Consider the following 53,494-nt stretch of genomic DNA (forward strand, 5'->3'; position numbering starts at 1 on the left):
GTTCGGCCCCGGTGTGATGGACGAAACAAAGGCAAAGGCGATCAGGGCCAAAAGGATGTCATAGGTCATGGCGGCTATTTTAATGCGTAGCGGCCAAATGAAATTGCGTTTTCGTGCGCGACTCCGGTATCTTCGCAATTAATGACGAAGGTCGATCAAATAAATAAACAGATATTGCGCGAATTGTCACGCGATGGGCGCATCAGCAATCTGGAACTGGCTGACCGGGTGGGCCTGTCGCCCTCGGCCTGTCTGCGTCGGGTGCAGGAACTTGAGCGCACGGGCGTGATCTCGGGCTATCGCGCAGTGTTGAATCCGGCGGCGCTGGGCGTCGGTTTCGTGGCCTATATCGGTGTTGGTCTGGGCGAGCATACCAAGGCCGCGCAGGAAGGGTTCGAACGCGCCCTTCAACGCGCGCCAGAGGTGGTGGAATGTCACAATATCACAGGCACGATCGAATACCTGTTGCGCGTCGAATGCGCTGACCTGCCGGCCTACAAAACCTTTCACACCGAAGTGCTTGGCACCCTGCCGCATGTGACGTCGATCACCTCTTATGTGGTGATGGGGTCGCCTAAGGACATGCGGGCATGACCCGATGATGTGATCTGCAACTGTCTTGCAGGTCAGATTCTAACCGCCTAGAGTCATCAAAACGGCGTCCAAACAAGTAACTTATGCAAGGCGGCGCAGACTCAGGGAGACCAAAATGAAGTTTGTTCGGATTGGTGCAATTGCCATCGTTTCAACGATGATCGCGGGTGCCGCCATTGGCGCGCCACTTAAACTCAAACCAGCCAGCCCGCAGCCTTCGGGCCTGAAAACCGGCCTTGCGACGGACTATGCCTGGTTGGGAGCGCCGCCGCGCAAGATCGACTCACTCACCGAAGCCAAAGCGTTGTTGAACGAAAAGAAAGCGCCGGGAACGCCGCTTCGGGGTCTTGACTACAGCGACACCAACAAAGGTGACCCTGTTATGACCCATCCTGAACACTACAACGTTGCCGCAGATATTCGCGGGTTCATCAAATTCGACGAGCCCGGTCTTTATGAGTTGGAGACGCATTCCAATGATGGTCTCGAGGCTTGGATCGGCGGGCAAATGGTTGGTGGCGCCAGTTTCTCGCAACCGTGTTCTGCCAATGAGCGCGTTGAAGTCGAGGTGCCCGAGGCGGGATGGTACGAGTTGAAAATGATCTACTACCAAAAATACGGCACGTCCTGCCTTATGATGAAATGGGGGAAACAGGGCGATAAGTTGAGCTGGGTGCCAAACAATGTGTTCGGCTACAAGTGAAACGTAGGGGCGCAGTTCGGCGCCCCTTGTTTCTTTTTGGTTTAGCCGTTTGCGGCGATCAGCTCCGCCTGCGCCACGATCACTTCGGCCTGTTTGATCGAGGCGATGTCGACCAGACGCCCTTTGTAGACAGTGGCACCTTCGCCGTTGGCCTTGGCCTGCTCCATTGCGGCCAGAATTTCGCGCGCCTCACCGACGGCCTCGTCCGACGGGGTGAAGACCTGATTGGCCAGCGCGATCTGTTTCGGGTGGATCGCCCATTTGCCGACCATGCCCAGCGTGGCCGAACGTTTGGCCTGTGCGATATAGCCCTCGTCGTCCGAGAAGTCGCCGAACGGCCCGTCAACCGGCAGCACGCCATGGGTGCGGCAGGCGGCGACGATGGCGGCCTGCGCCCAATGCCACGGATCGGACCAGTGCTTTTCGCCGTCGCGCAGCATGTAGTAGTTTTCCTGCGTGCCGCCGATGCCTGTGGTCTGCATCCCCATCGAGGCCGCGAAATCCGCGGCACCCAGGCTCATCGCCTGCATCCGGGGGGATGAGGCCGCGATCTCTTCGACATGAGCGATGCCGGCGGCGGATTCGATGATGACCTCAAAGCTGACCGGCTTGGTACGACCCTTGGCGCGTTCGATGGCGGTGACCAAGGCGTCCACCGCGTAGACATCCGCCGCGCAGCCAACCTTGGGGATCATGATCTGGTCCAGACGGTCGCCCGCCTGTTCCAGCAGGTCGACCACGTCACGATACCAATAGGGCGTATCCAGCCCGTTGATCCGCACCGACATGTACTTGTTGCCCCAATCGACGGTGTTCAGCGCCTCGATCACGTTGGCGCGGGCGACGTCCTTGTCCGACGGCGCAACCGAGTCCTCAAGGTCGAGGTTGATCACATCCGCTGCCGACGCTGCCATTTTCGGGAACAGCTTTGTGTTCGATCCCGGTCCGAACAGCTGACAACGGTTGGGGCGCGCGGGGGCGGCGGGTTGAATGCGAAAGCTCATCTGGACCTCGTGCAAGAAAGGAAATTACGATTTTCTTGCTGTATGGGGTATTAAATTGCGCAACGCTTCGCAAGCGTCTTTGTGCAACTGCGGCAATGCAATCGCAGCATCTGCCGTGAGTTGGGGTCTGCGTGGTGATTAAAGATTAATCACTGTGAAAACTTCGGAGATTATTGCGCACAGGTTGCAGTAGCTGCAAAAATTTCCCTCTCTGGCAACCGAACTCAGAGGAAAACGCGAAACACTCGTAAGGCCCGTCCCTTAGCCTGCATCGGAATCAAAGGAGTAACCGCAATGATCGAGACACCGTACCTGCTGTTTTTGGGCGATGCGCCCGACCAATTGGCGGCCAAAGTGGCAGTTGGAATTAAGGACTGGCGCCCGGAAAACGCTGTCGGCCAATATCGCATGGAGGGCTGCAAGGCTGATCTGGGCCTGACGGACATGACCCTGATCGAGGCGAAAGCGGCCGGGGCCAAGACCCTCGTCATCGGCGTGGCCAACCGCGGGGGCGTGATCAGCCAGGAGTGGAAAAAGGTTCTGGTCATGGCGCTGGAGGAAGGGTTTGACCTCGCTTCGGGCCTGCACAACCTGCTGTGCGACGAACCCGATCTGGTTGCCGTTGCCGAGGCCACCGGCCAGAAGCTGCACGACGTGCGCGTACCCGAAGTTGATTATCCGATCGCCAACGGCATCAAGCGCAAGGGCAAACGGTGTCTGGCCGTCGGCACCGACTGCTCGGTCGGCAAGATGTATACCGCGCTGGCAATGGATGCCGAGATGCGCGAGCGCGGTATGAAATCCACCTTCCGCGCCACCGGCCAGACCGGCATTCTGATCACCGGTGACGGTGTGCCGCTGGACGCGGTGATTGCCGATTTCATGGCCGGTTCGGTCGAATGGCTGACACCCGACAATGACGACGACCACTGGGACCTGATCGAAGGGCAGGGGTCGCTGTTCCACGTGTCCTATTCAGGTGTGACCATGGCGCTAGTCCATGGCGGTCAGCCCGACGCGCTGATCCTGTGCCACGAACCGACCCGCGAGCATATGCGTGGCCTGCCGACCTACCAGCTGCCGACGCTCGAAACGCTGCGCGACACTGCGCTGGCGCTGGCCAAAGTCGGCAACCCGGATTGCTAGGTCGTGGGCGTTTCGGTCAACACACAGCATATGTCCGAGGAAGACGCGTCGGCCTATCTGGCCAAGGTCGAAGCCGACATGGGCCTGCCCGCGACCGACCCGTTCCGCTTTGGCTCGGGCAAGCTGGTGGACGCGCTGGCCGCGATGTGATCTGAACGATGCGTCGGGGGCGGGATTTCCGCCTCCGGCGGGAGTATTTGGAAAAAGATGAAGGAGCGTTTGCGTGCAGGTAGAGGTCTCTCGTGATGTGTTTCGACTGGCGCAGGTGTTCACCATTTCGCGCGGGTCGCGGACCGAGGCAAAGGTTCTGACCGTCCGGATTTCGGATGGAACCCATCAGGGCTGGGGCGAATGCGTTCCTTATGCGCGCTATGATGAAACACTCGAGTCGGTCGAGGCTGAAATCGCTGGTCTGCCTGTTGAGTTCACCCGTCAGTCTCTGATGGACCTTTTGCCTGCCGGCGCGGCCCGCAACGCCGTGGATTGCGCCCTGTGGGATCTGGAATGCAAGCGTGCGGGCAAACGGGCGTGGGATCTGGCCGGATTGCCAGTGCCGGGGCCGGAGATCACTGCCTACACCCTGTCGCTGGACACGCCCGACGCGATGCAGGCGCAGGCGGCGGCGAATGCGCACCGGCCTTTGTTGAAGATCAAGCTGGGCACCCCGGACGACATGCCGCGGTTAGAGGCGGTGCGCGCCGGTGCGCCAAAATCCAAGATCATTGTCGATGCAAACGAAGGCTGGTCGGCTGAGGTGTATGCCGATCTGGCGCCGCATCTGGTGCGGTTGGGCGTTGAACTGGTCGAGCAGCCTCTGCCCGCAGGGGAAGATGACGCACTGATCGGAATGGAACGCCCGGTGCCGGTCTGTGCCGACGAATCCTGCCATGACCGCGCCAGCCTGCCTGCGCTGAAGGGCAAATATGATGTGGTGAACATTAAGCTGGATAAAACTGGCGGCCTGACCGAGGCGCTGGCCTTGCGTGAAGCTGCGCTTGCCGAAGGCTATCGCGTGATGGTTGGCTGCATGGTCGGCAGCTCTTTGGCAATGGCCCCCGCGACGCTGTTGGCGCAGGGTGCGATGGTCACAGACCTTGACGGCCCGCTGCTGTTGGCCGAAGACCGCAACAACCCGCTGATTTTTGATGATGCCGGGGTGCACCCGCCCGTGGCGGCGCTCTGGGGCTGAGGAGAGATATATGACCCGCACCGTTTACGTGAACGGCGAATACCTGCCCGAGACCGAGGCCAAGGTATCCGTCTTTGACCGTGGTTTTCTGTTCGCGGACGCTGTTTACGAAGTGACCAGTGTTCTGGACGGCAAGCTGATCGATTTCGAAGGCCACGCCGTGCGTCTCAAGCGGTCGTTGGACGAGCTGGAGATGGCCGAGCCCTGCACCAAGGAAGAGCTGCTGGAGATTCACCGCAAGCTGGTGGAACTGAACGGCATCGAAGAGGGTTTGATCTATCTGCAAGTCAGCCGTGGCTCGGACGGCGACCGGGATTTCGTGTTCCCGTCCGCCGATACCAAGCCCAGTCTGGTGCTGTTCACTCAGAACAAGCCGGGACTGGCTGACAGCCCTGCGGCCAAGAAAGGCGCCAAGATCATCTCGATCGAGGATATCCGCTGGGGCCGCCGCGACATCAAGACCGTACAGCTGCTCTACCCGTCGATGGGCAAGATGATGGCCAAGAAAGCGGGCTGCGACGATGCGTGGCTGGTCGAGGACGGCTATGTCACCGAGGGCACCAGCAACAACGCGTACTTCGTCAAGAACGGCAAGATCGTCACCCGCCCGCTGTCGAACGACATTCTGCACGGCATCACCCGCAAGGCGGTGCTGCGCATGGCGGCAGAGGCGCAGATGGAAGTCGAAGAGCGTCTGTTCACCATTGATGAGGCGAAAGAGGCGGATGAGGCTTTCACCACCTCGGCCAGCGCCTTTGTCATGCCAGTGGTCGAGATCGATGGGGTGACGCTGGGCGACGGTACACCGGGCCCGATTTCGAAACGCCTGCGCGAGATTTATCTGGACGAAAGCCGCAAGGCCGCGATCTAAAGTAAAGGCCCGCCAAACCGGCGGGCCTTTTTCGTTTCGGGCGTCAGCCCTTTTTCGTCACGTTTTCTTCGAAGGCGACCTTGAAGGCGGCCTGTTTTTCGGGGCTGGCCTCGGTCTGGTAGTTGGCCTTCCACTCATCCATGGTCATGCCATAGAAAACCTCGCGGGCTTCGTCCTTGCCCATTTCGATGCCCTTTTCATTGGCGGCTTCCTGATACCAGCGCGACAGGCAGTTGCGGCAGAACCCGGCCAGATTCATCATGTCGATGTTCTGAACATCGGTGCGATCTTCCATCAGGTGCTTTTGCAACCGACGGAACGCGGCCGCCTGAAGTTCGATTTCGGTTTGCTTGTCCATGGCGTGGCTCCGAATGACTGTATCGTTGTCTCTGACCTAGCGGTCCGGTGGCGATGTTTCAACACGGTGGCTCAGGCCAGTTTCAAAGCCAGCCAAGGGATGATGCAGAAGATCAGGGTCAGGATTTTATAGTTCGCCAGATAGCGGAAATACGCTCGTTTCACATCTAGGCGTTCCATCTGGAACATCCGGCCATGAACGCCCGCAATCCAATCCTGCATCAGCACGATCATCAGGGTAGTGAACAACAGAACGATAATGTTGAGCACCGCTATCCAGCCAAAGACGGCGGTCAGAAACTCCTGCGTCATGGTCGCCTCCTTTCCCCTGAATATATGGGGATCAGCGGCAGGCCTCACAATAAGGTGTGATCAAAGGCCGCTGTCGGCCAGAGCATCCTGCAGGATCACGGCCATACGTTCGGCCCAGGCGCGTTGTCCGGCGTGATCGGCAATCAGATCGTTGCGCAGCTCGATCAGGGCGTTCGGGCGCCCATGGACGGTGCAGTGGCGGTCAATCGCGTCACCGGGCAGGAAACCGGTATAGGGCTCGTTCACGCCGACGCACAGGTCGCCCTCGGCCTCAAGCCGGTTGATCAGCGGGCGCGAGAACCGTTCGTCCGGTGTGTGCAGAACCCCCACATGCCACGGGCGCGGGGCGCGACCGCGCAATTGGCGAGTGAAGGAATGCATCGACACGATCACCGCGTGCGGCAGGCCCGCCATCCGCTCCAGCGCGTCGTGATAGGGGCGATAGCACATGTTCAGGCGCCGGTCCCGCTCGGCGGCGTCGGCGTGGCGATTGCCGGGGATGATCGAACCGTCATACAGCTTCATCATCAGAGTCGGATCATCCTCGCCCCGGTTCGGATCGATCACGAGGCGCGAGAAATTGGCCGCAATTACCGGTGCATTCAGAACCTCGCCCAGATGCTTGGACACCTCATAGGCGCCAACATCATAGGCGATGTGACGCTCCATATCCTCGCGCGGCAGGCCGAGGTCTCCGCCGTTGATTTCGGGCGGCACCGTGTTGGTTGCGTGGTCGCATGTGATCAGCCAGCGCGACGGGCGATCAGCGCCGTGGATAAAAAACGGAGAATACGTCATAAGCCTGTCATCTAGTTTGTCGCAGGTGTAGGGCAGTTGCTTTGAAAAGGGAATTGCGCAATAAGCAGCCTGAAGCAATGTTTGCGGTAACATTTGCGCAGAGCCAAGAGAAGACGTTAGGAGAACACCACCCATGCGACGCCTGAGAAATGTAAAAATCGTGGCGACGCTGGGACCGGCGTCCAATGACTATGACATGATCCGCGCGCTGCACGAGGCTGGCGCAGATGTGTTCCGTCTGAACATGAGTCACGGCAGCCATGATGAGATCCGCGAACGGCACCGGATCATCCGGCAGGTGGAAAAGGATCTGGACAGCCCAATTGCTATTCTGGCTGATCTTCAGGGGCCAAAACTGCGTGTGGGCGTTTTCTCCAACGATGCCGAGGAACTGGAAGAGGGTGCAACCTTCCGCCTGGACCTTGACCCGGCGCCGGGTGATGCCGCCCGTGTATGCCTGCCGCATCCCGAGATTTTCGCAGCACTTGAACCGGGCGCGCGCCTGCTGGTCAATGACGGCAAGATCCGTCTGATCGTTCAGGACTGCGGCCAGGATTTCGCCAATTGCACGGTTGAGGTTGGTGGCACGATTTCGAATCGCAAGGGCGTCAATGTGCCTGACGTGGTGCTGCCGCTGGCAGCGCTTTCGGCCAAGGATCGTGACGATCTGGAATTTGTCTGCCAACTGGGCGTCGACTGGCTGGCGCTGAGTTTTGTTCAGCGCGCCAAGGACGTGTTCGAGGCCCGTGCGCTGGCTGATGGCCGTGCCTCGATCCTGTCCAAGATCGAAAAACCTGCGGCGGTTGAGGCGTTCGACGATATCCTCGACGCCTCGGACGGGATCATGGTCGCGCGCGGCGATCTGGGGGTCGAACTGCCCGTCTCCGCCGTGCCGCCGATCCAGAAACGTCTGGTGCGAAAATGCCGGGGTGCTGCCAAGCCGGTGATCGTGGCAACCCAGATGCTGGAAAGTATGATCGAAAGTCCGATGCCCACCCGGGCCGAGGTCTCGGATGTGGCTACCGCCATATATGAAGGCACCGATGCCATCATGCTGAGCGCGGAATCTGCGGCAGGCTCGTACCCGGTCGAGGCGGTGCAGACCATGAACAAGGTTGCCATCGAGGTCGAGGCCGACCCCACATACGACCAGATCATCGCATCGTCACGCAGCGCCAAGGGCACCACGATTGCCGACGGGATCGTGGCCGCGGCGCGTGAGATTGCGGAAAAGACCGACATCAAAGCGATCTGCTGCTTTACCCAAAGCGGTACAACGGCGCTGCTGACCGCGCGGGAACGCCCCGGTGTTCCGATCATCGCGTTGACGCCCGCCACCGGAACCGCACGGCGCCTGTGCCTGAGCTGGGGCTGCCACTGCGTGATGACGCCCGAGCTTGAGCGGTTCAAGGGTGCGGTGGTCAACGCCGCCCGAGCGGCCCGGGCCGGTGGATTTGCCTCGGAGTCCGACCAGATCGTCGTGACCGCAGGTGTGCCGTTCAACGTGCCGGGAACAACAAATATCCTGCGTATCGCCCCCTGCGATGAGCGTTTGATATACAACACGGATCCGGGCTGATCCTTGCGGGTTTCCCGCTTTGCCAACGGTCGAGTGGGTCGACTGCCTATTTTTTAGGCAAAAAAAGTGCAGTAATATCAATAAAAAGCCGGACTCCGGGTTGAGTTCGGCAAATTCCCCTCTGTTTTTCGGTGTTTTTCCCGGATACTGATCCGCAAGGGCGGTCTACTCAGAAAGTTCCAGGTTCCGGCTGCCCTGCCGGGGGCACGGGCCCCGGTACAATCAAAAAATAACGGAGGAACGTCATGACAACGAAAATTGTCATTGGACTGGACGGGACAGAAACCGGGGAGCGCGCGATTGCCTTTGCCAAGGATTTGGCCGGGCGGATCGGAACGTGTGAATTGCTGGTGGTCTACGTGATCGAATGGTCCCCATTCACTTTCCAGACACCTGAAGAGAACGCTCTGCGGCACAAACGGCGCGAGGAAGAGGTCGAACTGGCCACAAACCGCGTTATCACTCCCGCAGTGGACGCGCTGAAGGCAGAAGGCTTCACAGCCCATGGCATTGTCCGCCATGGCGACGTGGCCGAAACGCTGAACGCGATCACGGTCGAAAACGGCGGCACCCAGATCATCGTCGGGCGTGCGTCGGCGGACGGGTTCAAGAAACGCCTGTTCGGCAGCTCGACCCAGAATCTGGTCATGCACGCCGATGTGCCGGTCACCGTCGTGAACTGAGGGGAGTGATGAGTATGAATACGTTTCAAAAACTGAGCCTTGGTGCATCTGCGGCCCTGTTCGCCAGCCCCGCATTGGCGCAAGACGCGCCGGGTCTGGACGACAAGATCAATCAGGCATTCGCAGATTTCACCGGGCCTTTTGTCCGCTTTATCTTCGCCCCGTTTCCGGGGACGGGTTTCCCCTGGATCGTGGGGTGGCTGGTGATCGCAGCGACGGTGTTTTCGCTGTATTTCGCCTTCGTGCAGTTCCGCTTTTTCGGACATGCCATCAGCCTCGTCAAAGGGGATTATTCCGATCCCAACGACGCGGGTGAGGTCAGCCACTTTCAGGCCCTTGCCACCGCGCTTTCGGGAACGGTCGGTCTGGGAAACATCGCCGGTGTGGCGGTGGCCGTCGGTATCGGCGGGCCGGGCGCGACGTTCTGGATGATCATGGCGGGCCTGCTGGGCATGGCCTCGAAATTCACCGAATGTACGCTGGGCGTGAAGTACCGCAACGAATACGAAGACGGCACCGTTTCCGGTGGCCCGATGTACTACATGTCCAAGGGCTTTGCCGAACTGGGCTTGCCCGGTGGTAAGATCTTGGCGGTTCTGTTCTCGATCTTCTGTATTCTAGGTGCGCTGGGCGGGGGCAATATGTTCCAGGCCAACCAAGCACATGAGCAGATCGCGGGCGTTTTGCAGAACGACTGGTACTCGGAACGAGGTTGGATCACCGGATTGATTTTTGCAGCCATCGTGTTCGCGGTAATCGTGGGCGGCCTGAAATCTATCGCGCGCGTGACAGAAAAAGTCGTACCTTTCATGGGCATTATGTATGTGCTGGCCGCGCTGGTCATCATCATCATGCATGCAGATCAAATCGGTTGGGCCTTTGGTCAGATCTTCGCAGGAGCCTTCACCGGTCTCGGCGTGGCGGGCGGCATGGTTGGCGCATTGATCCAGGGCTTCCGTCGTGCGGCGTTCTCGAACGAAGCGGGTGTTGGGTCCGCTGCAATTGCGCACTCGGCGGTGCGGACCAGTGAACCGATCACGGAAGGCTTCGTGTCGCTGCTGGAACCGTTCATCGATACGGTTGTGATCTGTACCATGACCGCGTTGGTTATTATCATCACTCAGCAATTGATCGTTGATCCTGCAACTGGTCTTTATATGCTGAATGAAGATGGCGGTGGTATCGCCACTGTAGGCGGCAACTCAGGCGTTAATCTCACCTCAGCCGCGTTCGAAAGCGCCTTTTCCTGGTTCCCTAAAGTGCTGGTTGTGGCCGTCGTGTTGTTCGCTTTTTCGACCATGATCAGTTGGTCCTATTACGGCCTCAAAGCCTGGACTTACCTGTTCGGCGAGGGTCACACCAAAGAACTGATCTTCAAGATCATCTTCTGCGTCTTTGTGGTTATCGGGGCGGCGGCCGATCTTCTCCCAGTTATTGACTTCTCGGATGCTGCGATCTTTGCGATGGCGGTTGTGAACGTCTTTGCGCTCTACTTCCTGATGAAAGTGGTGCGGGAAGAGCTGGCCAGCTATGCAGCCCGCCTGAAAAGCGGCGAGATTCGCAAATTCGAGCACTGAACCATTCCACCGGGGCGGCCAGCGCTGCCCCGGTGCCTGACCAGCCTGCGAAAAGCGCAGATTCTGGTCAAAACCCCCTTGCCAGTATGACCGAACTTGCGTAAACGGCGCTTCTGATCGCGTGACCGGCCGAGATGGCATGCCGAGTCGCGTTTAGAACCGAACCCTGAAAGGAGACGGAAATGCCTAAGATGAAGACCAAGTCGAGCGCCAAGAAGCGCTTTAAGGTGACTGCGACCGGTAAGGTCCTTGCTGGCCAGGCCGGCAAACGGCACGGCATGATCAAGCGGACCAAAAAGTTCATCCGCGACGCCCGTGGCAACACCACCCTGTCCGCCCCCGACGCCAAGATCGTCAAGGGCTACATGCCCTACGACCGCTAAGAGGAGATTAAGAGATGTCCCGCGTTAAAGGTGGAACCGTAACTCACGCCCGTCACAAGAAGGTCATCAAGGCCGCCAAAGGTTACTATGGCCGCCGCAAGAGCACCTTCAAGGTTGCTCGTCAGGCCGTCGACAAGGCCAACCAGTATGCAACCCGCGACCGCAAGAACCGCAAGCGCAACTTCCGCGCGCTGTGGATCCAGCGTATCAACGCTGCTGTCCGTTCGCATGACGAGGCTCTGACATATTCCCGCTTCATCAACGGCCTGAATCTGGCCGGTATCGAAGTGGACCGCAAAGTTCTGGCCGACCTGGCCGTGCACGAACCGGAAGCGTTCGGCGCGATCGTCGCCAAAGCTCAGGCTGCTCTGGCTGCCTGATCCTCTGAAAAGAGACAGTGAATGAAGGGCCGTCCCGTTTGGGGCGGCTTTTTTGCGACCAGAAACTGATTGGTCTGCAAAGAGCCCCTAGCTGACTCGGCCAAAGGCTCTAAGATCGATGCAAATTCGATATGAGGCATAGAATCGATGTTGTTGAACTGGAAAACTATATCTGAAATCTATGAGGGTGTGATCAGCGGCAGTTGTTCGTTGGAAGATGCCGACAGATGGGGCTGTTCAGTCATGAACGCCAACGACTTAGGAACCTTAGAGTTTGAACCAGCGAAAGACAAAGCTGACCTGTGGGAAGCTGCAATGTTCCTCTTTGGCATTGATCTGCAGTACGCTCCGGGAGAGTATCTCCACTCCGTGGAGCAGGTGTCGCAGGTATACGAGCAAAGGTGGAAGTCTAGGTCCGCTTAGTCCGCATAGCGGACATTGGTTGCACCAGTTTCATCGCGCCTCCAGAAGAGTAAGCGCGTCAAAAACTGACCTTTCAAATACTGATACAACCTGTGTGTCTACTCACTTTTCTCTTTCTTCACCAACTGCGCCGCAAACGCCACTCCGGTCCCCGGACCCGCATAGGTGACCATGATCACATCATCCAGATACACCCCGTTGAAGATGCCTGCGGACACGTCGTCCCCCGAAATCCCGGCCTCAGCCAGAACAAAGCGGGTGGGGTCGTCCAGGCTGAAAGTGCCCATCGCCTCTTCGACGATCCAGTCGGTGTCGCCGATCCGGCGCCAGCGGTTGGTGGCAGTGATCAGGTTGCCATCCAGCTTGGTGATCTCCAGCTCCATCTCGGTTTTCAACAGACCTTTTGCGTGGTTCGGGTTCGACTTGGCGAAACCCACCAGATAGGTCCCGTGCCATGTGCCGACGATCTGAGGGAAACCGCTGCCCTCTTCGGCGCTGGCCGGAGCAGCGATGGAAAGCGCAAGAACCGCGACCAGGCTGCGAAGGAAATTGAATGCCATGGGGTATCTCCTGAATTGAATGGCCACAGGCTACCCGAGTTCAGGAATTTGGCAAAACGCAGCGCAGAAACAAAAAAACCGGCGCTGTGGGCGCCGGTTTCTTAGGAATAGTGCGAGGCCTTAGCCGAACACGCGACCCAGCGCGCCGTCGACCGCATCGGTGATCTGGTCGATGTCATCCGCCGTCGCGATCAGCGCGGGCGAGAAGCACAGCGTGTTGTTGCGACCCGGGACCGAGCGGTTGGTGACGCCGATGATCACGCCCTGCGCCATACAATCGGCCACGACCGCCTGTGCCAGTTTTTCGTCCACCGGCTCTTTGCTGCTGCGGTCTGCAACCAGTTCAGCGCCCAGGAACAGGCCTTTGCCGCGCACGTCGCCGATGACCTTGTGCTTTTCCATCAGTGCCTGCAGGTTGCCCATCATGCGATCCCCCATGGCCGAGCAATTGCCCAGCAGGTTCTCGTCCTCGATGATGCGCATATTCTCGATCGCGGCTGCCGGACCAGCGGTGCAACCACCAAAGGTCGAGATGTCGCGGAAGTAGTTCAGCGGATCGGCCGCGTCGTCCTTGAACATCTCAAAGACTTCCTCGGTGGTGACCATGCAGGCAATCGCTGCATAGCCCGAGGCGACGCCCTTGGCCATGGTCACGAAGTCGGGTTTGATGCCGTATTGCTGGTATCCGAACCATGTGCCGGTGCGGCCAACGCCACAGACGACCTCGTCGATATGCAGCAGGATGTCGTATTTCTTGCAGATCTCCTGCACGCGCTGCCAGTAGCCCTCGGGCGCTTCGATCACGCCGCCGCCTGCGGTCACCGGTTCAAGGCACAGCGCGCCGACGGTGTCCGGACCTTCGCGCAGGATGACCTCTTCGATCTGGTCTGCGGCCCATTCGCCGAAGTTTTCGACAGGCGCGCCGTCCAGTTCGTGCTTGCGGTATTCCATGCAATGCGGCACGCGCACGAAACCGGGCGCGAAGGGGCCGTATTGCGCGTTACGCTCATCCTGACCACCCGCGGACATGGTCGCCAGAGTCGAGCCATGATAGTCGCGGTCGCGATACAGGATCTTGGTCTTCTTGCCGCCGTATTTCTTGTGCGCGATCTGGCGCACCATCTTGAACGCCTTCTCGTTCGCCTCGCTCCCTGAGTTGGTGTAGTACACGCGGCTCATGCCCGGCATTTTCTCGATCAGCTTCTCGGCGAAGATTGCACCGGGGATCGAACCGGCGGAGTTGGCGAAATAGCACAGCTTCATCAGCTGGTCGTACACGGCCTTACAGATCGATTCGCGGCCATAGCCCACGTTGACGGTCCAGACGCCGCCCGAAACGGCATCCAGATGCTCTTTGCCGTTCTGATCCCAAACACGCATTCCCTTGCCTTCGACAATGATGCGGGGATCATTGGTTTCAAAGGGCTTGTGCTGGATCAGGTGGTGCCAGATATGGGCGCGGTCGGCCTCGACCACGCGGGAAAGATCGTTTTCGTTGAACGTGCCGTCCATGACATGTCCTTTCAGAAGTATTGGGTGCGCAAGATACGGGTACGTTGCCGCCCCGGCTTGAAATTTTCGATGGCCCAGATCACCGCGAAAGGCCATCTGTAGATAGGGCCAGATTGCACCATCCCGTATTGCCAGTCCATGGCTTCGGCGTATTTCTACGGGTTTGCCAGGCGCGGTACTTTGTGATCAAGTCCGGCGAGAACTGAACTGGGAGGGTCAGCAGATGGCAGGGGACAATATCTACGAGCGTCATTTGGACAAGAACCGCGCGAACTACACGCCTTTGTCCCCGCTGAGTTTCATCGAACGCACCGCAAAGATCTACCCCGATTACCCTTCGGTGGTTTACGGCGGACGTCGCTTTAGCTGGGCAGAGACCTATGCCCGCTGCCGCCGTCTTGCGGGGGCATTGGCGGCGCGTGGTGTGGGCAAAGGCGACACGGTTTCGATCATCGCCGCCAACATCCCCGAGATGTACGAGGCCCATTTCGGCGTGCCCATGACCGGTGGCGTGCTGAACACGATCAATACGCGGCTGGACGCGCCTATCATTGCCTTCATCCTGAACCATGCCGAAGCCAAGGTGCTGCTGGTCGACCCAGAGTTTTCGGGCGTGGTGAAAGAGGCCCTGAAACAGGTCGATCATGATCTGCTGGTCATCGACATCGAAGACCCCAGTTTTGATGGCGGTGAAAAGCTGGGCAGCCTGACCTATGACGCGCTTCTGGCCGAGGGCGATCCGGAATTCGCGTGGTCTCTGCCCGATGATGAATGGGATGCGATCACGCTGAACTATACCTCTGGCACCACGGGTAACCCGAAAGGGGTCGTATATCACCACAGAGGCGCGGCGCTGAACGCGCAGTCGGACCTGCTGGACTGGAACATGCGGAAACACTCGGTCTACCTGTGGACCTTGCCGATGTTCCATTGCAACGGCTGGTGTTTCCCGTGGGCGATGGCGGCCAATGCCGGAGTCTCGGTCTGTTTGCGGGCGGTGCGGGATGAGCCGATCTATGCCGCGTTCCGCGACGAAAAGGTTACCCATTTCTGCGGTGCGCCGATTGTTCTGAACATGCTGGCCAATGCGCCGGATCACCTGAAAGATTTCGATCATGAGATCAAGGTGATGACCGCAGGCGCCCCGCCACCCGCCGCCGTGATCGAAAAGATGGAACGCATGGGTATCGAAGTGACCCATGTGTATGGGCTGACCGAGACCTATGGCCCCTCGGTTGTGTGTGCGTGGAAAGACGCGTGGAACAACAAAGGGGCCGAGGAGCGTGCGGCGCTCAAGGTTCGGCAGGGTGTTCCCTATACGGCGTTGTCGGGGCTGATGGTGGCCGACCCGGAAACGCTGGAACCGGTGCCCGCAGATGGCGAGACGATGGGCGAGATTTTCATGCAGGGCAATGTCGTCATGAAAGGCTATCTGAAAAACGCCGAGGCCACCGACAAGGCCTTTCGTGGCGGCTGGTTCGCCTCGGGCGATCTGGGGGTGATGCACCCGGACGGCTATATCGCGCTCAAGGATCGGTCCAAGGACATCATCATCTCGGGTGGCGAGAATATCTCATCGGTTGAGGTCGAGGATATCCTCTACAAACACCCCGCCGTGATGGAGGCCGCCGTGGTCGCGCGCCCGGATGAGAAATGGGGCGAGACGCCCTGCGCCTTTGTCGAACTCAAGCCGGATGCGCAGGCGAGCGAGGCGGATATCATTGCCTATTGCCGGGACAACATGGCCCATTTCAAGGCGCCCAAGACGGTGGTTTTCGGAGCGTTGCCCAAGACCTCGACCGGCAAGATCCAGAAGTTCAAGCTGCGCGATCAGGCGCGGGCGCTGACCTAGGCGCCCAACTTGCCAAAGATCGACAGGTCAAGGCTCAGCATCTCACCCATCCACACTGCACGGTCCCGGTGATCGGCCAGATGATCACCGGTTTCCGGGTGGGTGAAGATGGTCAGGCCCTGTCGGTTCAGCATCAGCCACGGAATGACCTGATCGAACGCGTCCGGAGCGAAAGTCAGCTGGCAGCTCCAGCGCGGGTGAGGGCCGACATTTCTGGCGTGCATCCGGCCCATCCTAACTGGAAACAGGCGCGCGGCCTCATGGCAGACCTGTTGCGCAATGTCCTGCGTGTCGGCGTCGAAATAGACATGGGCGTGATAGCCGGTGATCTCGGGCATTGGGGCCTCCTGCGTTGGTGTCGCAGGATAACCGGGGCAGGCCGCCCGCTCCACCAACGCGGGCACACAGACGCTGTGCGCCAGATCAGGCCGCGGCCTCGGGGTGGGCGGCCCTGAAGGCGGGGTGTTCGACCCCGCCGTCCCGCTCATGCCGTCAGCCGTTTTTCAGCACAGCCGCGTCAAGGGCTTGTGCCAGCACATCCGCGCTTCCGATGTGGTTGGCCAACACCAGAATGAGCCGTGCGTTCAGGGCTTCGCTTTCCGATTTGTCCAGCCCGTCATGGGCGGCCAGCAGCCCGGCATAGAAATCATCGCCATTGTCGAGATTCGGGGTGAGGATCAGATCGGCCATCTTGCTTACTCCTTACCGGTGGCCCGGCGGATCGCCTGCCGGAATGCGTTTTCTTCGAAGCTGTCGCGCCGTGCGGCCACGTGCTGATCGGGGCGGATCAGATAGACCGCGCTGTCTGCGTCGCCCAGATAGCGTCGCTTTAGCTCCAGCGTCAGATCATCCTTGACCGAGAGCGCCAGCCGGGTGGCTTCGATGCCGTCTTCCTCGATCCGGTCAGGCGCGTCGGCGTCGATGGTCAGCAAGGTGAATTTACCCGCCAGTTTCGGCAACAGGAAATCGTCCCCCAAAGGCGCATCCGGGCAGGCCGCGCCCGGGCGCGTGATGTCCGGTCCGTTCAGGGCATCTGCCGAACTGAGCGACGATCCCTCATAGGTACAGGGCGTGCTCAGCCGACCGGAATTCACCAGCGGTCGCGCGAATTCAAATTGCTCGCTGAGGTCCAGAACCGCATCCCGGAACTGCCGTGACATGTCGGATTTCGGCGTGATGAAATCGGTCGAGCGCGTGGACATGCGGATATTTTCATCGGCGGCCTGAACCCGCTCGCGGTTGTAGCTGTCCAGCAGAATCTCGGGCGCTTTGCCGTCGATGACCAGTTTGAGCTTCCAGCACAGGTTATCCGCATCCTGCATTCCGGAATTTGCACCACGCGCGCCAAACGGGCTGACCTGATGCGCACTGTCCCCGGCGAACAAGACGCGGCCATAGCGGAACCGCTCCATCCGCCGACATTGGAAGGTGTAGATCGACACCCATTCCAGTTCGAATTTCACATCCTCGCCCAACATCGCCCTGAGCCGCGGAATGACGTTCTCGGGCTTTTGTTCGTTTTCCTTGTCGATGTCCCAGCCCAGTTGCAGGTCGATGCGCCAGACATTGTCGGGCTGTTTGTGCAACAATGCCGATTGCCCGCGATTAAAGGGCGGATCGAACCAGAACCAGCGTTCGGTCGGGAAATCGGCCTCCATCACCACATCGGCGATCAGGAAGTTGTCCTCGAAGACACGGCCTTCGAAATCCAGCCCCAGCATCCGGCGCGTCGGGGAATGCGCCCCGTCACAGGCGATCAGCCACTCGGCCTCGATGTTATAGGGGCCTTCGGGGGTTTCGACCTCGAGCGTGACATGGGTGTCGTGGGTGCCGATGGCCTCAACCTTGTTGCGGCCGCGGATTTCGAGGGGGGCACCTTCGGCCTGCAATTCGCGCACCCGGTCAACAAGGGCGTTTTCAAAATAATATTGCTGCAGGTTGATGAAGGCGGGATTTGCATAACCCGTGTCAGGCTGCAGGTCGAACTCATAAACCTGACGATTGTCGAAATAGACCTTGCCCGCGTTCCACAGCACCCCTTTTTCCACCATCGGACGCCCTGCGCCCAGACGGTCGGCAATATCGAGCGTGCGCTGGGAAAAGCAGATGGCGCGGCTGCCGAAACTGACCTTGTCATTGTCGTCCAGCACCACGACCTCAATCCCTTGCTGGGCCAGATCGATCGCGGTGGCCAGCCCGATCGGCCCCGCGCCGATCACGATCACCTTATGTCGGGCAGGAGAGTGTGCATCCTGATCCGGGCTGCGTTCATAGGCGTATAACGGGACTTCGAAGATCTTGTTCATGGGCTCTCCCCCGATGGTCCAGCGCAGGTTGCGCGCAAGATTTCGTTCCCCGGCCCTGTGGGGCCGAAGGCTTGAGCCAATGGTTTCACCGAAAATTCCGCCGCAAAACGATCTGGATCAAATGCGACGGAATGTCCTCGGCCGTTATATTGGTCTTACCGTGCGTACGGGTCTGAGTGAGCGGGCAGCACTGTGCCGGTGCAGTCGCCGAAGCCGATTGTGTACCCCTTGCCTTTGGCCGCGCCGGTCAGGGTCAAGGTGTCGCCATCCTCGATGAAACTGCGCGTCTCGCCGCTGTCCAGCGTCAGCGGTTCTTTTCCGCCCCAACTGAGTTCTAGCAGTGAGCCGCGTTCGGGTTTCGTCGGGCCTGAGATTGTGCCGGACCCCAGCAGATCGCCGGTATTCATCGGGCAGCCCGAAGTTGAATGGTGCGCCAGTTGCTGCGCAGCGGAATAGTACATCTCGCGGTAATTGGTGCGGGCAATGGTGGTGGCGGGTTTGCCTGCGGGTGCCATCGTGACGGACAGGTCGATGTCATAGAGCATCGGACCGCAGTCTTTCAGGTGGTCCAGCAGCTCGTGCTCGCGCGCAGGGGTCTCACAACGGAACGGCTCCAGCGCGGCCTTTGTCACGATCCAAGGGCTGATCGAGGTCGCAGTCGCCTTGGCCTGAAACGGGCCGAGCGGCTGGTATTCCCACGCCTGAAGATCGCGGGCGGACCAGTCGTTCAGCAGGACATATCCAAAGATGTTGTCATCGGCCTCCTGCACCGTGATCGGCCCGTCCGAGGGGGTGCCGACGATGGCGCCCATCTCAAGCTCGATGTCAAAGCGGCGGCTGGGCAGGAATGCGGGGCGGTCCTGATCAGGCGATTTGATCTGACCCCAAGGGCGGCGAACATCGGTGCCCGACACCACAACCGAGGATGCCCGGCCGTTATACCCGATGGGAATGTGCAGCCAGTTCGGTGGCAGCGCGTTTTCCGGCCCACGGAACATGGTGCCGACGTTTTGCGCGTGATGACGCCCGGCGTAGAAGTCGGTGTATTCGCTGACGGCGAAGGGCATGTGCAGTTTGGCTTTGCCCTGCGGAACCAGCAAGGGTTCGACCTTTTCCCTCTCTTCGGCCCCATCGGCCAGCAGAGCCGTCAGACGCGCGCGCAACGCGGCCCAGACTGCGGGGCCTTGCTCCATCAGCGGGTTCCAGAAGGGCAGGTCGAACAGCGGCTCGTCGTCCAGTTCAATCACACCTTCGGCTTCGGCTGCGGTCACGTCCAGAATCATGTTTCCGATCGCCACGCCGCAATGCGGGTCGGACCCGTCGACTGAAAAGACGCCATAAGGCAGGTTGTTCAGCGGAAACGGGTGGTCGGCGTCATTGGCCGAGGCCACCCAGGATTTCTTCAGTGACATTTTCTATCCGGACCTTTGTCTGAGGGTAAGATTCTTGGTTGCAAATTATCGGACTTGGGTGGTTTTCACTTTTTGCCCGGCGTTCCGTCGAATTTTTTCTCAAGCGAGGTCCAGCAGTCAATGTAATCGTCCTGCAAGGGGGCCTCGTTGGCGGCAAAAGATGTCAGATGCTGCGGGAAACGGGTTTCGAACATGAAGGACATGGTGTTGTCCAGCTTGTCCGGCCCAAGGTTGGCATTCGATGCCTTGTCGAATGCCTCGCGGTCCGGCCCGTGCGGCAGCATCATGTTGTGCAGGCTCATGCCGCCGGGAACGAAACCCTGTGGCTTGGCGTCGTATTGGCCGTAGATGTTGCCCATCAACTCGGACATGATGTTCTTGTGGTACCAGGGTGGGCGGAAGGTATCCTCGGCCACCATCCAGCGTTCGCGGAACAGGACAAAGTCGATATTGGCGGTGCCGGGCTGCCCCGAAGGCGCGGTCAGCACGGTAAAGATCGACGGGTCGGGGTGGTCGAACAGGATCGCGCCGACCGGGCAATAGGTGCGCAGGTCGTATTTGTAGGGCGCATAGTTGCCGTGCCACGCCACCACATCCAGCGGGCTTTGGCCGATCTTTGTGGTGTGAAACTGCCCGCACCATTTGACGGTCACGGTCGAGGGCACCTCGCGATCCTCAAACGCCGCGACAGGCGCTTTGAAGTCACGCGGGTTGGCCATGCAGTTGGCACCGATCGGGCCGCGCCCGGGCAGTTCGAACTTCTGGCCGTAGTTTTCACAGACAAAGCCGCGCGCTGGGCCTTCCAGAACTTCGACCCGATAGACCAGCCCACGCGGGATGATCGCGATTTCCTTGGGTTCCAGGTCGATGATCCCCAGTTCGGTGGCAAAGCGCAGGCGGCCTTCCTGCGGTACCACCAGCAGCTCGGAATCGGCTGAATAGAAATAGGCGTCCACCATAGACTCGGTGACCAGATAGATGTGGCTGGCCATGCCGACCTGCGTGTTCACGTCGCCTGCCGTGGTCATCGTGCGCATACCTGTCAGCCAGGTCAGCCCCTGATCCGAATGCGGCACCGCATCCCAGCGGTACTGGCCCAGGCTGATCACGTCCGGATCAACAAAAGGCGCCGATTTCCAATAGGGCAGATCGATTTTTTCATAGCGATGTGAATGCTTTACCGATGGCCGGATGCGATAGCACCACGTCCGTTCCGGTGGGTTGGCGGTGAAAGCCGTACCGCTCAGTTGCTCTCCATAGAGACCATAGTTGCAACGCTGTGGGCTGTTCATCCCCTGCGGCAGCGCGCCGGGCAGGGCCTCGGTTTCAAAGTCATTGCCAAAGCCGGGTATATAGCCCGCATGGGTGCCGACCGGGCTGCTGGCCTGCGTCATTTCATGCGGATCAGTCGGATGGTTCATCCTGCGTTCCTCCGTTTGCTGCTTGAGGGATAATAGTTGGTTTTGTAACTAACAAGCATGACTCAGGACGATTCCATGAAAAAAGATGACTTTGATTTGCAGAATTTCCTGCCCTACCTGCTGAACCGCGCGGCCGAGGAAAGCTCATTGGAGTTTCAGAAGCTCTACAAGGACCGCTACGGTATGCTGCGCAACGAATGGCGGGTGTTGTTCCATCTGGGAAATTACGGCGAAATGACCGCGAAAGAGATCGGCGACCAGGCGCGGCTCCACAAGACCAAGATCAGCCGCGCGGTGCATAGGCTGGAGGAACGCCGGTATCTGCAGCGCAGTCGCAGTGCAACGGATCGCAGGGTGGAAAACCTGGCGCTGACGGTCCTGGGCCAATCCGTTTATCACGAGCTTTGCGAAGTCGCCGGGCAGTATGACACGCGGTTGGCGGCGCAATTCAGCGCAGACGAGGTGGCCCTGTTACGCAAAATGCTGCACCGACTGGCGCATATGGTGTGAACACTGGTAATTCAGGCCTCTGGCCCCCAGATGACAACCAGAGCGGACACTGGAATAATAACAAAATGACGACCCCGAACGCCGATGCGGCGAAATCAACTGATCTTATCGAATGGATTGTGACCCGCGGCCTGGAAGGGGCCGCGAAAGAAGAGTTGCTGGACGGCTATTGCAACAAGCTGTTGGAACTGGGCGTGCCCCTGATGCGGTTTCACGCGGCACAATCCGCGTTGCACCCCGTTTATGGCGGCACCGGGTTCAGCTGGTATGAGGGGCAAGGCGGCGAGTCCGAGACCTTTGAATACACCGAAGAGCCCAGCGAACAGTGGAAGCAAAGCCCTCTCTACGCGATTCTGAACGATGAGGTAGATGAAATCCGCGAGCGTCTGGTTGATCAGAATGAAGCCAGCCGGTTTCCGTTGCTGAATGATCTGCGCGAGATCGGCGCCACCGATTATTATGCCACCGGTGTCAGCTTTGATGTTCCGACGCATAACGGGCCCAAAGACGCCAAAAAGGCGGTGGGTGGGGTTCTGATGTCCTGGACCTCGAATGCACCAGAAGGTTTTCAGGACGACGATCTGGGGCTGATCAACACCGCGCTGCCGCATCTGGGATTGGCGCTGAAATCCGCGTCCAGTGCCCGGATATCCAAAGACCTGATGCGGGTATATCTGGGCCGCGATGCGGGGCGCCGGGTGTTGTCGGGCGAAATCCGTCGCGGCTCGTTGCAGCAGATTGATGCGGTGATCTGGAACTTTGACCTTGAGGGTTTCACCAGTCTGTCCGAAGAGCTGCCGGGTAACGAAATCATCGACATGCTGAACGATTACCTGGCCGTCGCCGTGGGTGTGGTTCACGACAATCGCGGCAACATTCTGAAATTCATGGGCGACGGGCTGATGGCAATGTTCGACGTCGGCGAAATCGACGAAGACGCGCGTGCGGCACTGAAAGCCGTACCCGTGTTGCAGCAACGGATGGAGGCCCTGAATGCCCGCCGAGAGGCCGAGGGCCTGCCGGTGGCCAGCTTCACCCTTGCCCTGCACGCGGGTGAGATTCTGTATGGAAACATCGGGTCCGAGACGCGCCTGGACTTTACGGTGATCGGCCCGGCCGTGAACCAGACAGCGCGGATTGCCGGGATGCACAAGTCGTTGGGGCAGCGTATTCTGATCTCGGATGACGTTGCGCGCGCGGCGCAGCCCTGCGGTCAAAATCTGGTGTCTGTCGGGCGGTATATGCTGCGCGGGGTGTCTGATCCGAAAGAGCTGTTTACGATCTACGAGCCTCCGCACTAAGGACCCGGCTGAACCAAAGCAGCAAAGACCTGTTTTCAAACGATTTTGACGGAAAAGCCTTCTGTCGTATGATCAAGCCCTGTCGTTGGCGACAGTGGTGAGTAACAAGTTGCGTCTACAAGGAGCCGATCAGACCTTGCAGTTCGATAGTCTATTTGACTCTTTCATAGTAATGCTGGCGTTGGTAGGGGCGGCAGTGTGGTTCCGGCGCCGCAATGTCATTCAAGAGCGGGAACATGGTGTGTTTGCCCGCCTGGTCACCGATTTTGCCCTGCCGGCACTGATATTCGCCAATCTCAGCAGCGAACCGTTCCGAGCGCGAAGTTTCGAACTTGCCCTTGTGCTTTTTTCGGCCATCGCTGTGGTCATGACCGCTGCATTGTTGGCCGGGCGCTGGATGCGATTGGACCGGCCGGTGTTAGGGTCCGTGATCCTTGTGTCAGGGGTCGGCAGTACTTCGACGCTAGGCTATTCGCTGCTTCAGAACATCTATGGTGACAATACCGAAATCATGAGCCAACTCGTCGTGATGGGAGAGATTGGCGTCGTGCTGCCCCTTTTTACCGTCGGTGTCGCGATCGCCAGCTATTACGGCGAAAACAACGACCAAGCACCAACGATTGCGGACGCCCTGAAGACATTCGTGCGGTCACCGATTTTTCTGGCGTTTGTATTGGGTGTTCTGGCGTCTGCCATCGGCCTTCCGCAAAGCAGCAGAGTTGTGGAGTTGCTGAGTGACTTCCTTGGGATTGCCAGTGCGTCGCTGACATTTCTCGTGGCTTTTACAATCGGGCTGATGCTGCGCCCTGTCGGATTTCAGCAGTTCGCGGGTTTGTTCGTTCTTGTGTGTGCGTTGAAATTAATGCTCGAGCCGTTGGTCGCGGGCGGGTTTGCCTTTGTGCTGGGGTTGCCGGACTTTCAGCGTGACATACTGGTGATCGAGGCCGCGATGCCGTCCGGGGCCTTGGCCGCAGTGATCGCCGCGCGATACGGGTGCGACGCGGCAATAGCTTCAGCCTTGTTGATCGCGACTTTCGTGCTCAGCCTGTTTGCCGTGCCGCTGATTGGGTATTTGGCGCTGTAGGTTACCCCTGCGCTGGGGGCACGCCCCGCTGATACAGATGCCATGTGGCGTGGCCAAGGATCGGCAGGGTGAAGATCAGGCCCAGAAACGCCGGAACCATTGACAACAGCATGGTGACCGAGATGATCGCCGCCCAGGTCAGCATGACCACAGGGCTTTCCGAGACGACCCGAATGGACGTCAACATGGCGGACACGAAATTGGTTTCCCGGTCAAGCAGCATGGGCATGGCAATGACGGTTACCGTGAACAGGACTGCCGACAGAAACGCGCCGACGCAGGTGCCAACAGCAAGGAAAGTCCAGCCCTGCGGAGTGAGGAAAACGATACTCAGGAACCCGTCAAAATCCGAGAAGGATGCGTTCTGCAGAATGATCGCCAGCCAAAGCCGAATCTGGTAAATCCACACCCAGAAAATGAACAGGGTAACAAAGGCCATCCAGCCCATTTCGCGTTTGCGCTGATTGGCCATGACGCCGAGGATTTCAGACCAGCCGAAACTTTCACCCTTCTGCAACCGGCGGGACATCTCGTACAGCCCGGCGGCGGCGAAGGGCGCGACCAGCGGAAAACCGACAATGGCGGGAATGATCATCCAGATCTTGCCGAGCCAGACCAGACCCCAAACAAACAGGATGCCGAAAAGCGCATAGAACAGGCCGAAAAAGCCGCTCATGACGGGGCGTGCCAGAAAATCGGAAAACCCGGCCTTCAGCGACGCGGTGATATCACTCGACGTCACCGTGTTGACCTCGGGCACGGTTTGCGGCTGCGGCGTCAGATTGTCTGGTGGTGTGGACCCTTCGGTGTCGGATGTCATGGCACGCTCCTCCCAAAGCACAGTGCTTTGCTGATCCGATTGCCAACGGAACCAGCTGTGAACAGGCGCCTTTCCTCTGCAAACAAGTCTGCATCAGGCACGGCACAAGGGCAAGGTGCGGGAGCTTAGCAGCGGTGTTGCACGGGCAGGGGCGCGCAAAACCCCTTAAAAATCGATCTCGACGCCCGGGAGGTTCAGTTCTTTCATCATGTCACGCAGCTCCTGCCGCGCGGCGATGTTCGAGATGTTCAGCTGTTTGACACCGATATCCTTGAGGTCCAGCAAGGTCAGGCCCCGTGGGAACAGTTCGCGGAAAATCACACGCTCGGAAAAGCCCGAAGCGACGCGGAAGCCGATGCGCTGCGACAGCATCTCGATCGCGCGCTGCATCTTTTCCTTGTTGACCATGCGCTGGGTGCCGACGCGGTTGCGTACGACGACCCAGTCGATGGGTTTGAGCCCGGCTTGGGCGCGCAGCTGCCGCGCATTCCAGACCATTTCGGAATAGACTGACGGGCCGAGGATTTTCTCGCCCTTTGAATCGATCCGCGCCAGCAGGTCGAAATCGATGAAACTGTCGTTCAGCGGCGTGATCAGCGTATCGGCCAGAGAATGTGCCACCTGGCTGAGGCGAGTGTGTGAGCCGGGGCAGTCGATCAGGATAAAGTCGCTGTCGCTTTCCAACTCGGCGACCGCAGCGGACAGGCGGTGGTCATAGATGTTCTCACCGGGTTTCAGCTTGCTTGCGTCGATCTCGGGCAGGTCATGGTGGCGCGGGCTGGGCAGCCGTGCTTCCGCACCGTTCATGAAGTTGCCGCGGTTTTCGAAATAGCGCCCAAGGCTGCGCTGCCGCAGGTCAAGGTCCAGTGTACTGACCTTATGCCCAAGCCGCGCCAGAGCGGTGGCCACATGCATCGACACGGTCGATTTGCCTGCGCCGCCCTTCTCGTTCCCCACTACGATGATATGTGCCATGCCTGTATTCCCATGTCCCGCCGTGCTTGCCCACACGTTGTTGTGAGCCACTATATGTTGTGGAATGCGGGAAGGGAAGAACCTCAGTCGGTGATATCAGGCTCTAATTTGGAAAACCAAGGCGTGCGGGCGGGTTAGGCTGGGCGCTTGTCAAATGCGGCGCCCTGATTCACTGTCAGGCGCAGGGAATCGTGATAGGGGCAGCCGTTGGACCATCTGTTTCTGAACGTTCTGAACGTGGTCCTGCCGGTGCTGATCTGCGCCGGGATCGGCTATTGCCTGGCGTTGATCAAGGCACCCTTCGACAACAAGGTGATCGGCGGGCTTGTCTCGCGCGTGGGGTATCCAACGCTGATCATTTCGCACCTGTCCACCACCAAGATCGCCGTGGGTACGTTTCTGGATGTGATGGCCGCCGCCGCGTTGGCGATTGCCGGGTTTGGGGTTTTGGGGCTTGTTGCCCTGAAGGCGATGCGTCTGCCGGTGCGTGCATTTCTGACGCCGTTGATGCACGGGAATGTCGGCAATATCGGATTGCCAATTACCCTGTTGGCGCTGGGCAATGCGGGGATGGCCTATACGATGGGTTTCGTGGTGGTCGTGCTGATCAGCATCTTCACTGTAGGGATGTGGATACCGGCCGGGGAATTTTCACCGAAGAAACTCGCCACATCGCCGATCATCTATGCGGTGGTGATCTCGCTGATCCTGATGGCGACCGGATACAGCCTGCCGCAGCCGGTGGCAAAATCCTTTGACATTCTCGGGGGGCTGTCGATCCCGCTGATGCTGCTGACGCTGGGCCACACGCTGGCGACGTTGCAGATCCAGAGCCTGGGCCGGGCTGTGATGCTGACCGTTCTGCATCTGGTAATGGCGGTCGTGATCGCCAGCGGTCTGGTCTGTGCGTTCGGCTTTACAGGCGCCGAACGCGGTGCGGTGATCCTGTGTTGCCTGATGCCGTCTTCGGTGGCGACCTACCTGTTCATCGACCAGCACGTGCCGGAATACGGGTCGGATGTGGCGGGCTTCATTCTGGTCTCGACGCTCAGCACCATCATCGTGCTGCCATTTGCGCTGTCTTACTGGATCTGAAACGCACTCTATGCGCAGAGGTAAAAATCGCTAAACTGCTGAATAATTGCGTTAATCAGCCATAGTTTGAGGGCAATTCGATGCGTGACGAGACCTCGGAAGATGTGACCCCGCAGGCCCGCGCCCGTGTGGTGCTGGCAATGACCGCGATCTGCATGATGGTCGTGGGGTTCAATACCACCGCTGTCGCAACCATCCTGCCCAACCTCAAGGCCGAGTTCGATCTGACTCCGTCCGGGCTGCAGTGGGTGATGGCGACCTATACGGTGGCCAGTGCCACGCTTGTCACCATCGTCAGCCGGCTGGGCGATATCACAGGCAAGATGGGCGTGTTTTTCTTTGGTATGGTCGTCTTTGCCATCGGGTCGGCCTCGGTCCTGTTTGCCCAGGATGGAGCGATGCTGCTGTTTGGACGCGGTGCGCAGGGGGCAGGGGCGGCCGCGTTGTTCGGAACCTCTCTGTCGCTGCTGACCGCCGCCACGCCAGAAGAACAACGCGCCAGCGTCACCGGGGCCTGGGGCGCAATCGTTGGCCTTGCCATCGGTGTCGGGCCAATCGTCGGCGGGGCCTTCGGCCACTATGTCAGTTGGCGCGCGGTTTTTGCAGTTGACCTGCTGCTGCTGGCGTTGGCCTTTGCCATTGGACTGCATGTCAGCAAGCGGAAATATGTTCCGGACACTCGGCTTGCCGGGGCAAAATTCGATTATCCGGGGGCAGTTGCCATCCTGTTGTTCCTTGGACCGCTATCCTTTGCGCTCAGCAACGGGGAAAGTGGGGGTTGGGCCACGCCGCTTACGCTGGTGCCGCTTGCCATTGCAGCGGTGGCAACGGTTGTTCTCGTCATCGTTTCCCGCCGCGCCGCAGACCCGCTGATCGAACTGCGATATTTCCGCCACCCGCGCTATTTCATGGCCGCGGCAGGAATGTTCTTTACTGGCTTCACGCTGTTTTGCTTCTTTGTCTATTTCAACACTTTCGTGCAGTCGCCGGACGCATTCGGGTATTCGTCAATCGGTGCGGGGTTGGCGATCATGCCGCTGAGCCTCAGCATGTTTGTCATCTCGGTCACCGCGCCGCGGTTTCTGGCACCCTACAGCTTTCAATGGCCGGTTGCGATTGGACTTGGCGCGATGGCCTGCGGGTTCCTGTTGCTGATGACGACCACGAACACCACGCAATATGCCGAAATCTGGTGGAAGCTGCTGATTGTCGGCATCGGTTTGGGCGTCTGCTTTTCGCTGCTACCCCGCCTCGGCCTGCGTCTGCTGCCCGAGGAGCATGTGGGTCAGGGCTCGGGTGTGATCAACGCCTGCCTGTATTTCGGCGCCACCCTGGGGGCCGTGGTCGGAGGGCTTGCTGAATCCATCACCAAACGCCGGGGCCTGTCCGAAGTCATTGACGCGCTGCCCGCAGGATCAACCCAGCGCGAGGATCTGGCCCACGCGCTGACCCACGGTACGCCCAGCCAGATACAACAGCAGATTGCCGGGATGGACCCAACAGCCGGAACCGCCTTGGCCAAGGCGCTGCGGGATTTGCAGGATAACGCCTTTGACAGCGCCATGCTGGTCGCAGCGGTTGCGGCGCTGATCGGAATGGCCCTGGCATTGATGTTGCTGCGCGGGCCTGTGCCACCGGTGCACAGCGCGGCGGAACTAACGCGCGGCCCTCGGTAAATGCGCTTTGGTCCTGCCGGGGCTTAACCCCCGAGATACACCCCATCTTTCGGGCGGTAGAAAACCTTCTGATCGTGCAGTTTGCCCAGAAGATCGTGAATACGGCGCAGAGTCTCTTCGCGGTCCGTATGGCCACCTTCGTCCTCATCCATCGCAGCCTGCGACAACGAGGCGACCGAGCCACGCAACGCCGTTTCGATCAGGTCCATGTCCTCTACCGAAAGCTCGATCATGTCATTGTACTGGGGCATTTTGGGGTCTCCGTCGTAGCTTGGTCTATGTTACCGCCAAAAATAGAATCCACCAGCCCTTGACGGGATCGGTGTCAGCGATGCGCTATCTTCCCCGGCTTTCGTGGAAATGACGTGCAGTCTTTCAATCATACAAGGAAAAAGGCCGCCCCGAGGGACGGCCTTTCGCATTTCAAACGGGTCAGGCTTAGAAGCCCAGACCTTCGTATTTCTTCTTGAACTTCGACACGCGGCCGCCGGCGTCCATCAGGCGCGACGAGCCACCGGTCCACGCGGGGTGCGAGGAGGGGTCGATTTCCAGAGCCAGCTGGTCGCCTTCGGCGCCCCAGGTGGATTTCATCTGAACCACGGTGCCATCGGTCATTTTGACGTTGATGACGTGATAATCGGGATGGATGTCTTTTTTCATCTTTCCGCTCCTTACGCCTCGGCGCCAGCCTTGGGCTTGTAGTTGGTGACCTCTGCGATACGTGCGGATTTACCACGACGGGTGCGCAGATAGTACAGTTTGGCGCGACGGACGCGGCCACGGCGGACAACGGTGATGCTGTCGATGTTGGTCGAATGCAGCGGGAACACACGCTCCACGCCTTCGCCAAACGAAATTTTGCGGACGGTGAACGAACCGGCGATGCCGTTGCCGCCTTTGCGCGCGATGCAGACGCCTTCGTAGTTCTGCACACGGGTGCGCGACCCTTCGGTCACTTTAAAGCCGACACGGATGGTGTCACCGGCTTTGAAATCGGGGATGTCTTTCCCCAGGGCGGCAATCTGTTCCGCCTCAAGCTGTGCGATCAGGTCCATCGCAGTTACTCCTATCTGCTCGTGGTTGGTCCACGAAGTTTGGGCACGGGCTGAGAGCTCTTGGTCTTCACCGGGTCCTGCGTGCAGCCCGCCAGAGGTCAGATCGAATGTTCCTTTGGTTCGGTCCGCCCTGACACGCCGTGACCGAAGAAAGCCGAGCGCTGCGCCATGATGCAAACCAAAACACCGGAGTCGCGTTTCGCGGCACCGGATTGCCGTCGTTTAAGGAATTTGCGGACGGGGATCAAGCCTGAATCGTCATGGATTGCGGGGGGAACGGTAAGATTCCGCTGTCCGCAAACTACGCCGTTGCCTTGTGCGACCGATCAGGCATTCTGGAGGCAATTACAAGAGCAGAAATTTACAACAGGAATGGATCATGCGCATTGCGTTGATGCTGGCCGTTCTGGCCTTTGCGACCCTGTCCTGCGGTCGCAGCACCCCTCCGCCCCAACAGGTCGAGGCCAAAGCTTTTCTGGACACCACGTCGCCTGCGGTCATCTACCCGGCCTTTGGCGATGCCGACCCGCATGACTGGGACGGGCGGCATCCCGGCCATTACCCTGTGCACGGGCTGGACGTGTCGCGCTGGCAGGGGCCGATCGACTGGCGCCGGGCCAGGGCGTCGGGCGTCAGTTTCGTGTTCATCAAGGCGACCGAGGGCGGTGACGTGGCCGACCCCATGTTCGACGACCACCGGCGCGGCGCGCAGGCGGCTGGGGTGCCTTGGGGCGCGTATCACTATTACTATTTCTGCCGCCCGGCGCATGAGCAGGCGCGGTGGTTCATTCAGAACGTGCCCAAGGGCGCCGACCTGCCGCATGTGCTGGATATGGAGTGGACCCCGCATTCCAAGACCTGCAGGCTACGTCCCGATGGCCGCAAGGTCCGTGCCGAGGCGCAGCGGTTCCTCGACATTCTGGAGCGCCATTATGGTCGTCGGCCCATCATCTATACGACGGTTGATTTCTACGAGGAAACCGATATCGGACGTCTGCCTAAAACCGAGTTCTGGTTGCGCTCGGTCGCGGGACACCCGCGTGAGGTCTACCCCGGCATGATCTGGCGGTTCTGGCAGTACACCGGCACCGGGCTGGTGCCGGGCGTGCAGGGCAAGGTGGATATCAACACGTTCAACGGCCACCCGGAAATCTGGGCGCGCTGGAAGGCGGGGGGTTAATCCCGCGCCTTTCTGTAGCTCTCCCACAGGTCGGGACGCCGTTCGCGGGTGATCTGTTCCGACATTTCGTGCCGCCAGTCGGCAATGCGCCCGTGGTGGCCAGACATCAGGATGTCGGGAATCGGGCGCCCTTTCCACTCGGCGGGGCGGGTGTATTGCGGATGCTCCAGCAGGCCCGAGGAAAAGCTTTCCTCTTCGGCTGAGGCCTGATTGCCCAGCACGCCGGGGATCAGCCGCACCGTCGCGTCGATCAGCGCTTGCGCGGCGATCTCGCCGCCGGTCATGACAAAATCACCTAAGGAAACCTCTTGCACGCCGTAATGCTCCAGCACGCGTTCGTCGACGCCTTCGAAACGGCCGCACAGCAGGGTCATGCCATCACAGCGGGCTAGGTTCTGCATCATGCGCTGGTCCATCCGGCGGCCCCGGGGGCTGAGATAGATCAGCGGCCAGTTGCCCTGTATCCCGGCCATCGTGTGCTCGATCGCCTCGCCCAGCACATCGGCGCGCAAGACCATGCCTGCGCCCCCGCCTGCGGGGGTGTCATCCACATTGCGGTGCTTGCCGATGCCGAACTGGCGCAGATCGACGGTTTCCAGCTGCCACAACCCTTCTTGCAGGGCTTTGCCGGTCAGGCTTTCGCCCAAAACACCGGGAAAGGCTGAAGGAAACAGCGTGATGATCTTTGCCTTCCATACCCCATGCAGATCGGGCGTGGGCGTCATCAACTCACGCGGTTTCAGGGTGGGTCGGATCGCTTTGCGACCGTGGGATTTGCTAGGCTTGTCAGTCATGTCGTGCCGATCAAAGCGCCTTTCGCGCGTTCAATAATCGCTTTCTTCTGTTCGATCAGAGCAGCCTCGTCCAAGCGCGAGCGGTTCAGGTCCAGCAATTCGACCAGCACGTCCTCGGGCAGGCGACTGTTGACCTTGGTGGGCTGCACCAGCAGCTTGGCCTTGTCACGGGGCAGGTCCAGATACTCGGCAAACGGGGTGCCGGGGCCATAGCGGCGCAACTGCAGTTCCTCAAGCCATTCGGCGGTAACGGTGACCGATGGCAGCCTGTCCCGGATCTGATCCACGGTATCCTGCAAGGGTGGCAGGTGATCCATGTTCGATCGAAAGGCTTCGTAATCATGCACCTGGCGGATGCGCTCCAGATCATGCGCCCAAAGGCTGCGCAGCCAGCCGCCGCGTTGGCGCAGCGACAGGTAGATGGTAATTTCGACCTCTTGCCCGGAGAAACGATGGCGGATGGCATCCACCAGACAGGCCGCAAGCTCTGGCGCGGTTGCATAGCCGTTTTCGATGTTACGGCTGGGGCGCAAACCGGCAAAGTTTTCCTCGCTGACGATCAGGCCGCGTTTGTCGCCAAAATCGATCGAGTCCAAAAAGTCGCGCACCTGCGTGCCAAATTCGGACAGCGTACCGACGGTTCCATAGACCGAGTGGTTGGTCGCCGCCCGCGACAGGCCGGATTTGCGCGTGCGATAGGGCAGCACCAGCGCGAAATGGGGCCAGATCAGCTCGCGATTGTCATATAGGAAAGACTGTGCCGCTGTGGTTCCTGTCTTGTGCAGGCCCAGATGCAGCAGGACGCGGCGCATCAGATAAGCCCTTCGGGCGGATCGGCGATGATGCGGCCCTTGTCCAGATCAACGGTCGGAACGGCCTCAAGCGTGAAGGGCAGCAGAACGGTGGCTTTCAGGCCCGGCCCGTGCAGTTCCAGCAGGTCGGTTGCGCCGTGGTTCTGCACCGATTTGATCCGGCCCAGAAGGGTGCCGCCAGTATCATAGACCTCAAGCCCGATCAGGTCGGTGTGATAGAATTCATCATCGGGCAGCGAGGGCAGCTGATCGCGCCGGGCAAACAGGCGCAGGCCTTTCAGCGCGTCGGCCTCTTCCTTGGTCTCGATCCCGCCCAGCCGTGCGGCGAACCCGTTCTTGATCGAACGGGTCAGGACCAGGGGATAGCGCTGGGCGCCGGCCTCGTCGGTCAGCGGAGAATACGTCTCGATATCTTCGGGTACGGCGCAATAGCTTTTCAGGCGCACTTCGCCGCGCACGCCGTAAGAACCCGCAATGCTGCCGACGCAGATCAGATCACTCATTTGGCCCATCCACCGTCACACATAGCCCATCCTGCCAGTCGCCCCGCGCGGCGCAGGCCTCGCGCTGGTTGCTGCGTTCAAAGAACACGCCCACAATAAATGCGATCAGCAGCAGGATGGGAAGTCGTATCAATCCGAACATCTGTCTATCGCACCTCAACCGTCAGGGTGTCGTCGCGGCATTCCCAGCCGACGCGTTCCAGTTCGGGCGTGTCCGACAGCTCCTCGGGCCAGCCGACGCAGAAATAGCCGACCAGACGCCAGTTTTCCGGCACATCCAGATCGCGGGCCATCTGGTCTGGGTCCAGAATGGACACCCAGCCCAAACCCAGCCCGTGCGTGCGCAGGGTCAGCCAGAACAATGTAATGGCCGAAACGACGGAATAGCGGCGTGCCTCGGGCATGGTGCCCGCGCCCAGACCTTGCCCCTTGTCGGTGGCATCGTCGCAGAACACGGCCAGTTGCACCGGGGCCTCTTGCATCCCCGACAGTTTCAGGCCGCTGTAAAGCTGCGCTTTCTCGCCGGAGTATCCGGCCAGGGCTTCGGCATTTGCGGTTTGGAAATTTTTCAGCGCCGCCGCCCGTGCGGCCTCGCTTTCGACGCGGATCACGCGCCAGGGTTCGCTCAGCCCCACCGAGGGGGCCAGTCGAAACGCGTCGAGGCAGCGCGCCAGCACTGCCTCGTCTATCGCGTCGGTGCGGAACCGGCGCACATCGCGCCGGAGCCGCATCAACAGGTCGAACTGCGTGCGGAAATCGTCGGTGAAAGTCTGATCCTGCACGCGCCCGCCTGCTTATTCTTCGGCAGCCGCTTCTTCAGCCGGTGCAGCAGCAGCTTCGGCCGCTTCAGCAGCCTTTGCAGCTTTTTCCTCTGCGCGTTCCTGAGCTTTCTTGCCCGGGGTACCCTTGTTGGGGTTGTTACGCTCGGCTTTTTCACGGGTGCCGGCAGCTTCCAGCATACGTGCGATACGGTCGGTGGGCTGTGCGCCCTGATCCAGCCAGTATTGGATGCGCTCCATGTTCATTTTCACGCGCTCTTCGCTGTCTTTCGGCAGCAGCGGGTTGTAGGTGCCCAGTTTCTCGATGAAACGGCCGTCGCGGGGCATGCGGCTGTCAGCAGCCACGATGCGGTAGAAGGGACGCTTTTTCGAGCCGCCGCGGGCGAGACGAATTTTCATTGCCATGGTGGTATCTCCTTTGGATGGCATCACGCCAGAGGCGTGTCTTTGTTTGAGCCGGGAAGTGCCCGGTTATTCTTGGTATTCGTGGAAACGGATGATTATTCCTGATGTTTCCGGTGGTGTCGGATGACTTCCTGAATGATGAAATTCAGAAAAGCCTTGGCGAAGTCAGGGTCCAGATTGGCCTGTTTCGCCAGGTCTTCTAGCCGTGCGATCTGCGCAGCCTCGCGCGTGGGATCGGACGGGGGAAGGTCGTGTGCGGCCTTGAGCTTGCCAACAGCCTGCGTGTGCTTGAAACGCTCGCCCAGCGTATAGACAAGGATCGCGTCCAGCCGGTCGATGCTTTCGCGATGCTCTTTCAGCAGCGTTGCAGCCTGTGTCACGGGGTTGGTCATGCGTAGGCCTCCATGCCGCCATTCACCAGATCGCCGGGCGCCGGGTGACGCCAGATCTCGGTGGTGCCGAATTTCGGGTGTTCATAATGATAGTCGAACTGGGCGCCCAACCTTTTGGCTACGGCTTTGCTGGCGCCGTTGTCCGGGTCGATCAGCGAGATCGCGGTTTCCCAGCCCAGAATGTCATAAGCGTGAGTGCGCGCCGCCAATGCCGCCTCGGTCGCATAGCCTTTGCCGGTGGCATGGTTCATCAGCGTCCAGCCGACCTCGGGCTCGGGCCATCCTTCGGGAAACCACAGGCCGATGCGGCCAACATAGGTGCCGGTGTCTTTTTCATCGACGCTCCAATACCCATAGCCGCGCAGAGCCCAATGACCAAAATGTAGAGCAATGATCCGCCACGTTTCGTCCCGGCGCAGAGGCCCGCCGACATACTTCGCAGCATCGCTGGCGAAGAATTCCGCATCCGCGTCCAGATCAGCCTCGGAGGGCGCGCGCAGGATCAGGCGCTCGGTCTCAAGCCGGGGGATATGATCGGTGATCGGGTTCACTTTTTCTTCCCAAACCCGCTGAGGCCCGGAGGCAGGGCCATGCCGCCGCCCATGCCGGGCATACCGGGCATCTTGCCGCCCATCGCCTTGGCCGCCTGTTCCAGCGCCTTGGGGTCCATGCCTGCGGCCATCTCCTCGGGCGAAGGGCCGCCTTTGCCGAACATGCCCTTCATGGCCTGCTTCAGCATCTTGCCTTTGCCCATCTTGCCCATCTTCTTCATCATATCCGACATCTGCCGGTGCATCTTGAGCAGCTTGTTGAGGTCGCTGACCTCCATCCCCGAACCCGCAGCGATCCGTTTCTTGCGGCTGGCCTGCAGCAACTGCGGATTGGCGCGTTCGCGTTTGGTCATCGACTGGATCAGGGCGATCTGCTGGCGCAGGATTTTGTCGTCGAGACCCGCCTGATCCATCTGCTTGGCCATCTTGTTCATGCCGGGCATCATGCCCATCATGCCCTGCATGCCGCCCATCTGGATCATCTGTTCCAGCTGCATTTTCAGGTCGTTCATGTTGAACTGACCCTTGACCATGCGCTTCATCATGCGCTCGGTCTGTTCCATCTCCATCGTTTCCTGGGCCTTTTCGACCAGAGCAACGATGTCGCCCATGCCCAGAATACGACCGGCGATCCGGTCCGGCTCGAAGGTTTCGAGCGCGTCCATCTTTTCGCCCAGACCGACAAAGCGGATCGGCTTGCCGGTAACGGCGCGCATCGACAGCGCCGCACCGCCGCGCCCGTCGCCGTCCATCCGGGTCAGAACCACGCCCGAGATGCCGACCTTGGCGTCAAACTCCTCGGCCACTTCAACGGCGACCTGACCGGTCAGACCGTCGACGACCAGCAGGGTTTCACGCGGGTCGACCGCGTTGCGGACCTGCTCGACCTCGTCCATCAGGACTTCGTCGATATGCAGGCGGCCCGCGGTATCCAGCATGTAGACGTCATAGCCGCCCAGCGTCGCCTGCTGCTTGGCACGTTTGGCGATATCGACAGGCTTCTGACCGGGAACGATCGGCAGAGTATCCACGCCGACCTGCGTGCCCAGAACGGCCAACTGATCCATTGCCGCCGGGCGATAGACGTCGAGCGAGGCCATCAGGACCTTTTTGCCCTCTTTCTCTTTCAGACGTTTCGCCAGCTTACCGGTGGTGGTCGTTTTACCCGAGCCCTGCAGACCGACCATCAGGATTGGGGCAGGTGGGTTGTCGATCTTCAGCTTGCCGGGGTCTTCCTCGCCACGCAGGGTATCGACCAGCGCGTCATGCACGATCTTGACGACCTGCTGACCGGGGGTGATCGACTTGGTGACAGCCTGACCGGTCGCCTGTTCCTGGACCTTCTTGACGAATTCGCGGGCCACCGGCAGCGAGACGTCGGCCTCAAGCAGCGCAACCCGGACCTCACGCAGAGCGGTCTTGACGTCTTCTTCGGACAGAGCACCCTGTTTGGTCAGCCGGTCAAAGACGCCGGAAAGGCGTTCGGATAGATTTTCAAACATGCCTTCGGCCTCCTTAGCCGGTTATCTGGTGGCACTTCCTAGGTAGGAAACACCGGTTAAATACACAATTGCCCCCACGGGCGAAACTCGCTGGTGGGGGGCGATCCCTGAACGACTCAAGGGACCGGAAGGATCGTCTCTTCCGGATGTTGGGCGGTTCATTATGTCCGTTTTTGTCCATAGTCAAGCCGGACTGGTCGGACTGCCCTTGAAACCGGCTGGCTTTGGCGGCATCAGCAACGCGATATCATCAGGAGCCTCTCATGGACGCATCATCCGCCTTTCAGGACACGCTACCGCTCAGCTCTGATGCGCTGCTGGCGCAGTTGGACGAATGGGGGCTGGCCTATCGCCTGCATACCCATGTGCCGCTGCGCACGGTCGAGGACTCGAAATCGGTCGAAGATCAGTTCACGGTGCCGGGCGAAAACGCCCTGCGCCTGAAGAACCTGTACCTGCGCGACAAGAAAAAGCGGAACTATCTGGTGACGCTGGAACAAAGCCGCGAGATCGACCTCAAGGCGCTGGGGGCGGAGTTGGGGGTGGGCAATCTGTCCTTCGGCTCGGCGGATCGGCTGCTGCAGAACCTCGGTATCCGGCCCGGAGCGGTCAGCCCTTTGGCGATGATCAACGGGGTGCAGAACGATGTGCGGTTCTTTATGGATGGTGCGGCGCAGCAGGCCGATGTCATTTACATGCACCCTCTGGTCAATGACCGCACTGTTGCGATGGCGCGCGCTGATCTGATGGCGTTCTTCGACCAGGTCGGCTGTGAGGTGATGTGGCTGCCCTGATCCAAGGCCAAAGAACAGGTGCGCCCAGCCGTTGCAAAAACAGGCTGGGCGCGCCGGGCATTCAAGGTGCAGGCGATCAGGCCGCCAGTTCCAGGACGGCTTTCTGTGCTTTGGCCATCGTGGTTTCCGCATCCAGAGCCATCTGATCGGCGGCGACAACATCCACATCATGAATGCCGATAAAACCAAGTACGTGTTTGGCATAGTTGGTGGCGAAATCGACCTCGGACCCGACCGCGGTACCGCCCGAAGCAATCGCCAGAACCGCGCGTTTGTCCTCCAGCAGGCCCTTGGGGCCGTTCTCGGTGTATGAAAAGGTCAGGCCAACGCGGGCCACCAGATCAATCCACGCTTTGAACGCCGCAGGCACCGAGAAGTTATAGATCGGCAGACCGACGACGATAGTATCAGCCTTCTGCAGTTCATTCACCAGCGTATCCGACAGCGCCAGTTGATCGCGCTGGGTCTCGTCCCGCTGATCGGCGGGGGTGAAATTGGCATTGATCCAGTCCTCGGTCAGCAGGGGAAGGGGGCTGGCCAGATCACGGCGGATGATGCGCGCAGCGCCCAGATGCTTGACGATGCGGTCGGACAGATCGCGGGTGGCAGACCCTTCGCGGCGGGCCGAGGCATCAATATGCAGGATGGTTTTAGTCATTTCACTTGGTCCTTTTGGATAGGGAATTCTCGTCTGCGCCCAATATGGATGTTGCGTACATGAACAAAACTCGGATACATCAACAGTTGATGTTGGAATTTGCACAGTAAGGTGACGCCTTGGACAATTGGGACGAAGTCAGAACCGCTTATCAGGTGGCCCGCATGGGCACTGTCAGTGGCGCGGCCGAGGTGCTGGGCGTGCACCATGCCACCGTGATCCGCCACATCGACGCGATCGAGGCGCGGCTGGGCGTCAAGCTGTTCCAGCGCCACGCGCGCGGCTACACCCCCACCGAAGCCGGAGAGGACCTGCTGCGCGTGGCGCAGGCGACCGAGGATCAGTTCAACCAACTGGTCGGACGGATGAAGGGGCGTGGCGATGACGTTTCGGGTGAGCTGGTCGTGACGTCTCTGTCGTCGCTGGCGCCGCTGGTGGTGCCGGTGCTCAGCGAGTTTCAGCGCCTGCACCCGGGCCTGATCGTGCGCTACCTGACCGGAGACCGCCTGTTTCGCCTGGAATATGGCGAGGCCCATGTGGCCATTCGGGCGGGGTCGGCCCCGGATCAGCCGGACAATGTGGTGCAGCCCTTTATCACGCAAGAGGTCGGCCTGTTTGCCAGCACCGCCTACGTGGAGCGCAACGGGAAGCCCGCCAATATTGAGGACTTCGCCAATCACCACTTTGTCAGCACCGACGACGAAAACAGCCGCGCTCCGTTTTCCCGATGGTTGCGCGCGACGGTTCCGGCCGAGAATATCACCTTTCGCTGTACCAACAATTTTTGCATCCGCGAGGCGGTTTTGTCCGGTGCCGGGATCGGCTTCATGGCCCGCTGGGAGGCCGCCCGCGACCCGAATCTGATCGAGGTGATCGATCCGCTGCCGGAATGGTTCGGGAACCTGTGGCTGGTGACCCATGTGGATCTGCACCGCACCACCAAGGTGCAGAGCTTTCTGACATACCTGAAGGATCAATCCAAAGGCTGGCTGGCGTGACCCCCCAAGCACAGGGCCATCTGGCCATGCTTGTGTTTTCGGCCTTGGTGGCGGGTAGCTTTTCGCTGGGCTCGTTGGTCGCCAACCAGATCGCGCCCGAGGCAATCACGGCGGCGCGTTTTCTGATTGCGGCGGTTGTGATCGGGATTGCGGCACTGATGACCACCGGCCTGCCGCGCAGCGCGGCGCAGGCGCCGTGGCGCTATCTGGTGCTGGGCGGGCTGTTTGCCGGCTATTTCGTTCTGATGTTCCACGGCCTGAAGACCGCACCCCCGGTCAGCGCGGCCGCCGTGTTCACGCTGACCCCGGTAATGTCGGCGGTGGCGGGCTGGGTGCTGCTGCGGCAGATCACGACGCCCCGGATGGCCCTTGCCCTGACGGTGGGTGCCGTGGGGGCGCTCTGGGTCATTTTTCGCGCGGATTGGCAGGCTTTTACCGCGTTCCAGATCGGAGGCGGCGAGATCATCTATTTCTGGGGCTGTGTGGCGCACGCGATCTACACGCCGATGGTGCGCAAGCTGAACCGGGGCGAACCGGCGGTGGTGTTCACCTTTGGCACTCTGGTCGCGGGTTGCGTTCTGCTAACGCTTTTTGGTTGGTCCGACATCCGGGCGACCGATTGGGCCAACTTGCCGCTGATCGTCTGGGTGGGGCTGCTTTATGTCTCGATCTTTGCCACGGCGGCCAGTTTTGTTCTGGTGCAGTTTGCGACGCTGCGGCTGCCCTCGGCCAAGGTGATGGCCTATACCTACCTGACGCCCAGCTGGGTGATCCTGTGGGAAATCGCGTTGGGGCAGACGCCGCCTCCGCTTTTGGTTGTTGTGGGCGCAATCCTGACCGTCATCGCGCTTGTGCTGCTGCTGAAATCCGAAGAACAGCGTGGCACAACGAACCCGGTGCCTGAATGAAGCTTGCCTTCCCCTGAAATTGTGCCAGCGTCAGAGGCAGGCAATAAACAGGCATGAGATGATGAGACCAGCATTCATTCTGATCGCGGCGGCGGGTTTGTCCGCCTGCACCCCGCCCGATCCACATTTCAAAAGCTACGAAACGGACCTGCACGGCAGTTGCGAGGCGCTTGTTTCCGCCGAAACCGGGGTGCGGCCAGAGGATGTTTCTGCGATTGCCACCAAGACCGAACCAACAGGGTCAGTAACAACGATATCTGTTGTCGGTGCGCAGGCGCCGTGGTTGTGTCTGGCGGACCCGTTCGGCGTCATCACCGGTCTTGAATACAGCCAAGAAGGATAGTCGGTATTCGGCGCATGCCGCCCGTTGAGGCAGATCAAGGCCGATACATGCGAAAATCTCTATACTTTGGGTTAAGGAGGAATTCGCCATGTACACTCACATCATGTTCCCCGTTGACCTGCATCTTCCGCCAGAGGTTCGTAAAGCCGCTGATGTCGCGGCCGAGGTTGCCAAGTGGCAGGGTGCCAAGATTACAATTGTGAGCGTGACGGGAAGCCAACCCGGTGATCCGGTTCAGACGGATGCCGCAATCAACGACGACCTGCGCGCCTTCGCTGACCAGCTTGCCACGAACAGCGGAACGGAAGTCGCTTACCTGAATATCCACTCGGTCGATGTTGCAGCTGAGGTCGATGGCGACCTGGCCCGCGCCGCCGAAGAAATCGGTGCCGACCTGATTGTCGCAGGCACCCATGCGCCGAGGATCACCGACTATATCTTTTCAAGCCACGCCGGATACCTGGCCAATCACGCCAAGGTCTCGGTTTTCGTGGTGCGTTAGACTCAGGGGTCGTCCGCCGCGGGCAGTTCGATTTCCAGAAACCGTTCGAACGCATCCAGATTGACCGGTTCGAACTGTCCGAACCCCTGCATCCAGACCGACGCCGCACGCAGGGCGTCGGGTTCCAGCTTGCACCATTTCACCCGGCCGCGTTTCTCCTGGCTGATCAGCCCGGCTTTGGTCAGGATGACCAGATGTTTCGAGATCGCCGCCAGCGACATCTCGAACGGTTCGGCCACATCGGTCACGGCCATGTCATCCTCGAGCAGCATCGCCAGAATGGCGCGGCGCGTGGGGTCGGCGAGGGCGGCGAATACGGTGTCGAGGTCGTTGGACATGCCTCCGCTGAACCACAGCGCCCAGGTTTGGTCAACCATTTGGTTGAATATGCGGATTCAATACATTTGAACTGTGCCTAAGGAACAAGATGCTGCATTCCTGCATCTCTGTTAGCGAAAACTAATTAAAAAACAGCATCTTAACATGCGGCAATTCGGGCGCTCAACGCCGTTGACTCTGCGCCTTTCCCCCCTTAGCACCGTGCCCAAGACTGTGCGAGGGAAACGCCCGTGACCGATGACGACCAAAAGCAGCGTATGGCGCAGCTGGAGGCCAAGATCGAGGCGGCGAAAAAGGCCAAGGCCCCGAAACCCCGCGCGGACGCTGACGTCTCGGGCGGCGAGCTTGCCTGGAGGATGGTCATCGAAATGGTATCCGGTCTGGGGATCGGATTTGGCATCGGATACGGGCTGGACAGCCTGCTCGGGACAATCCCGATCTTTCTGGTGCTGTTCACATTGCTGGGCCTTGTCGCGGGCGTGAAGGTTATGCTCCGCAGCGCGAAAGAGGTTCAAGAGAAACAAACGGCAGCGACGGCTGCTGAGAAGGACGAGAGGGACTGAACGTGGCAACTGAGACCACCGCAGCAGAAGGCAGCAGCCTGGTATTCCACCCGATGGATCAGTTCATCGTCAAACCTCTGTTTGGTGGTGAGATTGCCTGGTACACGCCGACCAACGTGACCCTGTGGCTGTTCTTTGCGATCCTGGCCATCATCGGTCTGCTGGTCCTCAGCACCTCGAAGCGCGCCATCGTTCCGACCCGGATGCAGTCGATCGCGGAGCTGACCTACGGCTTCATCTACAAGATGCTGGAAGACATCTGCGGCAAGGAAGGCGTTAAGTTCTTCCCCTATGTCATGACCCTGTTCATGTTCATCGTCAGCGCGAACTTCCTGGGCCTGATCCCGACCTCGTTCACCACAACGTCGCATTTTGCGGTCACCATCCCGCTGGCGCTGGCCGTGTTCCTGACGGTGACCATTCTGGGTTTTGTCAAGAACGGCGCCGCGTTCCTGGGCCTGTTCTGGGTCTCCAGCGCGCCGCTGGCGCTGCGCCCGATCCTGGCGATTATCGAGCTGATCTCGTACTTCGTGCGCCCGGTCAGCCACTCCATTCGTCTTGCCGGTAACGTCATGGCAGGCCACGCGGTTATCAAGGTTTTCGCAGGCTTCGCCGCGATCGCGGTGATCTCGCCCGTGTCGGTTCTGGCGATCACCGCAATGTACGGTCTTGAGGTCCTGGTGGCCTTTATCCAAGCCTACGTATTCACCATTCTGACCTGTGTTTATCTGAAAGATGCGCTGCATCCTTCGCACTAAGGTCCGATACCCCAACATCGAAACTTCCAATTCGTAAGGAGATACATCATGGAAGGCGATCTCGCACACATCGGCGCAGGCCTGGCAGCAATCGGTTCCGGCGCAGCCGCAATCGGGGTGGGCAACGTTGCAGGCAACTTCCTGGCCGGCGCCCTGCGCAACCCTTCGGCGGCTGCTTCGCAGACCGCAACCCTCTTCATCGGTATCGCATTCGCAGAAGCGCTGGGCATCTTCGCATTCCTGGTCTCGCTGCTGCTGATGTTCGCCGTCTAATCTGCGGAACCTGATCCTTACGCGCAGGTGGGCCCAAGCCATAGCGGCCCACCTGTTGTAAAGACAACGTTCCGACGGAGGACATCATGGCGACTGAACCCATTAGCGAAGAAGTAGTAGGCGCGTGCGTCGACTCGCATGGCTCTGCCATCGGGATGCCGCAGCTCTGCTTCGATTGGTTCCCCAACCAGATTTTCTGGCTGGTCATCACGCTGGTCGTCATCTTTCTGGTCCTGTCTCGCGTGGCTCTGCCCCGCATCGCGGCAATCCTGGCTGAACGTCAGGGGACCATTACAAATGACCTGGCTGCGGCCGAAGATCTGAAGGCCAAGGCGGTCGAGGCCGAAGAGGCCTATAACAAGGCGCTGGCCGATGCCCGTGCCGAAGCGCAGCGTATCGCTGCCGAAGCACGCGCCGAAATCCAGTCTGGTCTGGATGACGCGATTGCCAAGGCGGATGCGGAAATCGCTGCAAAGGCGGCTGAATCGGAAAAGGCAATTGCCGATATCCGTGCCGGTGCGCTGGAAAGCATTCAAGTGGTTGCCAAGGATACGGCGGCTGAACTGGTTACCGCACTGGGCGGCGAGGCGGATGCCAAAGCCATCGACAGTGCCGTTGACGCGCAGATGAAAGGATAAGTGACATGCGGAACACTCTTGCTCTTATCCTGACTGTCGGCGCAGCCAGCCCGGCATTTGCCGCAAGCGGCCCGTTCTTTTCGCTTGGCAACACCGACTTTGTGGTCCTGCTGGGCTTCATCGTCTTCATCGCGGTCCTGTTCTACTTCAAGGTCCCGGGCATGATCGGTGGTGCGCTGGACAACCGTGCCGAAGGCATCAAGTCCGAACTGGACGAAGCCCGCGCCCTGCACGAAGAAGCGCGCAGCCTGCTGGCCTCGTACGAGCGCAAGCAGCGCGAAGTGCAGACGCAGGCGGACGCCATCGTGGCAGCCGCGAAAGACGACGCAGCTCTGGCTGCTGAACAGGCCAAGGCCGATCTGGAAAAATCCATTGCACGCCGTCTGGCGGCTGCGCAGGACCAGATCGCATCGGCCGAGGCTTCGGCGGTCAAGGAAGTCCGTGATCAGGCCATCACCGTAGCTGTTTCGGCGGCCAACGCGGTTCTGGCCAAACAGATGACGGCGGCGCAGGCGAACAAGCTGATCGACTCGGCGATTGCCGACGTGGACGCAAAACTTCACTAAGCTTTGCGCAGTATGAACTTTGTGCGACCCGGTAGATTTCTGCCGGGTTTGCCATTTTTGGGGCAGGCTTTTTGCCCGGAACGACGCTCAGGTTGAACCGATATGCCCAAATCTGACCTTAGCCGGTGCGGGCTGATCTGTTTCTGCCAGAGAAGAACACGATTAGGGCCAGAACGGTGATCCCGATCTCGACCATGAATGTCCAGTGGTTGAGAAACGAGAGTATCCAGTGCGAGTGTGTGGCCTCGACGGTCACGAGCGGGTGGGAAAACTCCGAAAACGGCCAAAGCCAGGCGATTTCTCCGACGATGGAATCCAGTGCCATATGGACCAGTCCACCGGCCCCAAAGAACGCCACGACACGCCCCGCCGGGGGCCAGCGCCATCCGGTGATTAATCCCGCCAACACAACCCCTGCCCACAATACCGGGCGATGTGTGAGGTATGCGTGGTGGTGATGTGCGCGATCATCGATCAGATAGAACCAAAGCATGTCCAGATCCGGTGCGATCGCGCCGAGCATTGCCGCAGCAAAGACGGCTTTGCCAGCATTCGGCGTGGCGGCCCGAAAGACCAGATAGGCGCCCGGTAAATGCCCGATGAACATCAGGTCTGGCCTGTCTCGTGCTGCAACCGTTGCTGCGCGATGGCTTCGTTGCGCTGGGCTTTCTGATGATCTTCCATGCACCGCTGAACAAACGCCAGATGCCGATGAATAGCGTCCCGCGCACCTTCGGGGTCGCGAGCCTGCAGGGCGGTGTTGATGGCGCGGTGCTGATCCAGAATGGCCCCGCGCGTGGTTTGCTGCTGGAACATGATTTGTCGGTTGTAGAACACGCCCTGCTGCAGCAGTTCGTACATCGATCGCATCATGTGCAGCATTACCACGTTATGGCTGGCTTCGATGATGGCCATGTGGAACTGAGCGTCCAGCTGCGCCTCATCCTCGCTAGCATTGCGTTCATGGGCGGCCTGCATCTTGTCGAAAATCGCCTGCACGACCTTCAGATCGCTGTCTGATCCCAACCGCGCGGCGCGTTCGGCAGCCAGCCCCTCGAGGTCCTTTCGGAACGATAGATAGTCGAACACCGCCTCTTCGTGGCTGCCGAACAACCGGACCAATGCCGGGGAAAAGGCCGAGCCCAGAACCTCGGCCACATAGATGCCTGATCCGGCCTTGGCAGTCAGAAGCCCCTGATCCTGCAGGTTCGAGATCGCCTCGCGCAGCGAAGGCCGCGATACGCCCAGCCGCTCTGCCAGCTCACGCTCTGCCGGAAGCCGTTCACCCGGCCGCAGGATACCGCGCAGGATCAGCATCTCGATCTGTTTTACCACCGCGATGGACAGCTTTTCGGGCTGGATTTTCTGAAAAGGCATGGGGGTGTTCCGGAATTGGTCAAGTCATATGACCACGTATTTGGGGGCGGTTCAAGGACGCCCGGTCACCGGGTTTTGTTACAATAGGTCAGGATAGTTGACTTTGTTGGCTGGGTGCCTAGTCTGCCCGACATAGAGGAGGAGACCGATGTCGACGAAAGACCTGTTTGCCACGCGGGCGTCCCGGATGAAGGCGTCCGAGATTCGCGAATTGCTCAAGCTGCTGGATCAGCCGGGGATCATTTCTTTTGCAGGTGGCATTCCCGATCCGGCGCTGTTTCCTGCGGATGGCTTTGCCACGGCGTTCCAGAACGCGTTGGGGCCCAAAAGCCAGGCGCAGGCGCTGCAATACTCCGTCAGCGAAGGATATGTGCCGCTGCGCGAATGGTTGGTCGATCACATGCGCCAGATCGGTATCGAGTGTGATCTGGACAATATCCTGATCACCTCGGGCTCGCAGCAGGCGCTGGACTACCTTGGCAAGCTCTATCTGTCGCCGGGTGACACGGCACTGGTCGGCTGGCCCACCTATCTGGGCGCGCTGGCGGCGTTCAATGCTTATGAACCACGTTTTGACCGGCTCAGCATCAACGGCAACCGCGGCGCAGCGGAGTACAGGGCGGCGGCGGGTGAGGGGGCAGTAAAGTTCGCCTATCTCTCGCCGGACTTCGCCAACCCGACCGGAGAAACCGTGGACCTTCGTGGCCGCGAATCCCTGCTGGATCTGGCCGAGGACCTTAACTGCGCGATCATCGAGGACGGGGCCTATCAGGCCCTGCGCTATGAAGGAGAGGCGATCCCGCCGGTTCTTGCGCTGGAACTGGCACGCAAGGGATCGATTGAAAACTGCCGGACGATCTATTGCGGCAGTTTCTCGAAAACCCTGTCTCCGGGATTGCGGGTCGGGTGGGTCGTGGCGGCCAAACCGGTGATCTCGCAACTGGTGCTGATGAAGCAGGCCGCCGATCTGCATTCGGCGACGATCAATCAGATGGCCATTAACGAGGTGGCGCGGGCCTGCTTTGACACGCATATCCCGATGCTGCATCGCGTCTACGGGGCCCGCCGAGATGCCATGCTGGACGCGTTGCAACGGCACATGCCGGATGGGGTCGAGTGGACCAAACCCGAGGGCGGCATGTTCATCTGGCTGACACTGCCCAAGGGGATGGTCGGGGCCGACCTGCTGGCGCGGGCGCTTGACACGGTCAAGGTCGCCTTTGTCCCCGGTCAGGCCTTCTTTCCGGATGGTTCCGGGGCAAATACGATCCGGTTGAGTTTCTCGAACTCGGATGAGGATACGATCCGTGAAGGCATCCATCGGTTGGGAGATGTGCTGCGAACCTGAGCCGGGAAAGGTTCTGTTAACCATATTGCGGCAAGTATGGGCGCATGATCCGGTATCTTTCCCTCCTCGTGCTGGCCGCCTGTTCGGCCGGCACGCCTTACTTTCGCGACGTGCCTGCCACCCGTATTTCGGTGAATGGCAGTGTGTTTGACGTGCGCGTGCGGGGAGACCTGGCCGAGGCTGTGCGGATCAACACTCAATACGCCCCGCGTCTGGGTCCGATCCGCGACCGGGCCGGGCTGGCTATGGCGCAGGTCTCGGGCTGTCCGATTCTGGATGTGCTGGGTGATGCGGCAGTGACCGTGGGCGTGCTGGGCTGCGACCGACAGGCGGGGGAACGGTTGCTGCTGACGGCTGTGTCGACCCCGAATTACGAGTGCGTCGATTACGGCATCTATGAAAACATCGGCAGCGGCTACGGATATCAGGTATTTGAGTGTACGCCCTACTGAGATACGCGCATTCCTGCGTATTTCGGCAAGATATTGTGGATAAGTCGGCCTGATGTCCCATATCCTGCGCAACTCCGTTGACTCGACCCCAATCCGTTGCGCAGACTTCCAGCTATAGGAATCACAGGACTTATTGCCTTTGCGCTTCAGCAAACTCAAACTCACCGGCTTCAAAAGCTTTGTCGATCCGACCGATCTGATCATCGCGGACGGGTTGACCGGTGTGGTGGGGCCGAATGGCTGCGGCAAGTCCAACCTTCTGGAAGCGTTGCGCTGGGTGATGGGGGAAAATCGCCCCAAATCCATGCGTGGCGGCGCGATGGAAGATGTGATCTTTGCCGGGGCAGCCACGCGCCCGGCCCGTAATTTTGCCGAAGTGGTCCTGACTATGGACAACTCGGAGCGTCTGGCACCTTCGGGGTTCAACGACGCGGATCAGCTGGAAATCGTACGTCGCATCACGCGCGATGTCGGCAGTGCTTACAAGACCAATGGCAAGGACGTGCGGGCGCGCGATGTGCAGATGCTGTTCGCTGATGCCTCGACCGGGGCGCATTCGCCCGCGCTGGTGGGGCAGAACCGCATCGCCGAATTGATCAACGCAAAGCCCCGCGCCCGTCGCCGTATTCTGGAAGAGGCTGCCGGGATTTCTGGCCTGTATCAGCGTCGGCACGAGGCCGAGCTGAAGTTGAAGGGGACCGAGGCCAATCTGACCCGCGTTGATGACGTACTGGAACAGCTTGGTGGTCAGCTGGCGCAACTCGCCCGTCAGGCCCGTCAGGCCGCGCGCTATCGCGAGATTGGCGAACAGTTGCGGCAGGCCGAGGGCATGCTGCTGTACCGGCGCTGGAAAGAGGCCGACATGGCCCGCCAGCAGGCCGAGGAAAAGCTGCGCGACCGCATCACCGAGGCGTCCCGCGCCGAGGCTGAGGCCCGCGCCGTCGCCACAAAACGCGCCGAGATCGAAGAAACCCTGCCGCCGCTGCGCGAAGAAGAGGCCATTGCTGCGGCGGTGTTGCAACGCCAGCAGGTCCAGCGCGATCAACTGTCGGATCAGGACACCCGCGCCCGCCAGACCATTGAAACGCTGACCAATCGCATTCAGCAGTTGGCCCATGATATCGAACGCGAGACTGGTCTGAACCGCGACGCAGGCCAGATGATCGAGCGTTTGGAATGGGAAGCGCGCGAGCTGGCCAAGGCTGCCGAAGGCCACGAAGACAAGGTTGCCGAGGCTGCCGAGATCGCCCACGAAGCCGCCGCGGTTTTGCAGAACCGCGAAGATCATCTGTCGCAGGAAACCGAGGACATGGCACGGCTTGTTGCCCGCCACCAGTCGGCGCAGCGTCTGGTCGAGGACAGCCGCAAGACGTTGACCCGGTCCGAGGGTGAAGAAGAAAAAGCACGTGCAGCCGTGGATGAGGCGCGCGGTGCCCTGACCCGCGCCAGCGAAGCATTTGAGGCGGCACAAGAGGGCGAAGAAGAAGCCCGCGAGGCCGCCGAAGCCGCCGAAGAGGCGCTGGCCGCCGCCGACGAGTTGCGCAACGACACCCAGGCGCGCGAGGCCGAAGCCCGCGCACAACGGTCCGAGGCCGAAGGTGAACTGGGCGCGATCCGCGCCGAAACCACCGCTCTGGCCAAGCTGGTCGAGCGCGACACGGCTGAGGGCGGGCAGGTGCTGGACCTGCTGCGCGTGGAGCCTGGCTATGAAAAGGCTTTGGGCGCGGCTCTGGCCGATGATCTGCGCGCACCTCTGGTCGAAGGGGATGGCCCCTCGGGCTGGGTGCAGGTTGCGGGTTACGACGCCGACCAGCATCTGCCGGACGGGGTTGAGCCGCTGGCATTGCATGTTTCGGGGCCGGATCGTCTCAGCCGCCGGATTGCGCAGATCGGATTGGTCGATGCGGATCAGGGCGCGCGACTGCAAGCCTCGTTGAAACCCGGTCAGCGGCTGGTGTCGCGCTCGGGCGATCTGTGGCGTTGGGACGGGTTCCGCGCCTGGGCCGAGGATGCGCCCAGTGCGGCGGCCTTGCGTTTGGAGCAACTCAATAAGCTGGAAGCACTGAAACAGGAGCTTGCCCGGACCGAAGCGCAGGCAGAAGGTGCCCGCGCCGCGCACGAGGCGCTGTCGCAGCAACTGGCCGACGTGACCGAAGCCGACCGCCGCGCGCGCGAGGCCCGCCGCGCCGCCGATCAACGCATGGCTGAAACCGCGCGTCAGCTCAGCCGCGCCGAGGCCGACCGCAATCTGGCGCAGGGCAAGCTGGAGACCCTGACCCTTGCCGTCGACCGCCACAAGGAAGACGCCATGTCCGCCCGCGCGCAACTGCGCGAGGCTGAGGGCGCGCTGGCCGGTCTGGGTGATCTCGACAGCGCCCGTTCGCAGGTCGAGGATATCAAGCAGACGGTAGAGGCGGCGCGGATCACCATGCTGACTCACCGCTCGACCCATGACGAGCTGCGCCGCGAGGGTGAGGCCCGCACCCGCCGCACGCAGGAGGTGACCAAGGACCTCAGCGGCTGGAAGCACCGCCTGGAAACGGCCGAGAAACGGATTTCCGAATTGGCGGAACGCAAGGAAAGCTCGGAAGAGGAGCTATCCGAAGCCATGGCCGCCCCTGCCGAGATCGCCGAGGCGCGGGAAGAGCTGAACGAACTGATCGAAGCCGCCGAGGCCCGCCGGGCAGAGGCCGCCGACAAGCTGGCCGAGGCCGAAACCCAACAACGAGAGGTCGTGCTGGCCGAGCGGGATGCGGAACGTCTGGCCTCGGAGGCGCGTGAGACCCGGGCAGCAGCTGAAGCACGGTGTGATGCGGCCAAGGAAAGCGTATCCGCTGCGGCCGAACGGATTGCCGAAGATCAGCAGCTGACGCCGAACCAGTTGCTGAACCAACTGGACGTGAACCCGGATCAGATGCCTGCTGCGGATGCGCTGGAGGCTGAAGTCAACCGCCACAAACGTCAGCGCGATGCGATGGGGGCGGTGAACCTGCGCGCCGAAGAGGACAGCAAGGAAGTTCAGGAAGAGTTTGACACTCTGAACACCGAAAAGGCCGATCTGGAAGAGGCGATCAAGGCGCTGCGGAGCGGCATCGCCAGCCTCAACCGCGAAGGGCGCGAGCGTCTGCTGACCGCGTTCGAGCAGGTGAACTCGAACTTTGCGATGCTGTTCAAACACCTGTTTGGTGGCGGTGAAGCCAATCTCGTCATGGTCGAAAGCGACGATCCGCTGGATGCGGGGCTTGAGATCATGTGCCAGCCGCCGGGCAAGAAGCTGTCGACCCTCAGCCTGTTGTCGGGCGGTGAACAGACCCTGACCGCGACCGCGCTGATCTTTGGCGTCTTCCTCGCCAATCCGGCGCCGATCTGTGTGCTGGATGAGGTCGACGCGCCGCTGGACGACGCCAACGTGACCCGGTTCTGCGATCTGCTGGACGAGATGTGCCGCCAGACCGACACGCGGTTCCTGATCATCACCCATCACGCGGTGACGATGGCGCGGATGGACCGGCTGTTCGGCGTAACCATGCAGGAACAGGGCGTCAGCCAACTGGTCTCGGTCGACCTGAAAAAGGCCGAACAGATGGTGGCCTGACCGCTCACCGCAACGTTATGACCATCTGGCGGCCCCACAGGGTAAGCTGGCCGTATGACCCGATTTCTGATCCTTGCCCTGCTGACCGCCACCCCGGCCATCGCCGCCGAGTGGCCGACCAAACCCGGAGATGTGCCTCTGTCCTCCGAGGAACTGAACGCGTTAGCAGGCCAGACCTTCACCTTCTACGATGACGGTCAGGCTGCTTTCTCGGCAGGTGGGGCCTATTCCTATACCTACGCCAGCGGAGACGCGGCCTTTGGCACGTACTCCATCGCCGAGGACGGCAGCGTCTGCATCGCCTATCGCAACGGGTTTAGCCGGTGTGATTTGTATGTCCGCAGTGGAGAGAGGCTGATCCTGATCGATGAGAAAGGGGATCGGTATCCGGTGCGGCCGGAGTGAACCCGCGAATCCCCGGATCGGTTTCGCCAGTTTTGATCGACGGTTTGGAGCGTTGTCGGCGGGTGCAACATAGTTTTGACATAGTCAAGGTTACACTCCGCCCTATGGATGTGCATGATTTTCAAAAACGAATTGCCGATTTCCTTGTCAGTCAGGCGACCAAAGGCCCCGGCGTAACTGAAGAGGCAGAAGCGCTTCGGCGAGAGCTTGATGTTGCAATTGCCGAGTACGGGGAAACTATTCCGGAATTAGAGCAGTTTGCCGCTCAGCTTGATCTGTTGAAAGAAGTGGCGAGCAATCAGGATCTTGCTGACTTGCTCGCTGAACAGGCCATGAGCGAGTACGAGCCGGATCCACCGGTTTTTGACGCCATTTCTGATGGGAATGTTGCAGCTGTTGTCGCGGCGTTGGAGGACTGGGAGATCAATACGCCCCACGGTGAATTTCAGACGACAGCGCTCTATAAAGCTATGTCTTGTATGTTCGGTGTGTCGCTGGATGTCGTGCGTCTGCTGTTGGATCGTGGCGCCGATCCGAATCTCGGGCTGGGGACAAAAACCAATGTTTTGCATGGTCTGGGGTTTGGAAGATGTGATGACGTTGATCCAAATGAGCTGGCCGAGGTGATCAGGCGATGCGTCGTTTTGGGTGCAGATATCGAGCAGCGATCGGAACGCCTGAAATGGACGCCTTTGATCACGGCCGCCTCCGAGTGGAACCCCGTGGCTGTTGAAGCGCTTGTTCTGGCAGGCGCTGATATTCACGCCCGTGCGGGTGACATTTCGGGTGTCTGCTTTGCGGGCGAGACCGCTCGGGCTTTCGCCGAAGGGCACGAGGCAACTGTGGCAGTCTTTGATCGCTACCTGAATTCAGTTTGAGGCGCGTTTCGCATCTTGGTTCCTTTGCAAATTGCAGCAATCGGAACTACAGGCTCGCGGCAGGTTTCGCCTCACAAGTTGTTCAGCAACTCCACGGTCGGCCACGCATCCGTTGGCAACCCAAGCCGCGCCTGTTCGGCCTGAACCGCAGCCCGCGTACCAGCCCCAAGAATGCCGTCGATCTTGCCGACATCATAGCCTCGGGCCTGCAGCTTGCTCTGTAGCTGCTTCATCTGTGCGCCCGACAGGCCCTGCGCCGGGTTGCCCGCGTTGTAGACCTGCGCGCCCTCAAGCCGCGTGCCGAAATATGCGGCGGTCAGGACGTAGACAAAGCTCTGGTTCCATTCGAAATAGACATCGAAATTCGGATAGGCCAGAAAGGCAGGGCCGTTGTGCCCCTGCGGCAGGATCAGCGAGGCGGGCAGGTTGGCCAGCGACCCATTGCGCGCCTGAATGCCCATCGCTTGCCATTCGGACACCGGGCGCGGTTTGCCGGGGCCGGACAGCGACCAGTCCATCTGCGCGGGCACTGTGACCTCTTGCAGCCAGGGCTGGCCGGGCTGCCAGCCCAGATGCGACAGCATCTTGGCACCCGACATCAGGGCATCCGGGGCCGAGGTTTTCAGCGAGACCTTGCCATCACCATCCGCATCCACGCCGTTTTCGATAATGTCACGCGGAAGCATCTGCACCATGCCGATCTCTCCGGCCCAGGCGCCGGTGGTGCGGGCGGGGTCGAAATTACCCTGCTGGTACAGCTCAATCGCCGCGAAAACCTGCGGGCGGAACAATTCCGGGCGGCGGCAGTCATGGGCCAGCGTCACCAGCGCATTGCGGGTGTTGAAATCGCCCTGAAACGCGCCGTAGTCAGTTTCAAACGCCCAGAAGGCCAGAAGCACCCCGCGCGAGACGCCGTATTCGGCTTCGATCCTGTCGAACACCGCGTCGTATTTACGTGACATGGCCTGACCGCGATCGATCCTGTTCTGCGAGATCAGGTGGCGGGAAAAGTCGATGAACGGTTTCTGGAACACGCCCTGCGCGCGGTCCGCTTTCAGAACCGCGCCGTCCTGCTGCACGCCCTTGAAGAACGCATTGACGGTGGATTTGTCGAACCCCTGCTGGACGGCCTCGCCCTTCAGGCCTTTGACAAAGGCATTGAACCCACCGCCGCATTGGGCCAGGGCGGGCGAGGCGAACAGGGTGGCGGCAACAAGGCCAGAGAGAAAGCGCATGGTGGCTCCGTCAGAAAATAAAGTTGAGCCCAACCCACACCGACACGAGGCCGAGCGCAAGTCCCCAGACCTTCCATAGCATGACACATGCGCGGAAAACCTCCGGCGCGCCAATGTCGCGTGGAGCACCGCCGTTGACCCAGGCCAGATCGCGAACCTGGCCGTCATAGCTGCGCGGGCCGGCAAGGGCGACGTTCAGGGCGCGGGCCATCGCTGCCTCGGGCCATCCGGCGTTGGGCGAGATATGGCGGCGCGCATCCGCAACCATCTCGGGCCAGCGTGCCCATTGGCCCGACAGTGCCACGATCATCACGCAGGTCAGGCGGGCCGGGATCAGGTTCAGCACATCGTCCAGACGGGCAGCGGCC

63 protein-coding genes and 1 pseudogene (2 of these 64 cut by a window edge) are annotated in these 53,494 nt (G+C 60.2%); 32 read left to right on the top strand and 32 right to left on the bottom strand.

Annotated elements, in window-relative coordinates; translation table 11 throughout:
* Positions 1 to 69 carry the 5' portion of a LysE family translocator gene (locus ACR0NT_RS13430; protein ID WP_170674122.1) on the bottom strand. The gene continues 528 nt to the left of window position 1, outside the view, so 69 of the gene's 597 nt are visible here — the first part of the coding sequence; its start codon is at positions 67 to 69; its stop codon lies off the left edge, out of view.
* Between the two features lie 72 nt (positions 70 to 141).
* Here ACR0NT_RS13430 and ACR0NT_RS13435 point away from each other — a divergent pair, with 72 nt between their 5' ends.
* Together ACR0NT_RS13435 and ACR0NT_RS13440 are read left to right on the top strand one after the other, a co-directional pair.
* Positions 142 to 594: an Lrp/AsnC family transcriptional regulator gene (locus ACR0NT_RS13435; RefSeq protein ID WP_170674120.1), complete on the top strand. Its 453-nt coding sequence runs from the start codon at positions 142 to 144 to the stop codon at positions 592 to 594.
* 115 nt (positions 595 to 709) lie between these two features.
* On the top strand, positions 710 to 1,297 hold the full coding sequence (locus ACR0NT_RS13440; protein ID WP_170447865.1) for a PA14 domain-containing protein: 588 nt from the start codon (positions 710 to 712) through the stop codon (positions 1,295 to 1,297).
* Between the two features lie 41 nt (positions 1,298 to 1,338).
* Here ACR0NT_RS13440 and ACR0NT_RS13445 read toward each other — a convergent pair whose 3' ends face one another.
* Positions 1,339 to 2,301, bottom strand: coding sequence for an L-malyl-CoA/beta-methylmalyl-CoA lyase (locus ACR0NT_RS13445; RefSeq protein ID WP_170447867.1), 963 nt, complete (start codon positions 2,299 to 2,301; stop codon positions 1,339 to 1,341).
* 294 nt (positions 2,302 to 2,595) lie between these two features.
* Here ACR0NT_RS13445 and dgcN point away from each other — a divergent pair.
* The 3 genes and pseudogenes from dgcN (at position 2,596) to ACR0NT_RS13460 (ending at position 5,507) form a co-directional block, all read left to right on the top strand.
* Positions 2,596 to 3,597 (top strand): annotated as a pseudogene (dgcN, locus tag ACR0NT_RS13450) (N-acetyltransferase DgcN).
* 73 nt (positions 3,598 to 3,670) lie between these two features.
* Complete coding sequence (gene dgcA / locus ACR0NT_RS13455) at positions 3,671 to 4,636, top strand: N-acetyl-D-Glu racemase DgcA (protein WP_170674118.1); 966 nt, start codon at positions 3,671 to 3,673, stop codon at positions 4,634 to 4,636.
* A gap of 10 nt (positions 4,637 to 4,646) precedes the next feature.
* A complete protein-coding gene (locus ACR0NT_RS13460) occupies positions 4,647 to 5,507 on the top strand; it encodes a D-amino-acid transaminase (RefSeq protein ID WP_170447874.1) in 861 nt (286 codons plus the stop codon).
* A gap of 43 nt (positions 5,508 to 5,550) precedes the next feature.
* Here the strand turns inward: ACR0NT_RS13460 and ACR0NT_RS13465 are convergent, their stop codons facing one another.
* The 3 genes from ACR0NT_RS13465 to ACR0NT_RS13475 all read right to left on the bottom strand — a co-directional run bounded on the left by ACR0NT_RS13465 (position 5,551) and on the right by ACR0NT_RS13475 (position 6,974).
* Entirely contained in the window at positions 5,551 to 5,865 is a 315-nt protein-coding gene (locus ACR0NT_RS13465; protein WP_170447876.1) for a DUF1244 domain-containing protein, read from the bottom strand.
* A gap of 71 nt (positions 5,866 to 5,936) precedes the next feature.
* Positions 5,937 to 6,176: a DUF6868 family protein gene (locus ACR0NT_RS13470; RefSeq protein ID WP_170447878.1), complete on the bottom strand. Its 240-nt coding sequence runs from the start codon at positions 6,174 to 6,176 to the stop codon at positions 5,937 to 5,939.
* A 60-nt stretch (positions 6,177 to 6,236) separates the two neighbouring features.
* A complete protein-coding gene (locus ACR0NT_RS13475; RefSeq protein WP_170447880.1) occupies positions 6,237 to 6,974 on the bottom strand; it encodes an N-formylglutamate amidohydrolase in 738 nt (245 codons plus the stop codon).
* Positions 6,975 to 7,107: 133 nt separating this feature from the next.
* On the opposite strand from ACR0NT_RS13475, the gene pyk reads away from it, so the two are divergent.
* The 5 genes from pyk (at position 7,108) to rplT (ending at position 11,576) form a co-directional block, all read left to right on the top strand.
* Positions 7,108 to 8,553, top strand: a complete 1,446-nt coding sequence (gene pyk / locus ACR0NT_RS13480; protein ID WP_170447883.1) for a pyruvate kinase — start codon at positions 7,108 to 7,110, stop codon at positions 8,551 to 8,553.
* A gap of 245 nt (positions 8,554 to 8,798) precedes the next feature.
* Entirely contained in the window at positions 8,799 to 9,236 is a 438-nt protein-coding gene (locus tag ACR0NT_RS13485; protein ID WP_170447884.1) for a universal stress protein, read from the top strand.
* Between the two features lie 14 nt (positions 9,237 to 9,250).
* Entirely contained in the window at positions 9,251 to 10,813 is a 1,563-nt protein-coding gene (locus tag ACR0NT_RS13490) for an alanine/glycine:cation symporter family protein (protein WP_170674116.1), read from the top strand.
* A 182-nt stretch (positions 10,814 to 10,995) separates the two neighbouring features.
* Positions 10,996 to 11,196, top strand: a complete 201-nt coding sequence (gene rpmI / locus ACR0NT_RS13495) for a 50S ribosomal protein L35 (RefSeq protein WP_010443552.1) — start codon at positions 10,996 to 10,998, stop codon at positions 11,194 to 11,196.
* Between the two features lie 14 nt (positions 11,197 to 11,210).
* Positions 11,211 to 11,576, top strand: a complete 366-nt coding sequence (gene rplT, locus ACR0NT_RS13500) for a 50S ribosomal protein L20 (RefSeq protein WP_008756009.1) — start codon at positions 11,211 to 11,213, stop codon at positions 11,574 to 11,576.
* A gap of 521 nt (positions 11,577 to 12,097) precedes the next feature.
* Here rplT and ACR0NT_RS13505 read toward each other — a convergent pair.
* Both ACR0NT_RS13505 and ACR0NT_RS13510 read right to left on the bottom strand, forming a co-directional pair.
* Complete coding sequence (locus ACR0NT_RS13505; RefSeq protein WP_170674114.1) at positions 12,098 to 12,559, bottom strand: hypothetical protein; 462 nt, start codon at positions 12,557 to 12,559, stop codon at positions 12,098 to 12,100.
* A 120-nt stretch (positions 12,560 to 12,679) separates the two neighbouring features.
* Positions 12,680 to 14,071 carry an aminotransferase class III-fold pyridoxal phosphate-dependent enzyme gene (locus ACR0NT_RS13510; RefSeq protein ID WP_170674112.1) on the bottom strand — a complete coding sequence of 464 codons (1,392 nt, stop codon included), beginning with the start codon at positions 14,069 to 14,071 and terminating at the stop codon, positions 12,680 to 12,682.
* A 223-nt stretch (positions 14,072 to 14,294) separates the two neighbouring features.
* Here ACR0NT_RS13510 and ACR0NT_RS13515 point away from each other — a divergent pair, with 223 nt between their 5' ends.
* Positions 14,295 to 15,923, top strand: coding sequence for an acyl-CoA synthetase (locus ACR0NT_RS13515; RefSeq protein WP_170674110.1), 1,629 nt, complete (start codon positions 14,295 to 14,297; stop codon positions 15,921 to 15,923).
* Here ACR0NT_RS13515 and ACR0NT_RS13520 read toward each other — a convergent pair.
* From ACR0NT_RS13520 to hmgA, 5 genes are all read right to left on the bottom strand, one after another.
* Positions 15,920 to 16,261 (bottom strand): DOPA 4,5-dioxygenase family protein, encoded by a 342-nt coding sequence (locus ACR0NT_RS13520; RefSeq protein WP_170447896.1) that lies wholly within the window; start codon positions 16,259 to 16,261, stop codon positions 15,920 to 15,922. The two genes, ACR0NT_RS13515 and ACR0NT_RS13520, sit on opposite strands and share 4 nt — an antisense overlap.
* Before the next feature lie 154 nt (positions 16,262 to 16,415).
* A complete protein-coding gene (locus ACR0NT_RS13525; RefSeq protein WP_170447898.1) occupies positions 16,416 to 16,613 on the bottom strand; it encodes a DUF2783 domain-containing protein in 198 nt (65 codons plus the stop codon).
* Positions 16,614 to 16,618: 5 nt separating this feature from the next.
* Complete coding sequence (locus ACR0NT_RS13530; protein ID WP_170674108.1) at positions 16,619 to 18,229, bottom strand: FAD-dependent oxidoreductase; 1,611 nt, start codon at positions 18,227 to 18,229, stop codon at positions 16,619 to 16,621.
* A gap of 155 nt (positions 18,230 to 18,384) precedes the next feature.
* Entirely contained in the window at positions 18,385 to 19,641 is a 1,257-nt protein-coding gene (gene fahA, locus ACR0NT_RS13535) for a fumarylacetoacetase (RefSeq protein ID WP_170674106.1), read from the bottom strand.
* A gap of 65 nt (positions 19,642 to 19,706) precedes the next feature.
* Complete coding sequence (gene hmgA / locus ACR0NT_RS13540; RefSeq protein ID WP_170674104.1) at positions 19,707 to 21,062, bottom strand: homogentisate 1,2-dioxygenase; 1,356 nt, start codon at positions 21,060 to 21,062, stop codon at positions 19,707 to 19,709.
* Positions 21,063 to 21,137: 75 nt separating this feature from the next.
* On the opposite strand from hmgA, the gene ACR0NT_RS13545 reads away from it, so the two are divergent.
* The 3 genes from ACR0NT_RS13545 (at position 21,138) to ACR0NT_RS13555 (ending at position 23,957) form a co-directional block, all read left to right on the top strand.
* On the top strand, positions 21,138 to 21,572 hold the full coding sequence (locus ACR0NT_RS13545; RefSeq protein ID WP_480443221.1) for a MarR family winged helix-turn-helix transcriptional regulator: 435 nt from the start codon (positions 21,138 to 21,140) through the stop codon (positions 21,570 to 21,572).
* A gap of 65 nt (positions 21,573 to 21,637) precedes the next feature.
* On the top strand, positions 21,638 to 22,873 hold the full coding sequence (locus ACR0NT_RS13550) for an adenylate/guanylate cyclase domain-containing protein (protein WP_170447908.1): 1,236 nt from the start codon (positions 21,638 to 21,640) through the stop codon (positions 22,871 to 22,873).
* A gap of 94 nt (positions 22,874 to 22,967) precedes the next feature.
* Positions 22,968 to 23,957: an AEC family transporter gene (locus tag ACR0NT_RS13555; RefSeq protein ID WP_480443258.1), complete on the top strand. Its 990-nt coding sequence runs from the start codon at positions 22,968 to 22,970 to the stop codon at positions 23,955 to 23,957.
* 1 nt (position 23,958) lies between these two features.
* On the opposite strand, the gene ACR0NT_RS13560 is transcribed toward ACR0NT_RS13555, so the two are convergent.
* Both ACR0NT_RS13560 and ACR0NT_RS13565 read right to left on the bottom strand, forming a co-directional pair.
* Positions 23,959 to 24,777, bottom strand: coding sequence for a DUF2189 domain-containing protein (locus tag ACR0NT_RS13560; protein ID WP_170674100.1), 819 nt, complete (start codon positions 24,775 to 24,777; stop codon positions 23,959 to 23,961).
* A gap of 165 nt (positions 24,778 to 24,942) precedes the next feature.
* On the bottom strand, positions 24,943 to 25,752 hold the full coding sequence (locus ACR0NT_RS13565) for a division plane positioning ATPase MipZ (RefSeq protein WP_170447914.1): 810 nt from the start codon (positions 25,750 to 25,752) through the stop codon (positions 24,943 to 24,945).
* A gap of 207 nt (positions 25,753 to 25,959) precedes the next feature.
* Between ACR0NT_RS13565 and ACR0NT_RS13570 the strand changes: the two genes are divergently transcribed.
* The gene (locus ACR0NT_RS13570) at positions 25,960 to 26,847 is read left to right on the top strand and encodes an AEC family transporter (RefSeq protein ID WP_170447915.1); all 888 of its coding nucleotides are present in this window, start codon (positions 25,960 to 25,962) and stop codon (positions 26,845 to 26,847) included.
* An 80-nt stretch (positions 26,848 to 26,927) separates the two neighbouring features.
* Entirely contained in the window at positions 26,928 to 28,523 is a 1,596-nt protein-coding gene (locus ACR0NT_RS13575) for an MFS transporter (protein WP_170674098.1), read from the top strand.
* A gap of 23 nt (positions 28,524 to 28,546) precedes the next feature.
* Here ACR0NT_RS13575 and ACR0NT_RS13580 read toward each other — a convergent pair whose 3' ends face one another.
* The 3 genes from ACR0NT_RS13580 to rplS all read right to left on the bottom strand — a co-directional run bounded on the left by ACR0NT_RS13580 (position 28,547) and on the right by rplS (position 29,578).
* Positions 28,547 to 28,774 (bottom strand): hypothetical protein, encoded by a 228-nt coding sequence (locus tag ACR0NT_RS13580; protein ID WP_170674097.1) that lies wholly within the window; start codon positions 28,772 to 28,774, stop codon positions 28,547 to 28,549.
* A gap of 187 nt (positions 28,775 to 28,961) precedes the next feature.
* The gene (gene rpmE / locus ACR0NT_RS13585; protein ID WP_170428949.1) at positions 28,962 to 29,183 is read right to left on the bottom strand and encodes a 50S ribosomal protein L31; all 222 of its coding nucleotides are present in this window, start codon (positions 29,181 to 29,183) and stop codon (positions 28,962 to 28,964) included.
* Positions 29,184 to 29,194: 11 nt separating this feature from the next.
* A complete protein-coding gene (rplS, locus tag ACR0NT_RS13590; protein WP_170447921.1) occupies positions 29,195 to 29,578 on the bottom strand; it encodes a 50S ribosomal protein L19 in 384 nt (127 codons plus the stop codon).
* A 379-nt stretch (positions 29,579 to 29,957) separates the two neighbouring features.
* On the opposite strand from rplS, the gene ACR0NT_RS13595 reads away from it, so the two are divergent.
* A complete protein-coding gene (locus ACR0NT_RS13595; protein WP_170674095.1) occupies positions 29,958 to 30,758 on the top strand; it encodes a glycoside hydrolase family 25 protein in 801 nt (266 codons plus the stop codon).
* Here the strand turns inward: ACR0NT_RS13595 and trmD are convergent.
* The 9 genes from trmD to ffh all read right to left on the bottom strand — a co-directional run bounded on the left by trmD (position 30,755) and on the right by ffh (position 36,496).
* Positions 30,755 to 31,552 (bottom strand): tRNA (guanosine(37)-N1)-methyltransferase TrmD, encoded by a 798-nt coding sequence (trmD, locus tag ACR0NT_RS13600; protein ID WP_170674093.1) that lies wholly within the window; start codon positions 31,550 to 31,552, stop codon positions 30,755 to 30,757. The genes ACR0NT_RS13595 and trmD overlap by 4 nt on opposite strands.
* Positions 31,549 to 32,364: a hypothetical protein gene (locus ACR0NT_RS13605; protein ID WP_170674091.1), complete on the bottom strand. Its 816-nt coding sequence runs from the start codon at positions 32,362 to 32,364 to the stop codon at positions 31,549 to 31,551. Before ACR0NT_RS13605 ends, trmD begins: the two co-directional genes overlap by 4 nt.
* Positions 32,364 to 32,867: a ribosome maturation factor RimM gene (gene rimM, locus ACR0NT_RS13610; protein ID WP_170674089.1), complete on the bottom strand. Its 504-nt coding sequence runs from the start codon at positions 32,865 to 32,867 to the stop codon at positions 32,364 to 32,366. Before rimM ends, ACR0NT_RS13605 begins: the two co-directional genes overlap by 1 nt.
* On the bottom strand, positions 32,860 to 33,000 hold the full coding sequence (locus ACR0NT_RS13615) for a hypothetical protein (RefSeq protein WP_170447784.1): 141 nt from the start codon (positions 32,998 to 33,000) through the stop codon (positions 32,860 to 32,862). The genes rimM and ACR0NT_RS13615 overlap by 8 nt, the downstream gene beginning before the upstream one ends.
* A 13-nt stretch (positions 33,001 to 33,013) precedes the next feature.
* Complete coding sequence (gene bluB / locus ACR0NT_RS13620; protein WP_170674087.1) at positions 33,014 to 33,649, bottom strand: 5,6-dimethylbenzimidazole synthase; 636 nt, start codon at positions 33,647 to 33,649, stop codon at positions 33,014 to 33,016.
* Between the two features lie 12 nt (positions 33,650 to 33,661).
* Positions 33,662 to 34,051, bottom strand: a complete 390-nt coding sequence (gene rpsP / locus ACR0NT_RS13625; RefSeq protein WP_170388164.1) for a 30S ribosomal protein S16 — start codon at positions 34,049 to 34,051, stop codon at positions 33,662 to 33,664.
* Between the two features lie 95 nt (positions 34,052 to 34,146).
* Positions 34,147 to 34,443 carry a chorismate mutase gene (locus ACR0NT_RS13630; RefSeq protein WP_170447932.1) on the bottom strand — a complete coding sequence of 99 codons (297 nt, stop codon included), beginning with the start codon at positions 34,441 to 34,443 and terminating at the stop codon, positions 34,147 to 34,149.
* Positions 34,440 to 34,994: a GNAT family N-acetyltransferase gene (locus tag ACR0NT_RS13635; protein ID WP_170674085.1), complete on the bottom strand. Its 555-nt coding sequence runs from the start codon at positions 34,992 to 34,994 to the stop codon at positions 34,440 to 34,442. Before ACR0NT_RS13635 ends, ACR0NT_RS13630 begins: the two co-directional genes overlap by 4 nt.
* Positions 34,991 to 36,496: a signal recognition particle protein gene (ffh, locus tag ACR0NT_RS13640; protein ID WP_170674083.1), complete on the bottom strand. Its 1,506-nt coding sequence runs from the start codon at positions 36,494 to 36,496 to the stop codon at positions 34,991 to 34,993. Before ffh ends, ACR0NT_RS13635 begins: the two co-directional genes overlap by 4 nt.
* Before the next feature lie 263 nt (positions 36,497 to 36,759).
* Here ffh and ACR0NT_RS13645 point away from each other — a divergent pair, with 263 nt between their 5' ends.
* The gene (locus ACR0NT_RS13645) at positions 36,760 to 37,290 is read left to right on the top strand and encodes a prolyl-tRNA synthetase associated domain-containing protein (protein ID WP_170447939.1); all 531 of its coding nucleotides are present in this window, start codon (positions 36,760 to 36,762) and stop codon (positions 37,288 to 37,290) included.
* 76 nt (positions 37,291 to 37,366) lie between these two features.
* Here the strand turns inward: ACR0NT_RS13645 and ACR0NT_RS13650 are convergent, their stop codons facing one another.
* Entirely contained in the window at positions 37,367 to 37,948 is a 582-nt protein-coding gene (locus ACR0NT_RS13650) for an NAD(P)H-dependent oxidoreductase (RefSeq protein ID WP_170447941.1), read from the bottom strand.
* Between the two features lie 119 nt (positions 37,949 to 38,067).
* Here ACR0NT_RS13650 and ACR0NT_RS13655 point away from each other — a divergent pair, with 119 nt between their 5' ends.
* From ACR0NT_RS13655 to ACR0NT_RS13670, 4 genes are all read left to right on the top strand, one after another.
* Positions 38,068 to 38,946: a LysR family transcriptional regulator gene (locus ACR0NT_RS13655; RefSeq protein ID WP_170447943.1), complete on the top strand. Its 879-nt coding sequence runs from the start codon at positions 38,068 to 38,070 to the stop codon at positions 38,944 to 38,946.
* Positions 38,943 to 39,854: a DMT family transporter gene (locus ACR0NT_RS13660; protein WP_170447945.1), complete on the top strand. Its 912-nt coding sequence runs from the start codon at positions 38,943 to 38,945 to the stop codon at positions 39,852 to 39,854. Before ACR0NT_RS13655 ends, ACR0NT_RS13660 begins: the two co-directional genes overlap by 4 nt.
* 61 nt (positions 39,855 to 39,915) lie before the next feature.
* Positions 39,916 to 40,197, top strand: coding sequence for a hypothetical protein (locus ACR0NT_RS13665; protein WP_480443229.1), 282 nt, complete (start codon positions 39,916 to 39,918; stop codon positions 40,195 to 40,197).
* An 88-nt stretch (positions 40,198 to 40,285) separates the two neighbouring features.
* On the top strand, positions 40,286 to 40,699 hold the full coding sequence (locus tag ACR0NT_RS13670) for a universal stress protein (protein ID WP_170447949.1): 414 nt from the start codon (positions 40,286 to 40,288) through the stop codon (positions 40,697 to 40,699).
* Between the two features lie 2 nt (positions 40,700 to 40,701).
* Here the strand turns inward: ACR0NT_RS13670 and ACR0NT_RS13675 are convergent, their stop codons facing one another.
* Positions 40,702 to 41,037 (bottom strand): metalloregulator ArsR/SmtB family transcription factor, encoded by a 336-nt coding sequence (locus ACR0NT_RS13675; protein WP_170674268.1) that lies wholly within the window; start codon positions 41,035 to 41,037, stop codon positions 40,702 to 40,704.
* A 231-nt stretch (positions 41,038 to 41,268) separates the two neighbouring features.
* Between ACR0NT_RS13675 and ACR0NT_RS13680 the strand changes: the two genes are divergently transcribed.
* The 5 genes from ACR0NT_RS13680 to ACR0NT_RS13700 all read left to right on the top strand — a co-directional run bounded on the left by ACR0NT_RS13680 (position 41,269) and on the right by ACR0NT_RS13700 (position 43,836).
* Positions 41,269 to 41,601, top strand: coding sequence for an AtpZ/AtpI family protein (locus ACR0NT_RS13680; protein ID WP_152457046.1), 333 nt, complete (start codon positions 41,269 to 41,271; stop codon positions 41,599 to 41,601).
* Between the two features lie 2 nt (positions 41,602 to 41,603).
* Complete coding sequence (locus ACR0NT_RS13685; protein WP_170674081.1) at positions 41,604 to 42,359, top strand: F0F1 ATP synthase subunit A; 756 nt, start codon at positions 41,604 to 41,606, stop codon at positions 42,357 to 42,359.
* A gap of 48 nt (positions 42,360 to 42,407) precedes the next feature.
* Positions 42,408 to 42,632, top strand: a complete 225-nt coding sequence (locus ACR0NT_RS13690) for a F0F1 ATP synthase subunit C (RefSeq protein ID WP_005981269.1) — start codon at positions 42,408 to 42,410, stop codon at positions 42,630 to 42,632.
* A gap of 86 nt (positions 42,633 to 42,718) precedes the next feature.
* The gene (locus tag ACR0NT_RS13695) at positions 42,719 to 43,270 is read left to right on the top strand and encodes a F0F1 ATP synthase subunit B' (protein WP_170447955.1); all 552 of its coding nucleotides are present in this window, start codon (positions 42,719 to 42,721) and stop codon (positions 43,268 to 43,270) included.
* Between the two features lie 5 nt (positions 43,271 to 43,275).
* Complete coding sequence (locus ACR0NT_RS13700; RefSeq protein WP_170447956.1) at positions 43,276 to 43,836, top strand: F0F1 ATP synthase subunit B; 561 nt, start codon at positions 43,276 to 43,278, stop codon at positions 43,834 to 43,836.
* Between the two features lie 118 nt (positions 43,837 to 43,954).
* On the opposite strand, the gene ACR0NT_RS13705 is transcribed toward ACR0NT_RS13700, so the two are convergent.
* Both ACR0NT_RS13705 and ACR0NT_RS13710 read right to left on the bottom strand, forming a co-directional pair.
* Complete coding sequence (locus tag ACR0NT_RS13705; RefSeq protein ID WP_170674079.1) at positions 43,955 to 44,443, bottom strand: metal-dependent hydrolase; 489 nt, start codon at positions 44,441 to 44,443, stop codon at positions 43,955 to 43,957.
* The gene (locus ACR0NT_RS13710; protein WP_170447961.1) at positions 44,443 to 45,213 is read right to left on the bottom strand and encodes an FCD domain-containing protein; all 771 of its coding nucleotides are present in this window, start codon (positions 45,211 to 45,213) and stop codon (positions 44,443 to 44,445) included. Before ACR0NT_RS13710 ends, ACR0NT_RS13705 begins: the two co-directional genes overlap by 1 nt.
* Before the next feature lie 148 nt (positions 45,214 to 45,361).
* Between ACR0NT_RS13710 and ACR0NT_RS13715 the strand changes: the two genes are divergently transcribed.
* The 5 genes from ACR0NT_RS13715 to ACR0NT_RS13735 all read left to right on the top strand — a co-directional run bounded on the left by ACR0NT_RS13715 (position 45,362) and on the right by ACR0NT_RS13735 (position 51,891).
* Positions 45,362 to 46,561, top strand: a complete 1,200-nt coding sequence (locus tag ACR0NT_RS13715; RefSeq protein WP_170674078.1) for an aminotransferase-like domain-containing protein — start codon at positions 45,362 to 45,364, stop codon at positions 46,559 to 46,561.
* A gap of 44 nt (positions 46,562 to 46,605) precedes the next feature.
* Positions 46,606 to 47,013, top strand: coding sequence for a hypothetical protein (locus ACR0NT_RS13720; RefSeq protein WP_170447967.1), 408 nt, complete (start codon positions 46,606 to 46,608; stop codon positions 47,011 to 47,013).
* A 139-nt stretch (positions 47,014 to 47,152) separates the two neighbouring features.
* Positions 47,153 to 50,608 carry an AAA family ATPase gene (locus tag ACR0NT_RS13725; RefSeq protein ID WP_170674076.1) on the top strand — a complete coding sequence of 1,152 codons (3,456 nt, stop codon included), beginning with the start codon at positions 47,153 to 47,155 and terminating at the stop codon, positions 50,606 to 50,608.
* Between the two features lie 54 nt (positions 50,609 to 50,662).
* The gene (locus ACR0NT_RS13730) at positions 50,663 to 51,013 is read left to right on the top strand and encodes a hypothetical protein (RefSeq protein WP_170674074.1); all 351 of its coding nucleotides are present in this window, start codon (positions 50,663 to 50,665) and stop codon (positions 51,011 to 51,013) included.
* Positions 51,014 to 51,117: 104 nt separating this feature from the next.
* Positions 51,118 to 51,891 carry a hypothetical protein gene (locus ACR0NT_RS13735; protein WP_170674072.1) on the top strand — a complete coding sequence of 258 codons (774 nt, stop codon included), beginning with the start codon at positions 51,118 to 51,120 and terminating at the stop codon, positions 51,889 to 51,891.
* A 71-nt stretch (positions 51,892 to 51,962) separates the two neighbouring features.
* On the opposite strand, the gene ACR0NT_RS13740 is transcribed toward ACR0NT_RS13735, so the two are convergent.
* Both ACR0NT_RS13740 and cbiB read right to left on the bottom strand, forming a co-directional pair.
* The gene (locus tag ACR0NT_RS13740) at positions 51,963 to 53,126 is read right to left on the bottom strand and encodes a lytic murein transglycosylase (protein WP_170674070.1); all 1,164 of its coding nucleotides are present in this window, start codon (positions 53,124 to 53,126) and stop codon (positions 51,963 to 51,965) included.
* 10 nt (positions 53,127 to 53,136) lie between these two features.
* Positions 53,137 to 53,494, bottom strand: the final stretch of a protein-coding gene (gene cbiB, locus ACR0NT_RS13745) for an adenosylcobinamide-phosphate synthase CbiB (RefSeq protein WP_170674068.1). 563 nt of this gene lie beyond the right edge of the window; only the last 358 of its 921 coding nucleotides appear in the window; the start codon falls outside the window, past its right edge; its stop codon occupies positions 53,137 to 53,139.

This window comes from Ruegeria sp. AB10 (genome assembly GCF_056542745.1).

Bases quoted from the DNA above. Each gene is read 5' to 3' on its own strand.
- ACR0NT_RS13435 (WP_170674120.1), top strand. From the start codon at position 142: ATGACGAAGGTCGATCAAATAAATAAACAGATATTGCGCGAATTGTCA.
- ACR0NT_RS13440 (WP_170447865.1), top strand. From the start codon at position 710: ATGAAGTTTGTTCGGATTGGTGCAATTGCCATCGTTTCAACGATGATC.
- ACR0NT_RS13445 (WP_170447867.1), bottom strand. From the start codon at position 2,301: ATGAGCTTTCGCATTCAACCCGCCGCCCCCGCGCGCCCCAACCGTTGT.
- ACR0NT_RS13460 (WP_170447874.1), top strand. From the start codon at position 4,647: ATGACCCGCACCGTTTACGTGAACGGCGAATACCTGCCCGAGACCGAG.
- ACR0NT_RS13465 (WP_170447876.1), bottom strand. From the start codon at position 5,865: ATGGACAAGCAAACCGAAATCGAACTTCAGGCGGCCGCGTTCCGTCGG.
- ACR0NT_RS13470 (WP_170447878.1), bottom strand. From the start codon at position 6,176: ATGACGCAGGAGTTTCTGACCGCCGTCTTTGGCTGGATAGCGGTGCTC.
- ACR0NT_RS13475 (WP_170447880.1), bottom strand. From the start codon at position 6,974: ATGACGTATTCTCCGTTTTTTATCCACGGCGCTGATCGCCCGTCGCGC.
- pyk (WP_170447883.1), top strand. From the start codon at position 7,108: ATGCGACGCCTGAGAAATGTAAAAATCGTGGCGACGCTGGGACCGGCG.
- ACR0NT_RS13485 (WP_170447884.1), top strand. From the start codon at position 8,799: ATGACAACGAAAATTGTCATTGGACTGGACGGGACAGAAACCGGGGAG.
- ACR0NT_RS13490 (WP_170674116.1), top strand. From the start codon at position 9,251: ATGAATACGTTTCAAAAACTGAGCCTTGGTGCATCTGCGGCCCTGTTC.
- rpmI (WP_010443552.1), top strand. From the start codon at position 10,996: ATGCCTAAGATGAAGACCAAGTCGAGCGCCAAGAAGCGCTTTAAGGTG.
- rplT (WP_008756009.1), top strand. From the start codon at position 11,211: ATGTCCCGCGTTAAAGGTGGAACCGTAACTCACGCCCGTCACAAGAAG.
- ACR0NT_RS13505 (WP_170674114.1), bottom strand. From the start codon at position 12,559: ATGGCATTCAATTTCCTTCGCAGCCTGGTCGCGGTTCTTGCGCTTTCC.
- ACR0NT_RS13510 (WP_170674112.1), bottom strand. From the start codon at position 14,071: ATGGACGGCACGTTCAACGAAAACGATCTTTCCCGCGTGGTCGAGGCC.
- ACR0NT_RS13515 (WP_170674110.1), top strand. From the start codon at position 14,295: ATGGCAGGGGACAATATCTACGAGCGTCATTTGGACAAGAACCGCGCG.
- ACR0NT_RS13520 (WP_170447896.1), bottom strand. From the start codon at position 16,261: ATGCCCGAGATCACCGGCTATCACGCCCATGTCTATTTCGACGCCGAC.
- ACR0NT_RS13525 (WP_170447898.1), bottom strand. From the start codon at position 16,613: ATGGCCGATCTGATCCTCACCCCGAATCTCGACAATGGCGATGATTTC.
- ACR0NT_RS13530 (WP_170674108.1), bottom strand. From the start codon at position 18,229: ATGAACAAGATCTTCGAAGTCCCGTTATACGCCTATGAACGCAGCCCG.
- fahA (WP_170674106.1), bottom strand. From the start codon at position 19,641: ATGTCACTGAAGAAATCCTGGGTGGCCTCGGCCAATGACGCCGACCAC.
- hmgA (WP_170674104.1), bottom strand. From the start codon at position 21,062: ATGAACCATCCGACTGATCCGCATGAAATGACGCAGGCCAGCAGCCCG.
- ACR0NT_RS13545 (WP_480443221.1), top strand. From the start codon at position 21,138: ATGAAAAAAGATGACTTTGATTTGCAGAATTTCCTGCCCTACCTGCTG.
- ACR0NT_RS13550 (WP_170447908.1), top strand. From the start codon at position 21,638: ATGACGACCCCGAACGCCGATGCGGCGAAATCAACTGATCTTATCGAA.
- ACR0NT_RS13560 (WP_170674100.1), bottom strand. From the start codon at position 24,777: ATGACATCCGACACCGAAGGGTCCACACCACCAGACAATCTGACGCCG.
- ACR0NT_RS13565 (WP_170447914.1), bottom strand. From the start codon at position 25,752: ATGGCACATATCATCGTAGTGGGGAACGAGAAGGGCGGCGCAGGCAAA.
- ACR0NT_RS13575 (WP_170674098.1), top strand. From the start codon at position 26,928: ATGCGTGACGAGACCTCGGAAGATGTGACCCCGCAGGCCCGCGCCCGT.
- ACR0NT_RS13580 (WP_170674097.1), bottom strand. From the start codon at position 28,774: ATGCCCCAGTACAATGACATGATCGAGCTTTCGGTAGAGGACATGGAC.
- rpmE (WP_170428949.1), bottom strand. From the start codon at position 29,183: ATGAAAAAAGACATCCATCCCGATTATCACGTCATCAACGTCAAAATG.
- rplS (WP_170447921.1), bottom strand. From the start codon at position 29,578: ATGGACCTGATCGCACAGCTTGAGGCGGAACAGATTGCCGCCCTGGGG.
- ACR0NT_RS13595 (WP_170674095.1), top strand. From the start codon at position 29,958: ATGCGCATTGCGTTGATGCTGGCCGTTCTGGCCTTTGCGACCCTGTCC.
- trmD (WP_170674093.1), bottom strand. From the start codon at position 31,552: ATGACTGACAAGCCTAGCAAATCCCACGGTCGCAAAGCGATCCGACCC.
- ACR0NT_RS13605 (WP_170674091.1), bottom strand. From the start codon at position 32,364: ATGCGCCGCGTCCTGCTGCATCTGGGCCTGCACAAGACAGGAACCACA.
- rimM (WP_170674089.1), bottom strand. From the start codon at position 32,867: ATGAGTGATCTGATCTGCGTCGGCAGCATTGCGGGTTCTTACGGCGTG.
- rpsP (WP_170388164.1), bottom strand. From the start codon at position 34,051: ATGGCAATGAAAATTCGTCTCGCCCGCGGCGGCTCGAAAAAGCGTCCC.
- ACR0NT_RS13630 (WP_170447932.1), bottom strand. From the start codon at position 34,443: ATGACCAACCCCGTGACACAGGCTGCAACGCTGCTGAAAGAGCATCGC.
- ffh (WP_170674083.1), bottom strand. From the start codon at position 36,496: ATGTTTGAAAATCTATCCGAACGCCTTTCCGGCGTCTTTGACCGGCTG.
- ACR0NT_RS13645 (WP_170447939.1), top strand. From the start codon at position 36,760: ATGGACGCATCATCCGCCTTTCAGGACACGCTACCGCTCAGCTCTGAT.
- ACR0NT_RS13650 (WP_170447941.1), bottom strand. From the start codon at position 37,948: ATGACTAAAACCATCCTGCATATTGATGCCTCGGCCCGCCGCGAAGGG.
- ACR0NT_RS13665 (WP_480443229.1), top strand. From the start codon at position 39,916: ATGAGACCAGCATTCATTCTGATCGCGGCGGCGGGTTTGTCCGCCTGC.
- ACR0NT_RS13670 (WP_170447949.1), top strand. From the start codon at position 40,286: ATGTACACTCACATCATGTTCCCCGTTGACCTGCATCTTCCGCCAGAG.
- ACR0NT_RS13675 (WP_170674268.1), bottom strand. From the start codon at position 41,037: ATGTCCAACGACCTCGACACCGTATTCGCCGCCCTCGCCGACCCCACG.
- ACR0NT_RS13690 (WP_005981269.1), top strand. From the start codon at position 42,408: ATGGAAGGCGATCTCGCACACATCGGCGCAGGCCTGGCAGCAATCGGT.
- ACR0NT_RS13695 (WP_170447955.1), top strand. From the start codon at position 42,719: ATGGCGACTGAACCCATTAGCGAAGAAGTAGTAGGCGCGTGCGTCGAC.
- ACR0NT_RS13700 (WP_170447956.1), top strand. From the start codon at position 43,276: ATGCGGAACACTCTTGCTCTTATCCTGACTGTCGGCGCAGCCAGCCCG.
- ACR0NT_RS13705 (WP_170674079.1), bottom strand. From the start codon at position 44,443: ATGTTCATCGGGCATTTACCGGGCGCCTATCTGGTCTTTCGGGCCGCC.
- ACR0NT_RS13710 (WP_170447961.1), bottom strand. From the start codon at position 45,213: ATGCCTTTTCAGAAAATCCAGCCCGAAAAGCTGTCCATCGCGGTGGTA.
- ACR0NT_RS13715 (WP_170674078.1), top strand. From the start codon at position 45,362: ATGTCGACGAAAGACCTGTTTGCCACGCGGGCGTCCCGGATGAAGGCG.
- ACR0NT_RS13720 (WP_170447967.1), top strand. From the start codon at position 46,606: ATGATCCGGTATCTTTCCCTCCTCGTGCTGGCCGCCTGTTCGGCCGGC.
- ACR0NT_RS13730 (WP_170674074.1), top strand. From the start codon at position 50,663: ATGACCCGATTTCTGATCCTTGCCCTGCTGACCGCCACCCCGGCCATC.
- ACR0NT_RS13735 (WP_170674072.1), top strand. From the start codon at position 51,118: ATGGATGTGCATGATTTTCAAAAACGAATTGCCGATTTCCTTGTCAGT.
- ACR0NT_RS13740 (WP_170674070.1), bottom strand. From the start codon at position 53,126: ATGCGCTTTCTCTCTGGCCTTGTTGCCGCCACCCTGTTCGCCTCGCCC.